At 61.2% G+C, this 54,385-nt stretch carries 63 protein-coding genes (2 of these 63 only partly in view); 33 read left to right on the top strand and 30 right to left on the bottom strand.

Annotation, left to right across the window (positions count from 1 at the left end; translation table 11 throughout):
• Together GOX63_RS12985 and GOX63_RS12980 are read left to right on the top strand one after the other, a co-directional pair.
• Positions 1-1,027 carry the 3' portion of an aldehyde dehydrogenase family protein gene (locus tag GOX63_RS12985; RefSeq protein WP_170326402.1) on the top strand. The gene continues 1,307 nt to the left of window position 1, outside the view, so the window shows 1,027 of its 2,334 coding nt (coding positions 1,308-2,334); the start codon falls outside the window, past its left edge; the stop codon is at positions 1,025-1,027.
• Positions 1,028-1,051: 24 nt separating this feature from the next.
• Positions 1,052-1,867: an SDR family oxidoreductase gene (locus GOX63_RS12980; protein ID WP_170545910.1), complete on the top strand. Its 816-nt coding sequence runs from the start codon at positions 1,052-1,054 to the stop codon at positions 1,865-1,867.
• Between the two features lie 22 nt (positions 1,868-1,889).
• On the opposite strand, the gene GOX63_RS12975 is transcribed toward GOX63_RS12980, so the two are convergent.
• The 7 genes from GOX63_RS12975 to GOX63_RS12945 form a co-directional block, all read right to left on the bottom strand.
• The gene (locus GOX63_RS12975) at positions 1,890-3,200 is read right to left on the bottom strand and encodes a M16 family metallopeptidase (protein ID WP_170545907.1); all 1,311 of its coding nucleotides are present in this window, start codon (positions 3,198-3,200) and stop codon (positions 1,890-1,892) included.
• The gene (locus GOX63_RS12970) at positions 3,197-4,537 is read right to left on the bottom strand and encodes a M16 family metallopeptidase (RefSeq protein ID WP_170545905.1); all 1,341 of its coding nucleotides are present in this window, start codon (positions 4,535-4,537) and stop codon (positions 3,197-3,199) included. The genes GOX63_RS12975 and GOX63_RS12970 overlap by 4 nt, the downstream gene beginning before the upstream one ends.
• A gap of 82 nt (positions 4,538-4,619) precedes the next feature.
• Positions 4,620-5,138: a DUF3035 domain-containing protein gene (locus GOX63_RS12965; protein ID WP_170326398.1), complete on the bottom strand. Its 519-nt coding sequence runs from the start codon at positions 5,136-5,138 to the stop codon at positions 4,620-4,622.
• A gap of 50 nt (positions 5,139-5,188) precedes the next feature.
• The gene (lspA, locus tag GOX63_RS12960; RefSeq protein ID WP_170326397.1) at positions 5,189-5,659 is read right to left on the bottom strand and encodes a signal peptidase II; all 471 of its coding nucleotides are present in this window, start codon (positions 5,657-5,659) and stop codon (positions 5,189-5,191) included.
• Positions 5,659-7,248, bottom strand: coding sequence for a bifunctional phosphoribosylaminoimidazolecarboxamide formyltransferase/IMP cyclohydrolase (gene purH, locus GOX63_RS12955; protein WP_170326396.1), 1,590 nt, complete (start codon positions 7,246-7,248; stop codon positions 5,659-5,661). The genes lspA and purH overlap by 1 nt, the downstream gene beginning before the upstream one ends.
• Before the next feature lie 22 nt (positions 7,249-7,270).
• A complete protein-coding gene (locus GOX63_RS12950; protein ID WP_170326395.1) occupies positions 7,271-9,010 on the bottom strand; it encodes a heparinase II/III family protein in 1,740 nt (579 codons plus the stop codon).
• A 90-nt stretch (positions 9,011-9,100) separates the two neighbouring features.
• On the bottom strand, positions 9,101-10,357 hold the full coding sequence (locus GOX63_RS12945; protein WP_170326394.1) for an RsmB/NOP family class I SAM-dependent RNA methyltransferase: 1,257 nt from the start codon (positions 10,355-10,357) through the stop codon (positions 9,101-9,103).
• An 89-nt stretch (positions 10,358-10,446) separates the two neighbouring features.
• Here GOX63_RS12945 and GOX63_RS12940 point away from each other — a divergent pair, with 89 nt between their 5' ends.
• Positions 10,447-10,629, top strand: coding sequence for a DUF1674 domain-containing protein (locus GOX63_RS12940; protein WP_170326393.1), 183 nt, complete (start codon positions 10,447-10,449; stop codon positions 10,627-10,629).
• Between the two features lie 3 nt (positions 10,630-10,632).
• Here the strand turns inward: GOX63_RS12940 and GOX63_RS12935 are convergent, their stop codons facing one another.
• Entirely contained in the window at positions 10,633-11,487 is an 855-nt protein-coding gene (locus tag GOX63_RS12935) for a LysR family transcriptional regulator (RefSeq protein WP_170545902.1), read from the bottom strand.
• Positions 11,488-11,584: 97 nt separating this feature from the next.
• Between GOX63_RS12935 and tmpA the strand changes: the two genes are divergently transcribed.
• From tmpA to GOX63_RS12915, 4 genes are all read left to right on the top strand, one after another.
• Positions 11,585-12,721 (top strand): 2-trimethylaminoethylphosphonate dioxygenase, encoded by a 1,137-nt coding sequence (gene tmpA, locus GOX63_RS12930; RefSeq protein ID WP_170545900.1) that lies wholly within the window; start codon positions 11,585-11,587, stop codon positions 12,719-12,721.
• Positions 12,718-13,308, top strand: a complete 591-nt coding sequence (gene tmpB, locus GOX63_RS12925) for a (R)-1-hydroxy-2-trimethylaminoethylphosphonate oxygenase (protein WP_170326390.1) — start codon at positions 12,718-12,720, stop codon at positions 13,306-13,308. Before tmpA ends, tmpB begins: the two co-directional genes overlap by 4 nt.
• Positions 13,305-13,973, top strand: coding sequence for an ureidoglycolate lyase (locus GOX63_RS12920; RefSeq protein WP_170326389.1), 669 nt, complete (start codon positions 13,305-13,307; stop codon positions 13,971-13,973). The genes tmpB and GOX63_RS12920 overlap by 4 nt, the downstream gene beginning before the upstream one ends.
• 83 nt (positions 13,974-14,056) lie before the next feature.
• A complete protein-coding gene (locus GOX63_RS12915) occupies positions 14,057-14,914 on the top strand; it encodes a hypothetical protein (RefSeq protein WP_170326388.1) in 858 nt (285 codons plus the stop codon).
• 6 nt (positions 14,915-14,920) lie between these two features.
• On the opposite strand, the gene dapB is transcribed toward GOX63_RS12915, so the two are convergent.
• A complete protein-coding gene (gene dapB, locus GOX63_RS12910) occupies positions 14,921-15,730 on the bottom strand; it encodes a 4-hydroxy-tetrahydrodipicolinate reductase (protein ID WP_170326387.1) in 810 nt (269 codons plus the stop codon).
• A gap of 91 nt (positions 15,731-15,821) precedes the next feature.
• Between dapB and rbfA the strand changes: the two genes are divergently transcribed.
• From rbfA to rpsO, 6 genes are all read left to right on the top strand, one after another.
• Positions 15,822-16,217, top strand: coding sequence for a 30S ribosome-binding factor RbfA (gene rbfA, locus GOX63_RS12905; protein ID WP_170326386.1), 396 nt, complete (start codon positions 15,822-15,824; stop codon positions 16,215-16,217).
• Complete coding sequence (locus tag GOX63_RS12900; protein WP_170326385.1) at positions 16,214-16,957, top strand: phosphodiester glycosidase family protein; 744 nt, start codon at positions 16,214-16,216, stop codon at positions 16,955-16,957. Before rbfA ends, GOX63_RS12900 begins: the two co-directional genes overlap by 4 nt.
• 54 nt (positions 16,958-17,011) lie before the next feature.
• Positions 17,012-17,917, top strand: a complete 906-nt coding sequence (gene truB, locus GOX63_RS12895; RefSeq protein ID WP_170326384.1) for a tRNA pseudouridine(55) synthase TruB — start codon at positions 17,012-17,014, stop codon at positions 17,915-17,917.
• 21 nt (positions 17,918-17,938) lie between these two features.
• Positions 17,939-18,442: a DUF1643 domain-containing protein gene (locus GOX63_RS12890; RefSeq protein ID WP_170326383.1), complete on the top strand. Its 504-nt coding sequence runs from the start codon at positions 17,939-17,941 to the stop codon at positions 18,440-18,442.
• A 94-nt stretch (positions 18,443-18,536) separates the two neighbouring features.
• The gene (locus tag GOX63_RS12885) at positions 18,537-19,595 is read left to right on the top strand and encodes a calcium-binding protein (protein ID WP_170326382.1); all 1,059 of its coding nucleotides are present in this window, start codon (positions 18,537-18,539) and stop codon (positions 19,593-19,595) included.
• Positions 19,596-19,738: 143 nt separating this feature from the next.
• Positions 19,739-20,008 (top strand): 30S ribosomal protein S15, encoded by a 270-nt coding sequence (gene rpsO, locus GOX63_RS12880; protein WP_170326381.1) that lies wholly within the window; start codon positions 19,739-19,741, stop codon positions 20,006-20,008.
• A gap of 123 nt (positions 20,009-20,131) precedes the next feature.
• Here the strand turns inward: rpsO and GOX63_RS12875 are convergent, their stop codons facing one another.
• Entirely contained in the window at positions 20,132-20,509 is a 378-nt protein-coding gene (locus GOX63_RS12875) for a winged helix-turn-helix transcriptional regulator (protein WP_170326380.1), read from the bottom strand.
• Between the two features lie 182 nt (positions 20,510-20,691).
• Here GOX63_RS12875 and GOX63_RS12870 point away from each other — a divergent pair, with 182 nt between their 5' ends.
• On the top strand, positions 20,692-21,462 hold the full coding sequence (locus GOX63_RS12870; RefSeq protein ID WP_170326379.1) for a nuclear transport factor 2 family protein: 771 nt from the start codon (positions 20,692-20,694) through the stop codon (positions 21,460-21,462).
• 76 nt (positions 21,463-21,538) lie between these two features.
• Here GOX63_RS12870 and GOX63_RS12865 read toward each other — a convergent pair whose 3' ends face one another.
• Positions 21,539-23,140 carry a BCCT family transporter gene (locus GOX63_RS12865; protein ID WP_170326378.1) on the bottom strand — a complete coding sequence of 534 codons (1,602 nt, stop codon included), beginning with the start codon at positions 23,138-23,140 and terminating at the stop codon, positions 21,539-21,541.
• 433 nt (positions 23,141-23,573) lie between these two features.
• Here GOX63_RS12865 and pnp point away from each other — a divergent pair, with 433 nt between their 5' ends.
• The 6 genes from pnp (at position 23,574) to GOX63_RS12835 (ending at position 28,781) form a co-directional block, all read left to right on the top strand.
• On the top strand, positions 23,574-25,724 hold the full coding sequence (gene pnp / locus GOX63_RS12860) for a polyribonucleotide nucleotidyltransferase (RefSeq protein ID WP_170401146.1): 2,151 nt from the start codon (positions 23,574-23,576) through the stop codon (positions 25,722-25,724).
• A gap of 91 nt (positions 25,725-25,815) precedes the next feature.
• Entirely contained in the window at positions 25,816-26,205 is a 390-nt protein-coding gene (locus GOX63_RS12855) for a nuclear transport factor 2 family protein (RefSeq protein WP_170545897.1), read from the top strand.
• Between the two features lie 114 nt (positions 26,206-26,319).
• Positions 26,320-26,592 (top strand): PepSY domain-containing protein, encoded by a 273-nt coding sequence (locus tag GOX63_RS12850; RefSeq protein WP_170545894.1) that lies wholly within the window; start codon positions 26,320-26,322, stop codon positions 26,590-26,592.
• 23 nt (positions 26,593-26,615) lie between these two features.
• Positions 26,616-27,137 (top strand): helix-turn-helix transcriptional regulator, encoded by a 522-nt coding sequence (locus GOX63_RS12845; RefSeq protein ID WP_170545893.1) that lies wholly within the window; start codon positions 26,616-26,618, stop codon positions 27,135-27,137.
• A 151-nt stretch (positions 27,138-27,288) separates the two neighbouring features.
• Positions 27,289-27,978: an outer membrane protein gene (locus tag GOX63_RS12840; protein ID WP_170545891.1), complete on the top strand. Its 690-nt coding sequence runs from the start codon at positions 27,289-27,291 to the stop codon at positions 27,976-27,978.
• 71 nt (positions 27,979-28,049) lie between these two features.
• The gene (locus tag GOX63_RS12835) at positions 28,050-28,781 is read left to right on the top strand and encodes a glycosyltransferase family 25 protein (protein WP_170326372.1); all 732 of its coding nucleotides are present in this window, start codon (positions 28,050-28,052) and stop codon (positions 28,779-28,781) included.
• Between the two features lie 71 nt (positions 28,782-28,852).
• On the opposite strand, the gene GOX63_RS12830 is transcribed toward GOX63_RS12835, so the two are convergent.
• The gene (locus tag GOX63_RS12830) at positions 28,853-29,503 is read right to left on the bottom strand and encodes a peroxiredoxin (protein WP_170326371.1); all 651 of its coding nucleotides are present in this window, start codon (positions 29,501-29,503) and stop codon (positions 28,853-28,855) included.
• Positions 29,504-29,686: 183 nt separating this feature from the next.
• Between GOX63_RS12830 and GOX63_RS12825 the strand changes: the two genes are divergently transcribed.
• Complete coding sequence (locus tag GOX63_RS12825; RefSeq protein ID WP_170326370.1) at positions 29,687-31,126, top strand: aldehyde dehydrogenase family protein; 1,440 nt, start codon at positions 29,687-29,689, stop codon at positions 31,124-31,126.
• A 43-nt stretch (positions 31,127-31,169) separates the two neighbouring features.
• Here the strand turns inward: GOX63_RS12825 and GOX63_RS12820 are convergent, their stop codons facing one another.
• The gene (locus GOX63_RS12820; RefSeq protein WP_170326369.1) at positions 31,170-32,021 is read right to left on the bottom strand and encodes a methylated-DNA--[protein]-cysteine S-methyltransferase; all 852 of its coding nucleotides are present in this window, start codon (positions 32,019-32,021) and stop codon (positions 31,170-31,172) included.
• Between the two features lie 118 nt (positions 32,022-32,139).
• Here GOX63_RS12820 and nth point away from each other — a divergent pair, with 118 nt between their 5' ends.
• The gene (gene nth, locus GOX63_RS12815; RefSeq protein WP_170326368.1) at positions 32,140-32,784 is read left to right on the top strand and encodes an endonuclease III; all 645 of its coding nucleotides are present in this window, start codon (positions 32,140-32,142) and stop codon (positions 32,782-32,784) included.
• Positions 32,781-33,770 (top strand): adenosine kinase, encoded by a 990-nt coding sequence (locus GOX63_RS12810; RefSeq protein WP_170326367.1) that lies wholly within the window; start codon positions 32,781-32,783, stop codon positions 33,768-33,770. Before nth ends, GOX63_RS12810 begins: the two co-directional genes overlap by 4 nt.
• Positions 33,771-33,774: 4 nt before the next feature.
• Here the strand turns inward: GOX63_RS12810 and GOX63_RS12805 are convergent, their stop codons facing one another.
• The 3 genes from GOX63_RS12805 to GOX63_RS12795 form a co-directional block, all read right to left on the bottom strand.
• Positions 33,775-34,614 (bottom strand): DUF547 domain-containing protein, encoded by an 840-nt coding sequence (locus tag GOX63_RS12805; RefSeq protein ID WP_170326366.1) that lies wholly within the window; start codon positions 34,612-34,614, stop codon positions 33,775-33,777.
• A complete protein-coding gene (locus GOX63_RS12800; protein WP_170326365.1) occupies positions 34,611-35,984 on the bottom strand; it encodes a radical SAM protein in 1,374 nt (457 codons plus the stop codon). The genes GOX63_RS12805 and GOX63_RS12800 overlap by 4 nt, the downstream gene beginning before the upstream one ends.
• A gap of 89 nt (positions 35,985-36,073) precedes the next feature.
• Positions 36,074-36,559 carry an RNA pyrophosphohydrolase gene (locus tag GOX63_RS12795; RefSeq protein ID WP_170326364.1) on the bottom strand — a complete coding sequence of 162 codons (486 nt, stop codon included), beginning with the start codon at positions 36,557-36,559 and terminating at the stop codon, positions 36,074-36,076.
• Between the two features lie 137 nt (positions 36,560-36,696).
• Here GOX63_RS12795 and GOX63_RS12790 point away from each other — a divergent pair, with 137 nt between their 5' ends.
• Together GOX63_RS12790 and GOX63_RS12785 are read left to right on the top strand one after the other, a co-directional pair.
• A complete protein-coding gene (locus GOX63_RS12790) occupies positions 36,697-38,724 on the top strand; it encodes an NADPH-dependent 2,4-dienoyl-CoA reductase (protein ID WP_170326363.1) in 2,028 nt (675 codons plus the stop codon).
• A gap of 158 nt (positions 38,725-38,882) precedes the next feature.
• Positions 38,883-40,094 (top strand): MFS transporter, encoded by a 1,212-nt coding sequence (locus GOX63_RS12785; protein WP_170545888.1) that lies wholly within the window; start codon positions 38,883-38,885, stop codon positions 40,092-40,094.
• A 7-nt stretch (positions 40,095-40,101) separates the two neighbouring features.
• Here GOX63_RS12785 and GOX63_RS12780 read toward each other — a convergent pair whose 3' ends face one another.
• Entirely contained in the window at positions 40,102-40,542 is a 441-nt protein-coding gene (locus GOX63_RS12780; RefSeq protein ID WP_170326361.1) for a DUF4399 domain-containing protein, read from the bottom strand.
• A 228-nt stretch (positions 40,543-40,770) separates the two neighbouring features.
• Here GOX63_RS12780 and GOX63_RS12775 point away from each other — a divergent pair, with 228 nt between their 5' ends.
• A complete protein-coding gene (locus GOX63_RS12775) occupies positions 40,771-41,676 on the top strand; it encodes a LysR family transcriptional regulator (protein ID WP_170326360.1) in 906 nt (301 codons plus the stop codon).
• Between the two features lie 57 nt (positions 41,677-41,733).
• Here the strand turns inward: GOX63_RS12775 and GOX63_RS12770 are convergent, their stop codons facing one another.
• From GOX63_RS12770 to GOX63_RS12750, 5 genes are read right to left on the bottom strand one after another with little or no spacing between them, the layout of a single operon-like run.
• Positions 41,734-42,444 carry an SDR family NAD(P)-dependent oxidoreductase gene (locus GOX63_RS12770; protein WP_170545885.1) on the bottom strand — a complete coding sequence of 237 codons (711 nt, stop codon included), beginning with the start codon at positions 42,442-42,444 and terminating at the stop codon, positions 41,734-41,736.
• A 53-nt stretch (positions 42,445-42,497) separates the two neighbouring features.
• Positions 42,498-43,400, bottom strand: a complete 903-nt coding sequence (locus GOX63_RS12765; protein WP_170545883.1) for an OmpA family protein — start codon at positions 43,398-43,400, stop codon at positions 42,498-42,500.
• Positions 43,397-43,969, bottom strand: a complete 573-nt coding sequence (locus tag GOX63_RS12760; RefSeq protein WP_170326357.1) for a peroxidase-related enzyme — start codon at positions 43,967-43,969, stop codon at positions 43,397-43,399. The genes GOX63_RS12765 and GOX63_RS12760 overlap by 4 nt, the downstream gene beginning before the upstream one ends.
• Positions 43,970-43,983: 14 nt before the next feature.
• Positions 43,984-44,694, bottom strand: a complete 711-nt coding sequence (locus GOX63_RS12755) for a GNAT family N-acetyltransferase (RefSeq protein WP_170326356.1) — start codon at positions 44,692-44,694, stop codon at positions 43,984-43,986.
• Entirely contained in the window at positions 44,691-45,413 is a 723-nt protein-coding gene (locus GOX63_RS12750; RefSeq protein ID WP_170326355.1) for a competence/damage-inducible protein A, read from the bottom strand. Before GOX63_RS12750 ends, GOX63_RS12755 begins: the two co-directional genes overlap by 4 nt.
• A gap of 49 nt (positions 45,414-45,462) precedes the next feature.
• On the opposite strand from GOX63_RS12750, the gene sfsA reads away from it, so the two are divergent.
• Positions 45,463-46,170 (top strand): DNA/RNA nuclease SfsA, encoded by a 708-nt coding sequence (gene sfsA / locus GOX63_RS12745; RefSeq protein ID WP_170326354.1) that lies wholly within the window; start codon positions 45,463-45,465, stop codon positions 46,168-46,170.
• On the top strand, positions 46,139-46,663 hold the full coding sequence (locus GOX63_RS12740) for a hypothetical protein (RefSeq protein WP_170326353.1): 525 nt from the start codon (positions 46,139-46,141) through the stop codon (positions 46,661-46,663). The genes sfsA and GOX63_RS12740 overlap by 32 nt, the downstream gene beginning before the upstream one ends.
• Here the strand turns inward: GOX63_RS12740 and GOX63_RS12735 are convergent.
• Both GOX63_RS12735 and GOX63_RS12730 read right to left on the bottom strand, forming a co-directional pair.
• Positions 46,660-47,364 carry a sulfotransferase family protein gene (locus GOX63_RS12735; RefSeq protein WP_170326352.1) on the bottom strand — a complete coding sequence of 235 codons (705 nt, stop codon included), beginning with the start codon at positions 47,362-47,364 and terminating at the stop codon, positions 46,660-46,662. The genes GOX63_RS12740 and GOX63_RS12735 overlap by 4 nt on opposite strands.
• Entirely contained in the window at positions 47,327-48,328 is a 1,002-nt protein-coding gene (locus tag GOX63_RS12730; RefSeq protein ID WP_170326351.1) for a tetratricopeptide repeat protein, read from the bottom strand. The genes GOX63_RS12735 and GOX63_RS12730 overlap by 38 nt, the downstream gene beginning before the upstream one ends.
• A 179-nt stretch (positions 48,329-48,507) precedes the next feature.
• On the opposite strand from GOX63_RS12730, the gene map reads away from it, so the two are divergent.
• Positions 48,508-49,320 carry a type I methionyl aminopeptidase gene (gene map / locus GOX63_RS12725; RefSeq protein WP_170326350.1) on the top strand — a complete coding sequence of 271 codons (813 nt, stop codon included), beginning with the start codon at positions 48,508-48,510 and terminating at the stop codon, positions 49,318-49,320.
• Here map and GOX63_RS12720 read toward each other — a convergent pair.
• From GOX63_RS12720 to GOX63_RS12705, 4 genes are read right to left on the bottom strand one after another with little or no spacing between them, the layout of a single operon-like run.
• On the bottom strand, positions 49,308-49,487 hold the full coding sequence (locus GOX63_RS12720; RefSeq protein WP_170326349.1) for a hypothetical protein: 180 nt from the start codon (positions 49,485-49,487) through the stop codon (positions 49,308-49,310). The two genes, map and GOX63_RS12720, sit on opposite strands and share 13 nt — an antisense overlap.
• Positions 49,488-49,510: 23 nt before the next feature.
• Positions 49,511-50,146: an HAD family hydrolase gene (locus GOX63_RS12715; protein WP_170545881.1), complete on the bottom strand. Its 636-nt coding sequence runs from the start codon at positions 50,144-50,146 to the stop codon at positions 49,511-49,513.
• Positions 50,139-50,699, bottom strand: coding sequence for a 16S rRNA (guanine(966)-N(2))-methyltransferase RsmD (rsmD, locus tag GOX63_RS12710; RefSeq protein ID WP_170326347.1), 561 nt, complete (start codon positions 50,697-50,699; stop codon positions 50,139-50,141). Before rsmD ends, GOX63_RS12715 begins: the two co-directional genes overlap by 8 nt.
• Positions 50,696-51,907, bottom strand: coding sequence for an NAD(P)/FAD-dependent oxidoreductase (locus GOX63_RS12705; protein ID WP_170326346.1), 1,212 nt, complete (start codon positions 51,905-51,907; stop codon positions 50,696-50,698). Before GOX63_RS12705 ends, rsmD begins: the two co-directional genes overlap by 4 nt.
• Positions 51,908-52,005: 98 nt before the next feature.
• Here GOX63_RS12705 and GOX63_RS12700 point away from each other — a divergent pair, with 98 nt between their 5' ends.
• From GOX63_RS12700 to GOX63_RS12685, 4 genes are all read left to right on the top strand, one after another.
• Complete coding sequence (locus GOX63_RS12700) at positions 52,006-52,491, top strand: peroxiredoxin (RefSeq protein WP_170326345.1); 486 nt, start codon at positions 52,006-52,008, stop codon at positions 52,489-52,491.
• 102 nt (positions 52,492-52,593) lie between these two features.
• Entirely contained in the window at positions 52,594-52,839 is a 246-nt protein-coding gene (locus tag GOX63_RS12695; RefSeq protein WP_170326344.1) for a glycine zipper 2TM domain-containing protein, read from the top strand.
• A gap of 11 nt (positions 52,840-52,850) precedes the next feature.
• On the top strand, positions 52,851-53,198 hold the full coding sequence (locus GOX63_RS12690) for a hypothetical protein (RefSeq protein ID WP_254435941.1): 348 nt from the start codon (positions 52,851-52,853) through the stop codon (positions 53,196-53,198).
• 48 nt (positions 53,199-53,246) lie between these two features.
• On the top strand, positions 53,247-53,552 hold the full coding sequence (locus tag GOX63_RS12685) for a hypothetical protein (RefSeq protein WP_170326342.1): 306 nt from the start codon (positions 53,247-53,249) through the stop codon (positions 53,550-53,552).
• Here the strand turns inward: GOX63_RS12685 and GOX63_RS12680 are convergent.
• On the bottom strand, positions 53,549-53,842 hold the full coding sequence (locus GOX63_RS12680; protein WP_170326341.1) for a 4a-hydroxytetrahydrobiopterin dehydratase: 294 nt from the start codon (positions 53,840-53,842) through the stop codon (positions 53,549-53,551). The genes GOX63_RS12685 and GOX63_RS12680 overlap by 4 nt on opposite strands.
• Positions 53,839-54,385, bottom strand: partial view of a GNAT family N-acetyltransferase gene (locus GOX63_RS12675; protein WP_170326340.1) — the 3' end only. It continues 641 nt past the right edge of the window; only the last 547 of its 1,188 coding nucleotides appear in the window; its start codon lies off the right edge, out of view; it ends in the stop codon at positions 53,839-53,841. The genes GOX63_RS12680 and GOX63_RS12675 overlap by 4 nt, the downstream gene beginning before the upstream one ends.

Here is a 54,385-nt window from a genome sequence, read left to right as displayed (position 1 = left end):
GCCCAAGCTGGTTGCGGGCGTGGTCTGGGTGAATGCCACCAACCTGTTCGACGCCGCCGCTGGTTTCGGCGGTGTGCGCGAAAGCGGTTTTGGCCGTGAAGGCGGCTGGGAAGGTCTGAGCGCCTACACCAAGCCCAAAGGTAAGGCCAAGCCACTGGCAAAGGTCGAGGCGGCCTTGGGCGAAGGGGCTCCGGTCGATACCATCGACCGCACCGCCAAGATGTATGTGGGCGGCAAACAGGCGCGGCCCGACAGCGGCTATTCCAAGCCTGTCTGGGGCAAATCCGGCCTGCTGGGCCACGTGGGTCTGGCGAACCGCAAGGACGTGCGCAACGCGGTTGAGGCCGCGGCGGGCGCCAAAGGCTGGTCCAAGACCACCGGCCATCTGCGCGCGCAGATCTTGTACTACATCGGTGAAAACCTATCGGCCCGTGCCGAGGAATTCGCCGCACGCATCGACGCCATGACCGGCAAGAAGGACGGTGCGAAAGAGGTCGAGGCCTCGATCCAGCGCCTGTTCACCGCTGCCGCTTGGGCCGACAAATATGACGGTCAGGTACACGGCGTTCCGATCCGGGGCGTTGCCATTGCCATGAAGGAACCGGTTGGCGTGATCGGTGCGCTCTGCGCGGATGAGGCGCCTCTGCTGGGTCTGGTCTCGGCCATGGCTCCGGCGATTGCGATGGGCAACCGGGTGGTGCTGGCAGCAAGCGAGCCCTACCCGCTGGCGGCCACGGATTTCTACCAGATCCTGGAAACGTCGGACGTGCCCGCAGGTGTGGTCAACATCCTGACCGGCAGCCATGCGGAACTGGCGAAACCGCTGGCCTCGCATCTGAACGTGGATGCGGTCTGGTCGTTCTCGTCCACCGATCTGTCGAAAGAGATCGAGGTCGTCTCGGCCGGGAACCTGAAACGGACCTGGGTCAATAACGCGACGGCATTCGATTGGGGCATGGACCATTCCCGCCGCTTCCTTCAGGCTTCGACCGAGATCAAGAACATCTGGGTGCCCTACGGCGAGTAGGGCTCCCCTCGAAGGGAGGCCTACATGGATTTTGCAAACAAAACCGTCATCGTCATTGGCGGCACCAGCGGTATCAACCGGGGCATTGCCGAGGCCTTTGCGGCCTCGGGTGCCAAATTGGCCGTCGCCAGCCGGTCGCAGGAAAAGGTGGATGACACCGTCGCCGCGCTGAAGGCTGCGGGCGCGGCTGACGCCATTGGTGCTGCCTTTGATGTGCGCGACCCCGAGGCAGTGGCAGCGGGCCTGAAACAGTTCCACGACGCGTTCGGCGTTTTTGATGTGTTGGTTTCAGGCGCGGCGGGCAACTTCCCCGCACTTGCGGCCGAGATGTCGGTCAACGCGTTCAAGACCGTGATCGATATCGACCTGATGGGCACGATCCATGTGATGAAAGGGGCCTATCCTTACCTCAAACGCCCCGGTGCCAGCATCATCAATATCTCGGCCCCGCAATCCTATCTGCCCTACGAAGGCCAAGCCCATGTCTGCGCCGCCAAGGCGGGCGTTGACCAGATCACCCGCACCCTGTCGATGGAATGGGGGGTCGAGGGCATCCGCGTGAACTCGGTCGTGCCGGGCTTCATCGAAGGGACCGAAGGCGCGAAACGTCTGGCACCCACCGAAAACGCCCATGAAGAATTGCGTCGCGATGTGCCTCTGGGCCGTTGGGGTCAGCCGCAGGATGTGGCCAATGCCTGCCTGTTCCTCAGTTCCGATCTGGCCAGCTATATCAGCGGCACGGTGATGGCTGTGGATGGCGCGCTGTATCAGCGCGGCTCGGGCAAATTTGGTCAGATGATGGGCCAGATGCTGCGCAGCGCAGCGGGAAAAAAGGGCTGAGGCGCGCTCAGCCCCCTTTTCATCAATTCGTGGTTTCCAGACCTTCGGGTTTACCGACAACGGTGAAATGCAGCCCTTCGGGGTCAAGCAGTTCACTGGCCACGCGATTCACGTCTTCCAGCGTCACCGCGTTCACCTTGTCGTTGCGGGTGGTGATATAGTCGATGGGCAGATCATCCATCTGCATCCCGACCATGATCCCGGCGATCTGCCCGTTGCCATCAAAGCGCAGCGGGTAGGCCCCGGTCAGATAGGTCTTGGCATCATCCAGCTCTTTCTGCGTCACGCCTTCGGACGCGGCACGGGCCCATTCATTGCGGATCACCTCGACCGTTTCGGCAATGCGATCATTCCCCGATGACACCGAACCCAGATAGACCGAAGCCAGATCCTTGGGCACCAGATAGGTCGCCACACCATAGGTCAGCCCGCGCTTTTCGCGCACCTCCTGCATCAGGCGGCTTTCGAACCCGCCACCGCCCAGAATGTGATTCATCACAAAGGCGGCAAAAAAATCGGGATCATGCCGGTCGATGCCCGCGTGGCCGAACAGAGTCACCGATTGGGGCGTGTCGAATTCAACCACGCTGACCCCGCCGGGGATGGTCACGTCGGCGCGGTCCGGAATGGGCTTGCCGGTCTCAGGCAGATCGGCCAGCAACTTGTCCAACAGCGCGCCCAGTTCCTCGGGTGTGATATCGCCCACGGCGCCGACATAGAGCCGATCTTTGGCAAAGACATTGTCATAAGCGGTCACGACATCGTCGCGGGTCAGCGCAGAGACGCTTTCGATCGTGCCCTTGCCCTCGGTGCCATAGGGATGGTCGCCATAGGCCATCTGCGCGAAATTGCGGCTGGCTATGTCGTTGGGATCGGTCTGATCGGACCTCAGCCCGGACAGAATCTGCGCCTTCACCCGTTCCACCGCGTCCTCGTCAAAGCGCGGCTCGTGAATGGTGGTGCGCAGCAGGTCGATCACCTCATCGCGGTTCTCGGTCAGGAACTGGGTCGAAATCGAAACCGAGTCGTCAGACGCGTTGTAGCTGAACGAGGCCGCCAGCGATTCCAGCTCGCGCGCATAGGTGCGGGCATCCATGTCGCCGGCACCTTCCTCGATCAGGCCGCTCATCAGATAGGTGGCCCCACGCTTGCCGGGCTCGTCCAGTGAAGTGCCGCCGCGAAAGCGCAGTTCCAGCGCGGTGAAAGGGATCGAGTGATCCTCGACCAGCCAGGCGGTGATGCCGCCGGGCGAGGTCACCTCTTCGATCTCGATCTCGGCCCATGCGGGCAGCGCGATGACGAAAGCGATCAGAGTTGCGAATATGCGTTTCATTGCGTCACCTCATCGTCGCGCATCAGCCAGCCGGTGACCGACGCCTCGGGTTGCAGCACCTCGCGGGCGGCGGCGATGATCTCATCCCCCGTCACGGCCTGCAGGATATCGGGCCAGGCCTGCACATCCTCGACCGTCAGACCGCTGGTCAGGGCACGGCCATAGCGGTTGCCGATACCGTCCACGTTGTCACGGGCATAGGTCTGGGCCGCGCGCAACTGCATCTTGATCCGGTCAAGGTCTTCTTCGTTCACACCCTCAGTGATGAAATCGGCCACCGCCTGATCCATCGCGTCCTCGGCCTCTTGCAGCGAAACGCCCTGCGCCGGAACAACCAGCAGATCAAAGGTCGTGTCGTCCAGAGAGACACCGCGGTAGAAGGCCCCGGCATAGACGACCATTTGCTGCTCGAACTGCAGCTTTTCGTTCAGATAGGACGTGGTGCTGCCACCCAGCAACTCGGCCAGCAAGAACAGCGCCGCGGCTTTCTCCTGCTCACCCGGATCGCGTTCAGGTGCCAGATAACTGCGCTGCACATAGGGCTGCGACACACGCGCATCCTTGAAGGTCAGGCGGCGTTCGGCGGTTTGCGGCGGCTCTTGCGAGCGCACCCGTTCGGGCAGCTCCGGATTGGCGGGGATGACACCGTAATACTGTTCGGCCAATTCCTTGACCGCATCCGGCTCCACATCGCCGGTTACCACCAGAATGGCATTATTGGGCGCGTAATGGGTCTGGTAGAAGGACAGCGCGTCCTCCATGTCCAGCGTCTCCATCTCGTGCCGCCAGCCGATGATCGGCACGCCATAGCGATGGTTGAGGTATTGCGACGCGCTCATCTGCTCGCCAAACAGGGCGCGGGGGCTATTGTCTGTGCGCTGGTTGCGTTCCTCAAGGATCACGTCGCGTTCGGTGACAATGTCCTCTTCGCTCAGGCGGATGTTGCGCATCCGGTCCGCCTCCATCCGCATCATCAGCTCGAGCCGGTCGGCGGCGACGCGTTGGTAATAGGCGGTGTAGTCATAGGACGTAAACGCATTGTCATTGCCGCCATTGGCCGCAACCGTGGCTGAAAACTCACCCGGAGCCAGCGTATCGGTGCCCTTGAACAGCAAGTGTTCCAGGAAATGCGCCACACCGGACGAGCCGACCGGCTCATCCGCAGACCCGGCCCGATACCAGACCATATGCTGCACGACCGGCGCGCGGTGATCTTCGACCACGACGACATCCATGCCGTTATCCAGCGTGAAGGTTGTGACCGCCTCGTGCCCCTCTTTGGCAATTAAGGGGGTGGCGGCAACAAGGGCGGCAGATAATGCCAGAGCCCGAACCATGGGGCGTCCTCCGTTTCGTTCAATGGTGTTCAAACTACGGTGGTGCAGCGCAGGTTCAAGGCCGATGACGGAAAGTTAAGATTTATTCATCCGCCGGAGGCGCCGATGGCGTCTCGATCCCTGCGCGCCGCGCCGCTTCGTTCTGCGCATCGGCATCAAGCGCCTGACGGTCGTATACCTGCGAATAGCGGTCCACCTTGAACAGGCGCAGACGGGTCAGGCGGCCCTGCTTTCTGCGGAATTCGGCATCCTCGGCGTCAACCACCTGCCGCGTGTTGGACGGCACGCCATAGCGGCTGGAGGCTGTTACCAGCGCCGCATCGGTGGACGGGATGGCAGTATTCGGATTCAACGCCGCCTCACTGCCGCCCAGTGCCACAATTGCATCCGCCTTCGGGTTCGGGTCGGTCAGGTTTGTCCCACCCGGCGTAGGGGCAGGCAGGAATTTGTAATCCTTGGGCTGGGTCAGCGGTTCCACCGGCATGACCGAGAATTCATCCGGCCCCTGACCCGGTGCCTCAAGGTGGCGCAGACCGATATCGGAACATCCCGCAACCGCAAAGGCCAATGTCACAGCAAGTATGGAACGCGGCAACCGCATCAGAGTCTCCAGCCAGTTTCAGGCGCTTGTATCGCATATCGCCCGGCGCGTCACGAGGGCTTTTTGCCCTCGAACAGTACAAGCCCGATGGCGCCTGCAAAAATGAACACGTCGGCCAGATTGAACACAAACGGGTTGTTGATGCCGCAGCAGGACATGTTCAGGAAATCCAGAACATAGCCATAGATCACCCGGTCCAGCACATTTGCCAGCGCCCCGCCGATCAGCAACCCGCCGCAGAACAACATCAGCTTGGACGGGGTAGTGCGCATCAGCCAGATCAGCACGCCGATCGAGATGGCAAGGGAAATACCGATCAGCACCCAGCGGGCAGCGTCGGTATCACCCTGGAACAGACCGAAATTGATGCCCCGATTCTCGCCGTATTTGAACACCAGCAAGGGGGGGAGGATGTCGATATTGCCCTCGGCCACGCGCATCACGTGAACGACCAGATACTTGCTGATCTGGTCGATCGCAAACGCAGCCAGCGCGGCCCAGAGCAAAAGGCGATAGCGCATCAGTGACGGAAATGGCGCATGCCGGTGAAGACCATGGCCAGACCGGCCGCATCCGCTGCCGCGATCACCTCATCATCACGCATCGAGCCACCGGGTTGAATAACGCAGGTGGCACCGGCCTCGGCGGCCTCCATCAGACCGTCGGGGAAGGGGAAGAACGCGTCCGATGCCACGGCCGAACCGATAGTCAGCGGTTGGGCCAAGCCCAGCGTATCAGCCATGCGTTCGGCTTTCTTGGCTGCGATCAGGGCCGAGTCGACGCGGCTCATCTGGCCCGCACCCACGCCCACGGTCGCACCGTCCTTGACGTAGACGATGGCGTTGGACTTGACGTGCTTCGCCACTTTCCACGCAAACAGCAGGTCGAGCATCTGCTCCTCGGTTGGGGCCTTCTTGGTGACCACTTTCAGGTCATCCATGCCGACAAAGCCATTGTCCTTGTCCTGTACCAGCAGGCCACCGGCCACCTGACGCACGGTTTTGCCGCCTGCAGTCACATCCGGCAGACCTTCGGTGGTCAGCAGGCGCAGGTTTTTCTTGGCGGCAAAGATCGCCTTGGCCTCGTCCGATGCGCCGGGGGCGATCACGACCTCGGTGAAGATACCGGTGATTTCCTGCGCGGTTTCAGCGTCCAGCGGCTGGTTCAGCGCCACGATGCCACCAAAGGCCGAGGTACGGTCGCAGTCGAAGGCGGCTTTGTAGGCCTCCAACAGAGTCGCGCCTTTGGCCACACCGCAGGGGTTGGCGTGTTTGATGATGGCACAGGCCGCGCCTTGTGCCGGGTCGAACTCGGCCACCAGCTCAAACGCCGCATCGGTGTCGTTGATGTTGTTGTAGCTCAGCTCCTTGCCCTGATGCTGCACGGCGGTCGCCACGCCGGGGCGGTTGGTGCCATCGGTGTAAAAGGCCGCCGACTGGTGGCTGTTCTCGCCATAGCGCAGGGTCTGCTTCAGCTCGCCGGCAAAGGCGCGGCGTTTCGGGGCCTCAAGCTCCAGCGCGTCGGCCAGCCAGTTGGACACGGCGGTGTCATAGGCGGCGGTGCGGGCATAGGCCTTTTGCGCCAGCTTGCGGCGGAATTTCGGGCAGGTTGCGCCGTTGTGCTGGTCCATGTCGCCCAGCAGTTTTTCATAATCTTCAACGTCCACAACCACGTTGACGAACGCATGGTTCTTGGCCGCTGCACGGATCATCGCCGGACCGCCGATGTCGATATTCTCGACGCATTCATCGTAGTCGGCGCCTTTGGCCACCGTCGCCTCGAACGGGTAGAGGTTCACCACCAGCAGATCGATCGCGCCGATGCCATGCTCGGTCATCGCGGCAACGTGGGTGTCGTTGTCGCGCAGCGCCAGCAGACCGCCATGCACCATCGGATGCAGGGTCTTCACGCGGCCATCCATCATCTCGGGGAAGCCGGTCACTTCGCTGACATCCTTAACCGCAAGCCCGGCATCACGCAGCGCCTTTGCGGTGCCGCCGGTCGACAGCAGCTCGACCCCGCGCTCGGACAGCGCCTGTCCCAGTTCGATCAATCCGGTCTTGTCGGATACGGAAAGCAACGCGCGGCGCACGGGGTGAAGGTCGGTCATGGGTCCAAAGGTCCTTTTGGCGTCAGTCAAACTCGGGCTCGTCCCGGTGCAGGTCGCGCACGGCATAGGCTGTATCCTGTGCCTTGCTCAACGTCCACTGGATGCGGGTCGCATACTCCATTGCGCGCCCGGATAGAACGATCTGTTTTGTCGCGCGGGGCTTTAATCGGCCTTTTTCAAGATAAACGCTTGGTTCGACGGTCAATTTTGCAACGCCGTCGTGACGGAAAACCCAGATCTCACCGCTTTTGAGCGCCATCGACACCGCCGCGCCGCCCAAATCGATAGCCGCATCCACATCCGGATGCAGGTGAAACCGGACGTCATAGCGAATACCCTTGAGGCCCGAGGCGTCCATCGCCTTGTCGAACTGCCGCTTGGCCTTGTCGGTGGCAGTCAGCAGAATATCCTCGCCCGTAAGCTCGCGCCCGTCAAAGCGCAGCTCGAACGTGCGGGCATGGGTCAGGCCGAAGGTCTTGGTGTAACCGTCATGCCCGACCATAAAGCGCAAACCCTCGAACGCGTCTTCGAAGTCGACCGGCACTTCCTGCGGTGCATCGACCAGCGCCTCGTTTTCGCCGCCATTCCCCGCCGGGGCCAACCGGGCGCTGGAATAGCCATCCAGGCACAGGGTTGAATGCGACGGCGTCGCGCGGCCTGCCCGCCGCCATTCCGATCCGAAGCTTTCGCCCGAGCCGCAATTCACGATCAAGGGCCGCCGACCCGAGGTCAGCTCGAACGCGAGGGTCGAGGCATGGGCATTCAGGGACGCGGCCCCTTTGGGTGGCACGCCTGCATCCACGATCACGCTGGTCCGCGCGGCATAGAGCCGGGAAAACCCCATCGCCAGCCCATTCGCGTGCTGCGGTCGAACACCGCTTTGGGCCAGCGCCTGATCCAGCCGCCCTTCGACCCCGCGCCCGCCACCGTGAAACCGGGCCAGCGCACCGTCGGAATGGCGCAGGCTGCGCAGCGTAGGCGCCATCCGCTTGATCGCATCGGCCTGCGCGGCCGGTGTCCCGCGCCCCAGATCGCCCAGCGCGGCCGAGGTCCAGGACAGCAGGGTAAACACGTCCAGCAGCTCTTCGGGGTTGCGGGTGGAAATACCGCCCTGCGCGTCGATCTGTTTTTCACATTCCTTGGCCAGCGCACGCAGCGCCGGATCGGCCATCTGCTCCAACCCTTTCAGGGCAAGCCCCGCCTGTACCAGCCCGGCCAATGCCTCGAACCGGGGAAGCCCCGGTGTGGCAGCGTGCCAGCGCTTGGACAGGAACCATGTCTGCTGCGCCAACGCGTGGAAGAAGGCTTTGGTCTGCGCCTCATCCATCCCGCGCAGCAGAAACGTCGCGTGGTTGATCCAGCGCATCGCCCGCCGGCCGGTCAGATCGGGCGCCCATCCGGGCCCCTGCCCGCGACCGTGCGCCTCAATCCAGCCCCAGACCCAGCGCTGCGCCTTTTCGCGGGCACGCGTGTCGCCGACCGCAGCCAGATCGTCCAGCCAGGCAAACCCGTGTCGTTCATTGTCAAACCCGGTGCTTGGCGCGGTGACATCCCAAAGGTTGGTATCCTGCGCCTCGACCAGATATCCGGCAAACAGCAGATTGCCCGCCACCAGCTGCCGCCCGCGCGCGAAGGACCCTACAGTTCGGGGCTCGGGCTCGGACACAAACCCGCCGACCGCCTTGCGCCGCTGGCTGAGCCGCGCATAGAGACGGTTCTGGAACCGCGCCCATCGGTTGGTCATGGTATCTGAGTTTGACATGACGCTCGTTACTCTGCCTCTTGCGCTCTGCTGGCGCTTGAGACCCAACGATAGACCGCACGGATCGTCAAGTCACCGAAAAGCGTCGTGTCAGGCGGATTTGTTCAGGCAGGCCATGTAGAACCCGTCCATTCCGCCGCGATCCGCCCAATAGTCGGGCCGCAGACGCAGGCCGCCCTCCTCGGTGATCCAGCTCGGGTCGACCCCGGCGATAGTAAGCGCATCGCGATCCACTGCCATGTCGGGATACTGGTCCAACGCCTCTTCGATCTGAACCTCGCCCTCATCGGGCAGCAGGGAACAGGTGCAATAGACCAGCCGCCCGCCGGGTTTCAGCAGCGTCCAGGCATGGGCCAGCATTTGCGCCTGCAGCTCGATCAGCCCGCCGAATTCCGATCCATCTTTGGCAAAGGGCAAGTCCGGGTGGCGGCGGATGGTTCCGGTGGCGGAACAGGGCGCATCCAGCAGGATGGCGTCGTACTGGCCCTGATGCTCCAACGCGTCGCCCGCAATGACGTTGGCTTTCAGACCTGTGCGTTTGAGGTTCTCGCGAACCCGCTCCAGCCGCGTGTCCGAAATATCCAGCGCAGTGACTTTGGCCCCGGCTGCGGCCAGTTGCAGAGTCTTCCCCCCCGGCGCGGCGCAAAGGTCCAGCACGGTTTCCCCCGCCTTCGGCGCCAATACTTGCACCGGCAACGCCGCCGCCGCGTCCTGCACCCACCAATCACCTGCGTTGAACCCCGGCAAGGTCGAGACCTGCCCCGCATCCTGCACCCGCAGCGACCCGGTCGGCAGGGCGTCTCCTGGCCCACTCGCGCCCGGTTTTACGGTAATATCCAGCGGTGCACCGGCGAAATGGGCCTGCTCCATGCCCGCGATGGCCTCAGCACCCCACGCCATGATCAGCGGATCGCGCAGCCATTCCGGCAAACGCGGCACCCGCATCTTGGGCCACGCCTCGGGCCCTTCCGCGGCCACTTTGCGCAGCACCGCGTTCACTAGGCCCTTGAGACGGCCATGCTTACGCGACCGACCGACGATTTCGACCATGGAATTGACCACACCATGCGCAGCCTCTCCGTGGCACAGCTCGACCGCGCCGAGGCGCAGGGCGTTGTGCACGGTCAGCGCGGGCGTCCGGTTCAGGTGGTTGTCCAGCAGACGGTCGGCGCGTTCGAGGCCGCGCAGGGTTTCCAGCGTCAGCCGCTGCGCCCGCGCACGGTCCTCGGGATCCAGCCTATCCAGCGCACCTGCGGCCAGACATTCGGACAGCAACCGGCCTTCCCCCAGAATCTGATCCAGCAGATAGATCGCGCTGCGTCGCGCCGCTGTTGCGTTGTCGGACATGGAACCGCCTTTGATGTGACCCTCGCCCGCATTGCCAACTGCGGACGGGGGCGTATATCAAGACCCTGCACGGAAAGGAACCCGATGTCATGAGCGACGACCGCAAAGACCTGCCCCCTGCCGCCCAACGCGCGCTGGCCGAGGCCGAAGAGCGCCGCAAAAAGGCCGAGGCTGAGGCAAAAGAGATGCCCAAGGAGTTGGGCGGGCGCGATGGTCCCGACCCGGCCCGTTATGGCGATTGGGAGAAGAAGGGCATCGCGATCGACTTCTGATCGTCACCCCCGCAGCGCCTGCAGAAAATCATCAATCAACGCGCGCTGTTTCTTTGACCGCACCCGATCCTCGGGCCAGGTCAGCCAATAGCCTTCGCGCGTTTCCAGCTTCGGCAGGTCCAGCCTGCACAATTGCCCGCAGCGCAATTGCCCTGACGCCAACGGCACCGAGCCCAGAACCACCCCCATCCCCTGCCGGGCCGCCGCAATCGCGTGGCCCATTGAATCAAAGCTGACCCGAGCGGGCGGCAGGTCATCCATCCCCGCAGCCGCAGCCCAGTCGCGCCATCCCGGACGTTCGCCACGCTGATCAACCAGAGGCGCACCCCACCCAACGCCGGGCGCAGCCATCGGCACCAGAACCTCTTGCGCGATCAAGGCGGCCTCTCGCCCCGGCCAGGTGCCACGGCCGTAACGAATTTGCAGCCATGTCTTTTCCTCATCCAGCGAAGACCGGCGTGCCACGGAATCCGTCAGGACCTGCACCTTGGGACGCATCTCAAGAAACACGGGCAGGCAGGGCAGAACCAGCGCATAGATATGGGACGACAGGCCCGCGACACGCAGCTCACGCGGGGATTTGCCGAACAGATCCTCGGTGTTGCGCTCCAACGCCTGCAAACTGTCCTGAACCAGCGGCAGATAGCTTTCGCCCTCGACCGTCAGCGACACGCCCCGCGCCTCGCGCACGAACAGCGTGCGACCCAGCCACGTTTCAAGATTTGCAATTCGCTGGCTGACGGCTGCCTGCGTCAGGCCGAACTCCTTCGCGGCGGCGGAAAATCCACCCAACCGCCCGGCCGCTTCGAACACGCGCAACCAGTCCAGCGGCGGCAATCCGATCTTTTTCTTAGCCATTAGTTTTTCCAAGCCTCAGCAGCAATAAGGATTAATTGTCGTAATGCCACGGGACGCGTATTTCCTCAAGCAAAGCCGCGCTGAACAGGAGACCCCCATGCTGCGCATCGCCACCCATGACGCCTTGGTCGTGACCGTCGAATTTGACACCGGCACCCAGGCCCGTTTTCACGCCATCTGGCTGCGCGACAACGCGCTGGACCCCGAGACCCGCGCGCCGGGCAACGGCCAACGCCTGATCACCATCGGCGACATTCCCGCTGACATTTCTATCAGCGCCGCCGAGGTTCTGAACGGCGATCTGAGCGTCACCTTCCAGCCCGAAGACAAAACCGCAATCTTCCCCGCCGCTTGGCTGGCCGATCACATCTATGACCGTGACGCGGCGCAAGACATCGGTCGCATCGCCCCCGGCATCACCACATGGGAACGTGGCATCGATGCGCCCAGCGCAGATTGGGACGCGGTGCACGCCAACCCCTCCGCCAAGCGCGACTGGCTGGCTGCCGTGGCCGAGTTCGGCTTTGCCAAGCTGACAAACGGCCCGACCGAACCAGAGTCGCTTCTGAAAGTGGCCGATCTGTTCGGCTATGTCCGTCAGACCAATTACGGCCCCTATTTCGAGGTCCGGACCGAGGTGAACCCGACCAATCTCGCCTATACCGGGCTGGGTTTGCAGGCCCACACCGACAACCCCTATCGCGATCCGGTACCGACGCTACAGATCCTCTATTGCTTGGAAAACAGTGCCGAGGGCGGCGACTCGATCGTGGTCGACGGTTTTCGCGCCGCCGAGAAACTTCGCGAACAGAACCCCGAAGGTTTTGCCCTGCTGGCGGGTTACCCGGCGCGGTTCGAATACAAAGGCTCGGACGGGGTTTGCCTGCGGTCCCGTCGTCCGATGATCGAACTGTCTCCGGACGGAGAGCTGGTCGGCATTCGCTTCAACAACCGCTCGACCGCACCGCTGGTCGATATCCCGTTTGACCGGATGGAGGCCTATTACGCCGCCTATCGCCAGTTGGGCGAGATCATCGACGACCCCGCGATGGGCGTATCGTTCAAGCTGGAACCGGGTGAAAGCTTTATCGTCGACAACACTCGTGTTCTGCACGCACGGCTGGGCTATTCCGGTGCGGGCTCGCGCTGGTTGCAGGGCTGTTACGCCGACAAGGACGGGCTGCTGTCGACACTGGCGGCAATGGACATGGCACAACCGGAGGCGGCGGAATGAAACCGGATTTTTCGACCCTGAACCGGGACAATATCGTCGCTTTCATTGGCGACATCTTCACCCGCCGCGGTGGAGAGGAATATCTGGGCGAACCCGTCACCATGGCTGAACACATGCTGCAAGGCGCCACCATCGCCGAACAGAACGGGATGCCCGAGGAAATCATCGTTGGCGCGCTGCTGCACGACATCGGCCATTTCACGTCCGAGTTCGGCACCTATCACCCCGACGACACCGAAGACCGCCATCACGAGGATGCGGGCGCGGCGGTTTTGGAACAGTTCTTCCCCTCGGTCATCACCGATTGCTGCCGTTACCACGTGGCGGCCAAGCGGTATCTCTGCGCCACCAAGCCCGAATACTTCAACCGCCTGTCCGATGCCTCGGTCCACACGCTGGAACTGCAGGGCGGCCCGATGAGCGCTGAGGAAGTGGCTGAATTCGAGGCCAACCCGAACCTGAAAGAGATCATTCAGGTCCGCTATCTGGACGAGGCGGGTAAGCGCGCTGATATGGAAACACCCGACTTTGTCCATTTCGCACCAATGGTGCAGCGCATGGTCGACAAACATTTGGTTACGTCATGAACGCTCCAGAATACATTTTTGAAGCCAGCACCAAACCCTCGCTGCCTTGGCACGAGGTCCCGCTGATCCGCGCCACCGAAGCATCGGTCAAGGGCTATGGCTGTCTGGTCGATGACCCCGAAACCTTCGAGATCGAAATCACCCGCTGGCCGCAGCAAGGCTGGCGGCCCATTGACGAAGGGACTGGCGACGAAGGCGGCTGGGTCGAGGGCACGTTCCACGGCGAGTGGAAGGGCGATGTGCTCTATGGCCGGAACGAAGCGGTGAACGGCCACTATGTCCTGGGCTGGTCCACCGATCCGCAACAGGCACAGGCGGAAAGCCAGACCGCACCCCGCGATCAGGTTTTGCTGTGGCATATGAACTATCACCCCGATGGCGGGCAGATGTTCTGGCCGCTGGACAACAGGCCCTTCATCATCCCCGCTGCCTTGCCTGGGGACAACCTGACCCCCGACAAGGTGGTGGCCTTCTGGTGCGACGGCTCGCGCGGGCTCTATATCCATCCCGGCATCTGGCATGAGGGGATTTTCCCCGTTGAGGACAATCAGCGCTTCCTTGACCGTCAGGGCGCGGTCCATGCGCGGGTCAGCGCGGATATCGGCAAGGAATTCGGTGTCTACCTCGCCTGCCCGTTGCGGGCGGACAAGATCAGGGACCTCTGATACCGCTTTCAGAATCCCTTAACCCTTGCTGCCGACATCTGTGTTACGCTCGACCCACGTCCAAAGGGTACGGGAGCCATCAGATGGGACTGAACAGACGTAAAGTTGTCCAGTTGGGAACCGCGGCAACAGTCGGAACGCTGCTGCCGCGCGTCTCGCTTGCGGCGGCAGACCAGAATGAGGCGTTCGAACAGGGCTTTAGCGAGACGATCACGCGCCTGAAAGCGTTATTCGCGGAGCTTGGGTTCACTGAATCCGAACCGCTGTCGATTGTATCGGGGGACGCAGAGTATAACGGTGGGCTGCGGCACGATTTCGATCAGTCCGCCCTGCCGTCCAATGCCTTTGTCATCCAGCCCTTGGCGCGGGTAGCAGATGTGGACGAGCAACACCGCCCGGACGTGCTGCCCCTGTTCCACGAGGTCGGCTGTCACCCCGCAAATGCCGATGGTCAGGCCACGACCCGTCTGATGATGCGCCTATTGACCGAAGGGTTCGGCCTCGACCCGTCCCGCATCGCCTTTGTCAGCGTGCCGCAATCCGACGACATGCGCCCGGTGTTGGACGAGATGGGCCTGCCTTTTGCGGAAAAAGTCTTGCTGCGAGACGAGGCCGAAGCCTTGGCGGCCCGCGATGCCTCAGGCTTTTTCTTTCCCGATCCGTTTGGCGAAGACTACATCGTGACAATGGGCGTCTATTACCGCCTCGGCGATATGAAAGAATCCGCACCCACGACCTATCCCCCAACGGACAACTGGACCGAAATCGGTGAGATCGTGATTAGTGGTGAAGCAGCCCCGTTAGGAATTTCCATCGGGGCCGAGCGCCTGACCTATGCGGTGACAGCACAGTTCCCTGCATGGGATCAGCGGCTGGGCGCATTGTTCGCACAAGTCGAACAGGACGGCGCAGAACCGCCCGGATTGACTGCGTTCAAGTGACGGGGCTTAAAGCCCCAGCACATCCACCATGTCATACTGACCGGGCGCCTTGCCCTGCCCCCATAGCGCGGCTTTCAGCGCGCCGCGGGCAAAGATGGCGCGGTCGGTGGCCAGATGGCGCAGCACGATGCGTTCTCCGGGGGCCGCAAATAGCACGTCGTGTTCACCCACGATGTCGCCACCGCGAATGGCGTGAAAGCCGATATTGCCGCGTTGACGTGCGCCGGTGATGCCATCGCGGCCGCGGTCGGATACGTCCGCCAGATTGACGCCGCGCCCCTCGGCAGCGGCCTCGCCCAGCATCAGCGCGGTACCCGAGGGCGCATCGACCTTGTGGTGATGGTGGCCTTCGATCACCTCGATATCGAAATCCTCATCCAGCGCAGCGGCGACCTTTTTGGTCAGTTGCACCAGCAGGTTGACACCAAGGCTCATGTTTCCGGCCCGCACGATCACCGCGTGGCGCGAGGCCGGCTCCAGCGCCGCGATCTGCTCATCCGTCATGCCGGTGGTGCCGATTACATGCACGCAACGCGCCTGCGCGGCCAGAGCGGCAAATTCCAGCGTCGCCTCGGGCGCGGTGAAGTCGATCACCGCCTGCGCCTGCGCAAACGCCTCCAGCGGGTCATCGGTGACTTTGACGCCCAGTGCCTGACCACCCATCGCCTCGCCCACGTCCTGACCGATCCAGTCATGGCCTGCACGTTCGACCACACCGACCAGACGCGCCTGATCGCTGTCCGTCACGGTCTTGATCAGCATCTGCCCCATACGGCCCGAAGCCCCTGTGATGACGATCCCCGGAATATGGGTCATTGCGCTGGTCCTTTCGCGTTTGTCGGCTCAAAGCCTCCTAACCCGTTCGCGCCCGCTTGGCAAAGCCCTGCTTTGCGCTTAGATCGGGGGAATGGCAAAGAACAAATTCCACGATGGCCCCGGCCCGTCCCAACGACAGCTGCGCGTCGGCGAACTCATCCGCCGCACCCTGTCTGAGGTTCTGGCGCGCGGAGATGTCCACGACCCTGACCTGAACCGCATGTCGATCACCGTGGGTGAGGTGCGCACCTCGCCCGATCTGAAAATCGCCACCGCCTATGTGCTGCCATTGGGTGGCCAGGGCCAGGAAGACGTGATCGAACTGCTGGCCCGCAACAAGGGTGAGCTGCGGCGCGTGATCGGCAAGAAACTGAACCTGAAATTCTCGCCCGATCTGCGGTTCCGGCTGGATGACACGTTTGACCGTCTGGACGACACCCGCCGCATGTTCGAACAGGACGCGGTGCGCCGCGATCTGGACGAGTGATCCGCGCATTGGCCACTTTGGGCGCGGTCCTTTGGGCGGCGCAAGCCTCTGCGGTCACCTGTGAAAAGCTGACCCATGAGGACAAGCGGTACACCATCTGCGAGGTGGATGCCGCCTCCGAAGACCTGCGCCTGTTCCTGAACGATGAAAACGGCGATCTGCTTGGGCATTTCTCCTCGGTGAACGAGGCGCTGGCCCCCGGCGGCAAACGGCTGGCCTTTGCAATGAACGCTGGCATGTATCACGACGACCGTTCTCCGGTGGGCCACTATGTCGAAGAGGGTCAGGAGCAGATGCGGGTGATCCCGAATGCGGGCCCTGGCAATTTCGGTCTGCTGCCCAACGGCGTGTTCTGCATCCGGGAAGGTCGCGCCGATGTGTTTGAGACGCTGGACTATCTCGACCAGACGCCCGGCTGCCGCTTTGCCACCCAATCCGGCCCGATGCTGGTGATCGACGGAGAATTGCACCCGCGCTTCCTGCCCGATTCGACCTCGCTCTATGTGCGCAACGGGGTGGGAACCAGCGCGGATGGCACGCGCACGGTTTTTGCGATCTCGGACGACTATGTCACCTTTCACGAATTCGGCAGCCTGTTCCGGGATGTTCTGAAAACTCCGAACGCGCTGTTTCTCGACGGCAATATTTCCCGGATGTACGAACGGGCGAGCAACCGTTCCGATATTGGGTTCTCGCTGGGGCCGATCGTGGGTGTAGTCGAAGACGTGCCCACAAATTGACAGCGGCAGGGTGATCCGCTAACTCGCGCGCCTCGGCAAGAATCTAGGTGAAGCATGGGACGCAAACGCAAGGGCCGCGACATTTCCGGCTGGCTGGTAGTGGACAAGCCTGCGGGCATGACCTCGACCGCCGTGGTCAACAAGGTGCGTTGGGCGATGGACGCCAAGAAAGCGGGCCACGCAGGCACGCTGGACCCCGAAGCAACCGGCGTTCTGGCCGTGGCTTTGGGTGAGGCGACCAAGACCGTTCCCTACATCACCGATGCGTTGAAAGCTTACACCTTCACTGTTCGTCTGGGGCAGGCCACCAACACGGACGATGCCGAGGGCGAGGTGATTGCGGAAAGCGATGCGCGCCCCTCGGACGACGATATCAAGCAGGCTTTGGCCCCGTTTCTGGGTGACATTATGCAGGTGCCGCCCAAGTTTTCGGCCGTGAAGATCGATGGGCAGCGCGCGTATAAACTGGCCCGCGATGGCGAGGACGTAGAACTGTCCGCCCGGCCTCTCTGGGTCGAGGAGCTGATTCTGGTCGACCGCCCCGACGAGGACCACGTCGTGCTGGAGATGACCTGCGGCAAAGGCGGCTATGTCCGCTCGATCGCACGCGACCTGGGCGCGGCACTGGGATGCCACGGCCACGTGCGGGAACTGCGCCGCATCTGGTCCGGCCCGTTCGAGGTAGAAGATGGTCTGTCTATCGAACAGATCGACGAGATGGCCAAGACCACTGCGCTGGACGAGTATCTGCATCCGCTGGAAACCGGCCTCGCCGACCTGCCCGAGCTGAAATGCACTCCCGAAGGCGCCACCCGCCTGCGCAATGGCAACCCGGGCATGGTGCTGGCCTCGGACGTGGAATACGGTGACGAAGCCTGGGCCTCGCTGGATGGCAAGGCGGTCGCCGTAGGCATCTATAAATCCGGTGAATTGCATCCCAGCCGGGTGTTCGTCGCCTGAACGGCGTGTTAGGCGGGTGGCATGATCACCCGTTCCCACACAAAGGGCGATGCGCCCTCGACCGCCATCTATTCCGACTGCGAAAAGTACCGCTATAGCCTGACCCGCGTCTGGGACCCTGAAGGGAGCAAGGCGCTGTTCGTGATGCTGAACCCCTCGACCGCAACCGAGGTGCAGAATGACCCCACGGTGGAACGCTGCGAACGACGCGCACGGGCGCTGGGATTTGGGGCATTTCAGGTGACCAACATCTTTGCCTGGCGCGACACCGACCCGCGCAAGATGCGCGCCGCGACTGATCCGGTGGGGCCCGCAAATGACGCGGCGATTCTGGGTGGTGTTGAATGGGCCGATCAGGTCATCGCTGCCTGGGGCACCCACGGCGCGCATCTCAACCGCGGCCCGGCGGTCGAAACCCTGCTGCGTGGCACCGGCCAGCCGCTGTTTCATCTGGGGCTGACCAAGGACGGGCACCCGAAACATCCGCTCTATATCGCCTACACCCAGCAGCCCGAAGCGTGGTGACAAAAGGTTAACCACAAGATCAGTCCGGCTTTGACCAAGTAACTGATCGCATGAGACATTTACCCTCGGACCAGTGCGTTCACGGAGGGTTCCCATGTTTCTGATCGGTTTGCTTGGACTGGCCGCAGTCGGTGGCGCCGCCTATGCCATGAGCGACGTTTTCGAACCCGAGGACGAGCCTGAAGAGGACGAAATCTCCGAAGACCAGATCGACGAGGTGACCGAGGGCAATTTCCTCGAGATTGATGACAACGTCGAAGGCCCCTCGACCCCAGACGAAATCGGTGAAGTGGACGAAACCGCCAAGCCCGAAGACCCCGACCCGTCGACCGGGACCATCATATCGGAATTCCAGGGCGATCTGATCATTGCCGGGACCGAGGATGCAGATGTCCTGACCGGGCAGGACGGCGTCGACCAAATCAACGGTTTCGGCGCAGATGACGCGATCTTTGGCGGCGCGGGCAGTGACGTGCTGCACGGGGGCGAAGGTGCGGATACCGTCTCAGGCGGGGACGACGACGACACTCTCCACGGTGAGGGCGGCGATGACCTGCTGAAAGGGGATGACGGCGACGATGAGCTCTATGGTCATTTCGGCGCGGATCAGCTGGACGGCGGTAAGGGCGACGATACGCTGCATGGCGGTCAAGACGATGACACGCTGGACGGCGGCGAAGGCGATGACGCGCTGCATGGCGGCTATGGCGACGACACTCTGCGCGGCGGCGCGGGTGAGGATGTTCTGTTCGGCGGGGACGGCGATGACATCCTGAACGGCGACGATGGTGAGGGCGAACAGGTCACTGACTTTCTGAATGGCGGTGCCGGTGAGGACATGATCCTGGCCGACAGCGGGGATATCGTCACTGGCGGCGATGGCGCCGATGACATCATCCTTGGCTCCGAGACCGAGGATGAGACCGTGACAGTGATGGATTTCCAACCCGGTCAGGACAAGCTGTTCGTGTCCTGGGATGGTGCCGAAGACCCCGATATCCGAATCGAGACCGATGCCCAGAACGAAAATCTTTCCCATGTGCTGGTCGACGGGCAGGACGTGGCGCAGCTGCTGGGGGCCGAGGGCTTGACCGCCGACGACATTCAGTTGATCACCGAGGCCGAGCTGGCGCAGCTGACCGCGCTGGGCTGATCCGACAGAATCCCTTTGCCATTTGCCCAAAATGCGCATATACGCGCGCATCCGCATCGGAATCGGTGCGGTTCTCTCCATGGGCCTGCGCTGGACGACATCCCGGCCTGCGCCATCAACTCTAACCTTTAAAGGAGACCCCGATGTCGATCACTGCCGTTGAAAAAGCACGCGTAATGAAAGAATTCGGCACCAAAGAGGGCGACACCGGTTCGCCTGAAGTACAGGTTGCCATCCTGACCTCGCGCATCAACACCCTGACCGAGCACTTCAAGACCCACAAGAAAGACAACCACGGTCGTCGCGGTCTGCTGAAAATGGTCGCCCAGCGCCGTAAACTGCTGGACTACCTGAAGGGCAAGGAAGAAGCACGCTATCAGGACCTGATCAAAAAGCTGGGCATCCGCCGCTAAGCACTTTTTGCACTAGATTGAAACCGGTTTTCGGTTTGACGCCCGCCAATTTGGCGGGCGTTTTTTATGCCCGGATGACAGAACGGACCCATTTCACAAGCCTGTAAATGGTGTCATGAGGCCTCAGTCTGTCTGAGCGCGTTCATACTCCATGCGCGCGGTCTTAACCTCATCCATTTGCTCATGGGACCAGTAGACAAGCGGCTTGAGCAGAGCCAGCAAACCACGGCCCAAAGGTGTCAGCGCGTAGGATACCGCAACGGGCGGGCCGGGGTCGACCGTCCGCGTCAGGTAGCCATCGCGTTGCAGCCCGCGCAGGTTTTCCGTCAGCACCCGTTGCGTCACGTCACCGATACAGCGTTTCAGCTCTCCAAATCGCTTCGGTTCGTCTTCCAGCGCGAGAATAATGATCATGCGCCACTTGCCGGTCACGTTGGACAGAACCGAACGGATCGAACAGTTTGACGCTTCGGCTTTGCTGTTGACGCCGATAGGGAGCATGTCAGCCTCTGGTGCAGTTTAGATACTTGAAACGATCATAATACTTTTGGAACGCAATTCAACCACCTGTTTTTCAACAAAGTATCCTTGAAGTAACCATGTGATCTCAAAGTGCGTAATTGATATGTGGTGCGTTTTTAATACTTACTATTGCCACAACTCGAATCATCAGGAACTGACCCATGACCCCGAAAGAGCTTGTCCTCGCCCTATTCTCGGCCGCCTTCATCGAACATGATCCCGACGCCGCACGCCAGCTGGTGACGGCCGACTATGTTCAGCACAACCCTCAGGTTCCGACCGGGGCCGACGGGCTGATGGGGCTGATCCCGCTGGTCGCACAGTCCGGCATGACCGCCACAACCCATCGCGTGATTGTCGAGGGCGACATGGTCGTGTTGCACAACACCTATGACAATGCCGATGCGTTTGGCGCGTCCTCGCTGGCGGCTTTTGACATTTTCCGCGTGCAAGACGGAAAGGTTGTTGAACACTGGGATAATCTGCAGCCCATCCCCGAAACCACAGCATCCGGGCGCGGCATGACGGATGGGCCGACCGAGATCAACGACCGCGACAAGACGCAGGAAAACAAGGAGTTGGTCCTGGGTTTCGTACGCGACGTTTTGGGGGGTGCTGCACCCGAGAACGTCACAAATTACATGGACCCCGAAGTTTACATGCAGCACAACCCCTCGATCGACGACGGATTGTCGGGGCTGATGGCCGCGATCGAGGCCTTTGCCGCGCAGGGTATGGTAATCACCAAGTTCGAACCGCAATTCGCCGTTGCCGAGGGCAATTTCGTGTTTGTGGCAACCGATGCCACCATGGGCGGTGAGCCCTGGGCGTTCTTCGATCTGTGGCGGGTTGAAGACGGGAAAATCGTTGAACATTGGGATGTCGTTTCGCCCATTCCTGCTGATGTGGCGCATGACAACGGCAAATTCTAAAGCCTGCGGACCAACCTGATGGTCAGACAAAAAAACGCCCGCCAAATGGCGGGCGTTTGCTTTCCCTAAGGATGAATTACATCTTCGACTTTTCCGATTTCAGCGCCAGCCACAGGCAGTAGCACATCATCAGAACCACCAGCGTAAATGGAATGCCGGTCGATACCGCCGCACCTTGCAGGGCTGACAGGCCACCTCCCAACAGCAAGGCGATAGCGACGAGGCCCTCGAGCGTGCACCAGAACACGCGCTGGATCACCGGGGCGTCCATCTTGCCGCCTGCGGTGATGGTGTCGATCACCAGCGAGCCTGAATCCGACGAGGTGACAAAGAACACCACGATCAGGATCAGCGCGATGGGGGCGATGATGCCGTAAAGCGGAAGCTCTTTCAGGAACCCGAACAGCGCGCCCTCGGGGGCATAGCTGTCGATCACCGTGGCCCGGACACCTTCGGCTCCGCCCGCGTTAAGCATATCGATGGCTGCACCGCCAAAGGTCGACATCCAAAGGGCGCAGACCGCCGTCGGGGCCAGCAAGGCGCAGATCACGAACTCACGCACTGTGCGGCCCTTTGAGATACGGGCGATAAACATGCCCACAAAGGGCGACCATGCGATCCACCACGCCCAATAGAAGGTTGTCCAACCGTGGAAATAGCTGCTGTCTTCTCGTCCGAATGGGTTCGACAACGAGGGGAGGTGGAACACGTAATCCACCATCACGTTGAAATACCGCGCAATGGCGGTGCCGACACCCGTCACCACGATCACAAAGATAAACAGGCCCACGGCCATGATCATGTTGATCTCACTCAGCCGTTTCACACCTGCGTCCATACCCATAAGGACCGAGCCCAACGCGATCATGGTGATGCCGATGATCAGCAGAACGACGACGGTCGGACTGGGTTCGATGCCAAACACTTCGTTCAAACCGGCAGCAACCTGTTGTGCGCCAAGACCAAGGGACGTGGTTAGACCAAACAGCGTGGCGAACACCGCCAGCGTATCAATGATATGGCCCCACCAACCCCAGACACGCTCGCCCAAAATCGGGTAAAAGGCCGACCGCAAGGTCAATGGCAAACCAAGGTTATAGCTGAAGATTGCGAGGCTCAGGCCAACGGCGGCATACACCGCCCAGCCTTCAAGGCCCCAATGGTGGATGGTACCGACGATGCCGATATACTCATTGCCGGGAACCGCGATATCGATGCCCAAGGGGCGCGCGTTCCCGTCTTCGGCAAAGTTGTAGTAAACCGGCTCCATCACGCCAAAGAACAGCAGACCGATGCCGATACCGGCCGCGAACATCATCGCGATCCAACCGGCATAGGAATAGTCGGGCTTGGCATCCTTGCCACCAATCCGGACCTTGCCAACCGGCAGGATGATCAACACCAGACAGAACAGGGTGATTGCGTCAACGGACAAGACCAGGAACCAGTCAAACGTGCTGGTCAGCCAAGGCCGGAGCCAGCCAAAAAACGACGCCGCAGCTTCCTGATTGGCCAATGCGATCAGAACGAAGGCAAAGATCAGGATACTGGATATCAGGAAGACCGGATTGTGGATGTCCAGACCGAACGGGCGGACATTGTCCTGCCCCAGTTCGTATTCTGTTTCGAAATCATAGATCCGTGGATCCGGATCCAGCATTTTCTTGCCTTGAGCCATTCGAAGCCCCTCCGTTCGCCAATTGCAAACGCCAAGGTATTCGGGCGGCCGACGGATATGAGTGTTCTACTCCCTGGCGCGTTTCCGTCCTTTCGACCGCGGGTTCAATGGTAACAGCCTACACTGCAACCACTTTTTTACAAAACGCATTCAATTTACACAATACGTATGCAGAACTCGGACCCAGTTCGACCAGACGCAGGCTGGATTGCGGCTTGGCGCGGCCTGCAGCGGCAAATATCCGTCGAGTACCGTCGCTTCGTCCGGTTTCGCTTTCCTTCCAACCCATTCTAATGTATGCGCGCGGGTATCTGAGACGTTGTGCCCTGACCCCGGCACTCAGACGAAAGCTAAAATGGGGTCGGCGGCAATGGGGCCGCCATGCAAACGGGAGACCCGCAGGGGCGGGAGTGCTCCCATCTAGGATACGCATATGTTTGATGTAACGAAGAAATCTATGCAGTGGGGCGAAGAGACGCTCACACTGGAAACCGGCAAGGTTGCCCGTCAGGCCGACGGCAGCGTGATCGCCACACTGGGTGAGACCAGCGTCATGGCGAACGTGACCTTTGCACGGGCTCAAAAGCCGGGTCAGGACTTTTTCCCGCTGACCGTCCACTATCAGGAAAAATACTATGCCGCCGGTAAGGTTCCGGGTGGCTTCTTCAAGCGCGAGGCGCGCCCGACCGAGAAAGAGACGCTGACCGCGCGTCTGATCGACCGTCCGATCCGCCCGCTGTTCGTTGATGGCTTCAAGAACGAAGTTCTGGTGATGTGCACCGTGCTGAGCCACGATCTGGTCAACGACCCCGACATCGTCGCGATGATTGCTGCCTCGGCTGCACTGACCATCTCGGGCGCGCCGTTCCGCGGCCCGATCGCCGGTGCCCGCGTCGGTTTCGAGGACGGTGAATACGTTCTGAACCCGACCGTCGACGACATGCAGGACCTGCGCCTGAACCCTGAACAGCGTCTGGATCTGGTTGTTGCCGGTACCAAAGACGCCGTGATGATGGTTGAATCGGAAGCCTACGAGCTGTCCGAAGCGGAAATGCTGGGCGCGGTGAACTTCGCACATGAGCAGATCCAGCCGGTTATCGACCTGATCATCTCGCTGGCCGAAGAAGCCGCGAAAGAGCCGTTCGACTTCCAGGCACCGGATTACTCCGAGCTGTCCGCTGCCGTTAAGGCCGCCGGTGAAGAGCAGATGCGCGCCGCGTTCGCAATCACCGACAAGCAAGAGCGCACCGCCGCTGTTGCCGCTGCCCGTGAAGCGATCAAAGAAGCGCTGACCGAAGAGCAGCTGGAAGACGGCAACCTCGGTTCCGCAATGAAAAAGCTGGAAGCTGGCATTCTGCGCGGCGACGTCGTCAAGGGCGGCAAGCGGATCGACGGTCGTTCGACCACCGATATCCGTTCGATCGTTGCAGAAACCTCGATGCTGCCCCGTACGCACGGTTCCGCCCTGTTCACCCGTGGTGAAACGCAGGCTCTGGCCGTAACCACGCTGGGCACCGGTGACGACGAACAGTTCATCGACGCGCTGCATGGCAACTTCAAATCGAACTTCCTGCTGCACTACAACTTCCCTCCGTATTCGGTGGGTGAAGTTGGCCGCGTAGGTGGCCCCGGCCGTCGTGAGATCGGCCACGGCAAGCTGGCATGGCGCGCCCTGCAGGCGGTTCTGCCTGCGGCAACCGACTTCCCCTATACGATCCGCATCGTGTCGGAGATCACTGAATCCAACGGCTCGTCCTCGATGGCATCTGTCTGCGGCGGCTCTCTGTCAATGATGGATGCAGGCGTTCCGCTGAAGGCGCCGGTTGCCGGTGTGGCCATGGGCCTGATCCTGGAAGATGACGGCGAATACGCCATCCTGTCGGACATTCTGGGTGACGAAGACCACCTGGGCGACATGGACTTCAAGGTTGCGGGTACCGAAAACGGCATCACCTCGCTGCAGATGGACATCAAGGTCGCGGGCATCACGCCCGAGATCATGGAGAAAGCCCTGGCGCAAGCTAAGGACGGCCGGATGCACATCCTGGGTGAGATGGGCAAAGCCCTGTCCGAGACCAACGAATTCTCGGTCCACGCCCCGCGCATCGAGACCATGAACATCCCGACCGACAAGATCCGCGAAGTGATCGGCTCGGGCGGTAAGGTCATCCGCGAGATCGTCGAGGTTTCGGGTGCCAAGGTCGACATCAACGACGACGGCGTCATCAAGATCGCCTCGCCGGATGGTGAATCGATCCAGAAGGCCTATGACATGATCTATTCAATCGTGGCCGAGCCGGAAGAAGGTCAGATCTACACCGGTAAAGTGGTCAAGATCGTCGACTTCGGTGCCTTCGTGAACTTCTTTGGCAAGCGCGACGGCCTGGTCCACGTGTCCCAGATCGAAAACCGCCGCCTGAACCATCCGTCGGATGTTCTGAAAGAAGGTCAGGAAGTTAAGGTCAAGTTGCTGGGCTTTGACGATCGCGGCAAGGTCCGCCTGTCGATGAAAGTGGTCGATCAGGAAACCGGCGAAGAGATCGTTCCTGAGAAGAAAGAAAAGAAAGAGGAAAGCGCGGAGTAATCTGCCCTCTTTTCAACTAACGAAGGCCCCGGTGGAAACGCCGGGGCCTTTTTTGTGCTAGAATGTCTTTGAATGGACTGAAAGGACGACGATGACCGGCAAAGACCGAATTGATGATCTGGCACGGCAATACCTGCAGGCCATCGAAAGCGGCGATTTGTCCGCGATGCTGGGCCTGTTTGCCGAGGATGCGACGGCAACCTCGCCGATTTCAGGAAAGCAACCGGCCAGGGATTTTTACACCAACGTGATGCAAATCACGCGCGACCGCTCGATCGTGCACAAGAACACCTTTACCGACACGTCCGGCGCGCCGCAGATGGCCGTGCATTTCGACTACACCCGCACCATAAGGGATGGGCACCCCGAAACAATCGAATGCGTGGACCTGTTTGAACTGACCGAAGATCAGAGCCAGTTCAAGTCTGTTCGGATAATCTATGATACTGCGCCGGTTCTGGTGGATTTCGGCGAGGCCTGATCTGCCGCATAAACTTTGGTTCAATCCCCGCCAATTCAACCAAAAGCCAATCGCAACACCCTCGCCCCGCCCCCAGCTCAATCGCATCGCCACAACGCAAAAAGGAGATGCGATATGGAAACCTTGAAACTGCTGACCCTGACCGGGTTGATCGCAACTGCGCCCGTTCTTGCCCTGGCCAATGTCGGGCTGGGTGACAAACTGGGCACCACAGAGGCCGACATCCGCACGGCGCTGGAAGGGCAAGGCTACCAGATCGAAGAAATCGAGTTCGAAGACGGCGAAATCGAGGTTGAACTCATCAAGGATGGCGTGGAGACTGAACTGGTCCTGTCCGAGAGCGACGGCGTGATCACCGCCATAGAACTTGAAAAGGACGACGACTGATCGAATGATTTCACAGGGGCCGTATGAAGCTTTCTCAAACGTCGCTGCTTTGGCTCCTTTTGGTGGTGCAGGCCGTCTGCGCCGCCTTTTTCATGACCGACGCAGTGCTGGACTGGACCGGCGGGGAAAGCGCAGGCTTTCGCCACCTGCACAGTTTTGAACTGGCTCTGGCACTGGCCCTGATCGCTGGCCTTGCTGCGACCGTCGCACTGATCCGGTCGCAGAACAGGCGCGTAAGTCAGATGCAGCGGCAGCTGAGCGTGGCGCAGGGCGCGTTTGCGCAGCTCATTGATGCCCAATTCAGCGACTGGAACCTCAGCGAAGCCGAACGCGACGTTGCCCTGTTATCGATCAAAGGGCTGTCGATCGCGGAAATCGCCCAATTGCGGCAGACCAAAGAGGGCACGATCAAAGCCCAAAGCGCCGCAGTCTATCGCAAGGCGGGCGTCGCGGGACGGCTACAGTTGCTCAGCTTTTTCATAGACGAGCTGCTGTCCGAACCGTTGGTCAAACACAGGGCCGACGGGTCCAATTCAGCACCCTGACCCAACTGGCTGCAACTCCGTACCAGTAGCGAATTTATTCACTCACACAGCCCCAAAAACCTGTGAAACGAAGTGATGGCCCCGCGCCTTTCCTTCCTGCCTGGCTCGCCCACATTTGCGCCATACCAACTACGGAACAAAGGACATGGATATGGTTACGCGTCTCATTTTGGCCTCGGCGGCCCTGACGGTCAGCGCATCGGCACTGGCCGCGCAAAGTCTGTCGGACGGCCTGTATATTCAGGGCTTCGCCGGGTACAGCCAGCTGCAGGACAGCGACTTCAGCGGCACGGTTAACGGGTCGCCGCAGTCGGTGGATACGGAATTCGACGCAGGATACGGGCTGGGGATCGCGGTCGGGACCGAAATTCCGCGATGGTCCAACGACCGGATCGGCACACGGGTCGAACTGGAACTGTCTTACCGCGACAGTGACGTGGACGGCGTGAACTTCTCGGGCAATGGCCCGGGCGCCGAAGGCAACATCTCGGGCGACGTCACGCAGACCTCGCTGTTTGCCAATGTGCTGGTCGATTTCAAACAGGCCGGAGCCTTCACCCCCTATGTCGGGTTGGGTCTGGGTGCCACCTATTCCGATTTGGATTTCGCTTATGGTCCGGGCGTGGCACTGGATGACAGCGACACAAACTTCGCCGCACAGGTCATCGCCGGTGTCGCCTACGAGATCAACGCGAACGTCGCACTGACTCTGGACACCCGCTATTCCCGCGCCTTCGACGTCTCGTCCGAGCGGCTGGCCCCCAACGGAGCCCTGACTGGCACGGTCGAAGACGACATCGACGCGTTCAGTGTCAATGTCGGCCTGCGCTACGGCTTCTAAGTGCAAAAGGGCGAGGAGTTTCTCTCCGGTTTCTCTTCCCCCCCATGGTCCCGTGTTCTATGCACGGGATCATGCGTTCCTTCGTTATCCATATGTCAACCAGCACGGCCCGGCGGCCCAATGCTGACCAGCTATGCGCCGACCTGCCCAATGCCGAACTGTTCGAGGCCGTGAACGGCCGTGATCCCGACCAGATCGCAGGCGTAGAATTGCATCCCGGCAATCTGCACCGCCCACATTATCCCTTTGCCCTGCGCCCGGCCGAGATTGGTGTTTTCGAAAGCCACCGCCGCATCTGGCGCAAGCTGGTCGAGGAAAAGATCGATCTGGCCATCATTACCGAGGATGACCTGCGTATCGACCCCGCCCGCATGGCCGAGGTGCTGGAGATGCTGGCCCCGATCGCCACCCCCGATCACTATATCCGCATTCCGGTGAAGCAACGCGAAGTGCCCGTCCAAACCCTGGTCGAGCAGAACGAGCTGCGCCTGATCCTGCCCAAGGTGATCGGCCTGCAATGCGTGTGTCAGGTGGTGGGTCGTCGCGCCGCCGAACGCCTGCTGGCTGCGACCAATCAGATCGACCGCCCTGTGGACACGTTCCTGCAAATGCACTGGCTGACCGGTCAGCCCATCCATGCCCTGCAAGGCAGCGGCAACCAAGAGGTTGCGGGCGAAATCGGCGGCTCGACCATCCAGACCAAACCGCCACTGTCAGAGAAGCTGACCCGCGAATTCAAACGCGCAACCTACCGGGCGCAGCTCCACCTGCACCCACAACGCCCGCCTGCTTCATCTGGCTGAAAATACTCTCGGGGGGGGAATCGCGCCCGGTCGCGATGGGGGGCAGACAGCCCCCCTGCCCCGGTCCCGTCTTACGACGGCGCCTTGGTCTTGCGCAGATAGGGGAAGATCGTCTCAAACTCGCCGAACTTCTCTTTTGCTTCGTCATTCGACACCGCAGGCGGAATGATCACATCCTCACCCGGCACCCAGTTGGCAGGCGTTGCCACACCCTTGGCCGACATCTGCAACCCGTCCAGCGCTCGCAGGATCTCGGCAAAGTTCCGGCCCACGGTCATCGGGTAGGTCATCGACAGTTTCAGCTGCTTGTCCGGCCCAATGATAAAGACCGACCGCACCGTGGCACTGTCAGCAGGCGTACGGCCATCGGGCAGATAAGCCTCGGCGGGCAGCATATCGAAGGCCTTGGACACTGCCAGCCCGTCATCAGCGATGATCGGGAAGCCGGGATTGGCGTTGCCGTATTCTTCGATGTCCTTTTTCCACTTCTTGTGGTCCTCGACATTGTCCACGGACACACCGATCACCTTGGTGCCACGGGCCGCCCATTCGTCATTCAGCTGCGCCACGGCCGAAAACTCGGTGGTGCAGACAGGGGTGAAATCCTTGGGGTGCGAGAACAGGATGGCCCAGCTGTCGCCGATCCAGTCGTGGAACTGAATGGTGCCCTGATCTGTTTCTGCGGTGAAATTCGGAACCGTATCGTTGATGCGCAAACCCATGGTGAATCTCCTCTCTTGTGAAAAACCCGAGTCGGTTGCCGTCAACCTAAACACTTTGCGCAATTGTTAAACCATTTTGGGCCGTTAAATAATTTGATCAAATTATTACTTGCCGCGCCCCCGCACTGGTGCCAGAGTGCCCCAACACTTCGGTTTCAGCCTGCGGGCACAGGAGGATGCACCATGATCGAAAAACGCGATTTCTACATCAACGGCCAGTGGGTCGCCCCGTCGACGGCCAATGACTTTCACGTGATCAACCCCTCGACCGAGGAACCCTGCGCGGTGATCTCATTGGGCGCGCAGGCGGACACCGACGCTGCCGTCGCTGCCGCCAAGGCCGCCTTACCTGGCTGGATGGCCACACCGGTCGCGGACCGCATCGCATTGGTCGAGAAACTGGTCGAAATCTACCAGACCCGTTCCGAGGATCTGGCGCAAGCCATGTCGCTGGAAATGGGCGCGCCGCTGGACTTGTCGCGCAGCGCGCAGTCGGGTGCCGGGATGTATCACCTGACCAATTTCATCCGTGCGGCCAAAGCGTTTCAGTTCGAACGCCCGCTGGGTGATCACGCCCCAAATGACCGGATCATCTTTGAGGCGGTTGGCGTCGCGGCCCTGATCACGCCCTGGAACTGGCCGATGAACCAGATCACGCTCAAGGTCGGCGCGGCGGCGATTGCGGGTTGCACGATGGTGCTGAAACCCTCGGAACAAAGCCCGCTGAACGCGATGATCTTTGCCGAAATGATGGATGAGGCCGGCTTTCCACCCGGTGTCTTCAATCTTGTAAACGGCGACGGTATCGGCGTGGGCTCGCGCCTGTCGGCGCATCCGGATGTGGACATGGTCAGCTTTACCGGCTCAACCCGCGCAGGTACGGCGATTTCCAAAGCGGCTGCGGATACGCTCAAGAAGGTACATCTGGAACTGGGCGGCAAGGGCGCGAACGTGATCTTCGCCGATGCGGATGAAAAGGCGGTCAAACGCGGCGTACTGCACATGATGCAGAACAGCGGCCAAAGCTGTAATGCCCCCAGCCGTATGCTGGTGCAGCGCCCGATCTACGATCAGGCGGTCGAAACAGCCGCCGAGGTGGCGAACATGGTCAAAGTCGGACCCGCGCTTGAGGAAGGCCGACATATCGGCCCGGTGGTGAATGAGGTCCAGTGGACCAAGATCCAAGACCTGATTCAGAAAGGTATCGACGAAGGCGCCCGTCTGGTCGCGGGCGGTACCGGTCGGCCCGAGGGTCTGAACAAAGGCTATTTCGTCCGCCCCACAGTCTTTGCCGATGCCAATAACCAGATGACCATCGCGCGTGAGGAAATCTTTGGTCCGGTCCTGACCATGATCCCCTTCGACACCGAAGAAGAGGCGGTCGAGATCGCCAATGACACGCCCTATGGCCTGACCAACTATGTCCAGACGCAGGATGGCGCGCGGGCCAACCGCATGGCCCGCGTGCTGCGCTCGGGCATGGTCGAGATGAACGGCCAATCGCGCAGTGCGGGCTCCCCTTTCGGGGGGATGAAACAGTCCGGAAATGGGCGTGAAGGTGGCGTCTTCGGTCTGGAGGACTTCCTTGAGGTCAAAGCCGTCGGCGGATGGGCCGCAGAATAACTGATCCAGTTGTGAGGCACCTGACGGTGCCTCGCTCTATTCCTCAGGCATCCGCCTGAGCAGCTTCAAAGGCCAGCATGGCGCGTTTGACCGGCAGGCCCCAGTGATAACCGCCCAAACCGCCGGATTTGCGCAGCGCCCGGTGACAGGGGATCAGCCAGCTGACTGGGTTGCGCCCGACCGCTGTGCCCACGGCCCGCACCGCCTGAGGCGAACCCACCCGTTCCGCGATCTCGGAATAGGTCGTGACCTGACCGGAGGGGATATGCATCAGCGCCTCCCACACTTTGATCTGCAGGGGTGAGCCGATCAGGTACAGCGGTGTTGGTTCCAGCCGGTCGCTGACCGAACCAAAGGCGCTGAGAACCCAGGGACGCAGGCGCATCGAGTCCTCGACGAACTCTGCCTGCGGCCAGCGCGAGAGCATGTCCTCCATCGCCTCTTCCTCACCGGTCTCGGCGCCGAAAGCCATGCCGCAGATGCCTTTGTCGGTGCCCATGACCAGTGCCGGGCCAAACGGGCTTTCGAACCAGCCCCAAAAGATCGTCAGGCCAGCGCCTTTGCGGGCGTATTCGCCGGGGCTCATGGATTCCCATTTCAGGAACAGATCATGCAGGCGGCCGCTGCCGGAAAGACCGACGTTATGCGCTGTTTCCAGCGTCGTGAAGCGTTCACGCAGCAGCGCCTTGGCATGGCCCAATGTCAGGTATTGCTGATACCGTTTCGGCGACACGCCAGTCCAGCGTGAGAACAGGCGCTGGAAATGGGCCGGGCTCATGTCCATCTGGCGGGCCAGTTCCTCAAGGCTGAGGCTTTCGCCGCCCTGATCAATCAGTTCGATCGCGCGCCGCATGACGTTGTAGTGATAACCGCTTTCGGGGGTCTGGACGTTCATGTCTCTCACCTCTTTGTCTGGGATTAACCATAGCGCGCCGGTCACGCCTCCGCGACCCGGAACATGCGCATTGGCTTTGGGCTTGTGTCACACGTCCCCGGGCGGCATTAAGGCCCGGATGGCAAAACAACTCGGATATCACAAGATCCGCGAGATCTTTACCCGCTTTCACGAGGCCGACCCCGAACCCAAGGGCGAGCTGGACCATGTGAACGTCTATACTCTGGTCGTGGCGGTGGCCCTGTCGGCGCAAGCCACGGATGCGGGCGTGAACAAGGCCACCAAAGAGCTGTTCAAAATCGCCGACACGCCGCAAAAAATGCTGGATCTGGGTGAAGAAGGCCTGATCGAACATATCAAGACTATTGGTCTGTTCCGGCAAAAGGCCAAGAATGTCATCAAGCTCAGCCGTATCCTGGTCGACGAGTATGAAGGCGAGGTCCCCAATTCGCGCGCTGCACTACAATCGCTGCCGGGGGTCGGGCGCAAGACGGCCAATGTGGTTCTGAACATGTGGTGGCGCTATCCGGCGCAGGCCGTGGACACCCATATCTTTCGCGTCGGCAACCGCTCTGGCATTTGCCCCGGTAAGAATGTGGATGCGGTCGAACGCGCCATCGAGGACAATATCCCAACCGATTTCCAGCTCCATGCGCATCACTGGCTGATCTTGCATGGCCGCTATCACTGTAAAGCCCGCAAACCCATGTGCGGTACCTGTATCATCCGCGATCTCTGCGAATTTGAGGACAAGAATCTATGAAAACCTACCAGCTTGTTGGCATCGGCAATGCCGTTGTGGACGTGATTTCCCAGGCCGATGACAGTTTCCTGGAACTAATGGGCATCGAAAAAGGCATTATGCAACTGATTGAGCAAGAGCGCGGCGAAGTTCTGTATGCCTCGATGGAAGGCCGGGTGCAGACGCCGGGCGGGTCCGTGGCCAACACCATCGCCGGGGCTGGTGCACTGGGTCTGGACGCGGCGTTTATCGGCCGGGTGCATGACGACGCTCTGGGCCGGTTCTACGCGGACGCGATGAACGAGGATGGCGTCGATTTCGTGAACCCTCCGGTTCCGGGCGGAGAGCTGCCGACCTCGCGGTCGATGATCTTTGTTTCGCCCGATGGTGAGCGGTCGATGAACACCTATCTGGGCATTTCGTCCGAGCTGTCCTCGGCCGACGTGTCCTCGGACGTTGCGGGTAAAAGCCAGATCATGTTCCTTGAGGGCTATCTGTTCGACAAGGAAAAGGGCAAGGCGGCGTTTCTTGAGGCCGCGCGCGACTGCCACAAGGGCGGCGGCAAGACCGGCATCGCCATTTCCGACCCGTTCTGTGTGGAACGCCACCGGGTCGATTTCCTGCTGCTGATCGAGAACGAGCTGGATTTCGTAATCGGCAACGAGGCCGAGATCAAATCGCTGTTCGAAACCGACGATCTGGAAGAGGCGCTGGCGAAAACCGCCGAAATTTGCCCGCTGGTCGTGTGCACCCGCTCGGGCGACGGCGTGACCGTCCTGCATGACGGTCAGCGCATAGACGTGCCGGTGGAAAAAGTGGTTCCGGTGGACGCGACCGGCGCGGGCGATCAATTCGCCGCCGGCTTCCTGTACGGCATGGCCACGGGCCGCGATTATGAGACCTGCGCCAAGATCGGCAATGTCTGCGCCCGCGAGGTCATCAGCCATATCGGCCCGCGCCCCGAGGCAAACATGCAGGAGTTGCTGCGCGCTGAAGGGTTCCTCTGACCCCTCAGAACGCCGCAGCTGCGTCGTTTAAGACCCAGCTGTATTTATACGCTTTGACGCGCGCGGTGCTTTGCAGCCGCGCGCGCAATTCGGGATCGGCTGCCGTCTGGAGATAGTCCAGAACCGCCTGCTCGTTCGGTCCGAAATCCTCTTGGAACCAGATGTAGATTTTCGACAAGATCAGCCCGCCGCGGTCGTCGAACCGAACCCCGCGCGGGTCGTTGACATAGGCGCGTTCGGCGGCGGCAAAGTCCCGCTCCAGCGTCCCGGCTTGCCAGGCGCGGTCCATCAGGTTGGGGCAGCCTACAGCGGCGCAGTTCAATGCGTAGTGGATGCGCGGCTCGTCGAACGTGGGCCGGATGATGCGGTGTTCGATATCGTTCAAGGTCAGCGTTTCTCCTGCAACCTGCACCAGCTGGCGGTTCCAGGGGCCGATGGAGAGGGGGCCATCCTTGATGGCGCGGATTGAGGTGACCGGGTAGTTCTCAAGGATCACATCCACCGTCACCGCGTTATACAGGTTGATCCAATAGGCCAGTTGCTGATCACGGGTCAGCCGTGTCGGGTCAACGGTTTGCAGATCGGCCAGATACCCGTCCAGCCGCGCCTGATCCGCCGGGGTCACCTGCCCGTAAGCCACTCGGTTCACGCCTTGGGCATCGGGCGCGACATAGCGGGACAGGAATGCCGTCCAGTCCCGGTGATCGACTTGCTGGCCCGGCGCAGAGGCAAACCGGGTCAGGGATTGCCCCGGCAACACCTCGGGTGCAGGCAAGGCCAGACGTTCGACGCTGGCGCAGGCGGCCAACAGGGGCAGCAGCATCAGGAACAGCAGCTTTTTCATGAGGCGTCCTTCCGGGTCAGGCGCGCGGCCCGCATCTGCCCCTTCAACCGTTTGAGCGGTGCCAGTGTGGGGTCGTTCAAGTCAGGCAAGTCCGAGCACGCAGACAAACGGGGCACCGCCGCATTCCACCATCTTGGGCCGGTGGGCCCGTCGATCCGATCCGGACTGGCCAGATGCTGATCGCGCTGCGCGTTGTGCACGCACATCGACAGGGGACCGTTCGCCGTCACCACCATGAACACGCACGAGGCGCAGCGGTCGTCCTCCAACGCGTCGGCGGCCATGAAGTTGTGGATGAACACCACCTGCCGTCGCACCGGCCCGCGCAGCAAGCCCGTCCCCAGACGCGCCACGCGAACGGCCAGATGCCCAAAAACGCGCAGTGTCAACAACGGATGACGTCGGATCGCACGCCAAAGGTTGGGGCGAATACGGATATGGGCATCCTGTCTGTCATCCGCGCCCTCAAGTGCCGCAATTACCCGATGCACCAGACGCCGGTTCGACAGCAGCGACACCGAACGTCCTCCGGCGTTGACGACACTGGCATAGCGGTTGCATTTGGAATGCCCCACCACCGCCGTGTCGAAATGCAGCGGCGTCTCATACCCCGCCTCGATCGCGCGCGCGACGCTGTCCTGCGCGATCGCATCGGGCCGCGCGCGCAGGACGCCGCGCCCAGTATCAGCCTGCATCTGGAACGAGACAAAGGCGACCTCGGGGCAATCCCGCAGGAACCGTGCCAGCGCCGGGAGGTCCTCGAAGTTGCCGCCAAAAACGGTGGTGTTAAACAGAATGCGCAGCCCCAACCCCCGCGCCCTGCGGATATAGGCGCGGCGCACGGTGTTCAGTTCAACCTCGCTGCGGAAGCCTTTGCGCTCCTGCGTCATGTCCACGTGAAAGGCCACATCGTCCAGCCCCGCCGCTGCCAGCCGTGTCAGCATCGCCCGGCTGGCGCGGATACCGTTTGTCATCAGGCAGGATCGCATCCCCAAACGACGGATTTCGCGGCACAGCGCCTCAAGATCCGCAACCTTGCGCAGGGTCGGGTCACCTCCGGTCAGTTGTACCGAGACCCCGGTGCCGTAATGGCTGCGGATCGTTGCCAACCGTGCGAACAGCACAGAGAGCGGCGGATCATAAGTCATCTCGGCTCGGTCCGAGAGATAGCACAGCGTACAGTCCAGATTGCAGCGCTGCGTGACCTCAAGCGCGACGCAAGCGATGGGATAAAACCGTCCCGCTGTCTGGCCCGCACCGTATTCACCGCAGCTTTGCAGCCCGCCACGCAACGGCGCACGTTGGTCTTTGCCTTGGAATGTGCGACCGGCAGGAACGATGGCGGAGTGGATGTGGGCGCTGTCCTTCATGCCCACCAAGCTAGAGGGGTGCCAGAACCGGAACCACGCCCCCTCACAGCAAGTTGTCGCGGGGTGAACAGCGGGGTGTGGTGGTGCCCTTAACTCAGATAGCTGTCAAACGCCGCAACCACCTGCGCGTACACTTCGCGTTTGAAGGGCACGATCTCATCGATCAATTTGCCGGGGTCCTGCCATTTCCAGCGGGTGAATTCCGGATGGTCGGTTTCGATATTGATCTGATCGTCGCGGCCGGTGAAGCGCAGCAGGAACCATTTCTGCTCCTGCCCGCGATAGCGGCCTTTCCAGATGTTTGGCACGATGTCATGCGGCAGATCATAGGGCAGCCACCCTTCGGTCTCGGCTACGACCTCAACCAGATCGGCGGTTACGCCGGTTTCTTCCCACAGCTCGCGCAGCGCCGCATCGCGGGGGTCTTCGCCCTTGTCCACGCCGCCTTGGGGCATCTGCCAGGCATCCTTGTGGCGGTCATTGCGCTGGCCGACGAAAATCTTGCCGTCGGCGTTCATCAGCATCAGACCGACGCAGGGGCGATAGGGCAGTTTGGCGATTTCTTCGGGGGTCATGCGCGGCCTCGTACATTGCTCTGGCAACTCTGTATCAAGCGGTTCAGGAACAGCAAAGGGTGTGACGTTAGGTTCTGCGTGACAAAGGTGACGTGAACGTCAATCTAACACCGAAGAATCGGGAGGGAGAGTTCGCCATGACTGCGTACCCAAACATGCTGGCCCCGCTGGATCTGGGCTTTACCACGTTGAAGAACCGCGTCCTGATGGGCTCGATGCACACGGGGCTGGAAGAGACCGGCGACTGGAACCGCGTGGCCGAGTTTTATGCCGACCGTGCCCGTGGCGGTGTGGGGCTGATGGTGACGGGTGGGATTGGTCCCAACCTCGAAGGCTCGGTTCTGCCCGGCGCGTCGATGATGACCAACGATAAAGAGGTGGCGAACCACTCCATTATCACCCAGCGGGTGCATGAAGCGGGTGGCAAGATCGCCATGCAGATCCTGCACGCGGGGCGCTATGCCTATGGTCCCAAATGCGTGGCCCCCAGCCCGGTAAAATCCCCGATCTCGCCCTTCCCACCCAATGAGCTGGATGAAGAAGGCATCGAGAAACAGATCAGCGATATCGTAAACGCCGCCGTTCTGGCCCAGAAGGCGGGCTATGACGGGGTCGAGATCATGGGTTCCGAGGGGTATTTCCTGAACCAATTCCTCGTCACCCATACCAACAAGCGCGAAGATCGCTGGGGTGGCTCCTATGAAAACCGGATGCGTCTGCCCATCGAAGTGGTTCGCCGCACGCGCGAGGCCGTGGGCACCGATTTCATCATCATCTACCGGCTGTCGATGATCGACCTGATCCCCAACGGTTCGACCCATGAAGAGGTTGTGGAACTGGCCCAGCAGATCGAACAGGCCGGGGCCACGATTATCAACACCGGCATTGGTTGGCACGAGGCGAGGATTCCGACAATTGCCACCAGTGTTCCCCGTGCAGCCTTTGCCTGGGTGACGAAAAAGCTGATGGGCAAGGTCGGCATCCCGGTGATCACCTCGAACCGGATCAACACGCCCGAGGTCGCCGAAGAGGTTCTGTCCACCGGCTGCGCCGACATGGTCTCGCTGGCGCGTCCGATGCTGGCGGATGCGGATTTCGTGAACAAGGCGATGGCCGGTCAGTCGGCGCAGATCGCGCCCTGTATCGCCTGCAACCAGGCCTGTCTGGATCACACCTTCAGCGGCAAGCTGACCTCGTGCCTTGTAAACCCACGCGCCTGCCATGAGACCGAGTTGGAAATCGGCAAAGCCGAAACGCCAAAAAACGTCGCCATCGTTGGTGCCGGTCCGGCGGGCCTGTCCACCGCGATGACTGCCGCCCAGCGCGGCCATGACGTGACCCTGTTCGACCGCGCCGCCGAGATCGGTGGTCAGCTGAACATGGCCAAACAGGTGCCGGGCAAGGAAGAATTCTGGGGTCTGGTCGATTGGTATCGCAACATGATGGCCGACTTGGGCGTGAAGGTGGAACTGAACCGCGAGGTCAGCGCCGACGACCTGACCGGCTTTGACGAGGTGGTCATCGCCACCGGGGTTACGCCGCGCGACCCGCAGATACCGGGGCAGGATCGTGACAACGTCGTCAACTATATCGACGTGCTGCGCGACAAGGCCGAGGTTGGCAAATCCGTCGCCGTCATCGGCGCAGGCGGTATCGGTTTCGACGTGTCCGAGTTCCTGCTGGAGAACGGCCATAGCATCACCACCGACCTGCCCGCCTGGATGAAGGAATGGGGCGTGACCGACCCGGAGCAGCACCGCTCGGGTCTGGCGCCCGAGGGCCCGCAACCCGAAGCGCCCGCGCGCGACGTCACGCTGCTACAGCGCAAGAAACAGGCACACGGCAAAGGCTTGGGCAAGACGACCGGCTGGATTCACCGTGCAACGCTGAAGATGAAGGACGTCAACTTCGTGGGCGGCGTGAATTACGAGCGCATCGACGACGACGGCCTTCATATCAGCTTTGGCGAAGAACGCGCCGACCCCACGGTGATCGCGGCGGATACAATCGTTCTGTGCTCGGGCCAGGTGTCCGAGCGCAGCCTTGCGGATGCGCTAATCGACCGCGGCATCACCCCACATGTGATTGGTGGCGCGGATGTGGCCGCCGAGTTGGACGCCAAACGCGCGATCAATCAGGGCACGCGGCTGGCCGCAACATTCTAGTCACACCGCCCTGCGCCTTGCGTTGCGCGCCGACATATCGTGAACTCGCGCGGTAGTCTTCCGTTCCGGAGAAACCGCGCGAGAGAATGACCCACAAGACGCTCCAGCCCCCATCCCGAAATGTTCCGCTTTTGGCGGGACAGGGGGCTTTTTCTGTCATGGCGTGGTCCATGGCCAGCCCCTCGGTCGTGCTGACGTTTCTGGCAGTGTCGATGGATTTACCAATCTTTTTGGCCGCTGCGCTGGTGGCGATCCGCCATACAGCCGGAACCTTGGCCGATATCTGCGCTGCGGGACCAATCGGGCGGTTGGCGCAGAAGAAAGCCGCCATTGCCCGGATCGATATCGTGGTCGGGCTGTGTTTCGCGGCCGTTGTACTGGCCGTGACCCATAGCGACCGGACCGTCGTGATCGGGGCGTTCGTCGTTGGGATTTTCCTGATCGGGTTTCTGGAAGAGGTCAAAAGCCTGCTGATCATCGAGTTTGTGGGTGACAATCTTCCGTCCCGCGACCGGATGCGTGTGAGCTATTCGCAAAAGGCCATCGGCGGTGCGGCTACGATAGCGGCTGTTCTGGTGCTGCATCAGATCTTTCAGGAAGCTCCGGCCCTGACGCGCCACAGTATGGTGGTCGGGTTCGGTGCGCTGTGCTTTGCCGTGTCGGCGGCACTGGTGATGGCGTTGCAAGAGCACCCGGGTAAAGCGCAGCAGGCAACCAAAGAGACGCGCATTGAGTCGATGCGCGCCTTCTGGCGAGGTGCGGCGCGTTTATTGGTCGAGCCATGGTTTCGAAAGTATATGTTTGTCCGGCTTTCCTTTGTCTTGGCAGGATTGTCGGTGCCGTTCTTCGCCCTGATCGCGGCTGAGGCGCATCACAGTTCCGAGCAGGGGCTGACGGCGCTGGTCGTGTCATCAGCGGCCGCCCTGATGGTGGCTGCGCCGCTTTGGCGTGCTCTGTCAGGCTATTCCAACCGTTCGGTCATGATCGCCGGAGCGGCGATGATCGCCGTTTCCGGCATTTGCCTGATCGCACTGCACAGTCAGGGGCTGGATCATACGGTGCACCTGCACGCGGTATCCCTGTTCGTGGCGACCGTCGCGGTCACGGGGCTGGGCAGCGCACGGACGCTGTACTTCATGGACATCGCCCCGAAAGAGCAAAGGATTGCCGCGCAAGCGGTTTCAAAAACACTCGGACGGCTGGCGATTATCGCGGTATCGATGCTGTTGGCCGCCATTGCACATCATGGTGCGGTCTTGTGGGCGATTGTAGCGATCTCAATCGGCAGTCTGCTGGCAATCGTTGCGATTCTGTCCTTCGTGGGTGCGCCGCCTAAAGGTGACGCGGCGCAGAACACAACATCAGCCTAAAGGCACCTTATTCCACCGTAACCGTGATCACCTCGGACACAATCGGAGTGGAATGCGGCACATGGCCTGCGTCGCCCAGCACCAGTTGCAGCGTGTGCTCGCCGGGGGCCAGGTCCAGCGTCACTTCGGTCTGGCCGCCGCCGAAATGCAGGTGGTTGTCGTCTGCGGGCAGGCCATAGGCCAGCTCATCCGCACCGTCCTCGCCCTCACCCAGCGGTGGGCGGTCGATTAACAGGTGATGATGGCCAGTGTTTTCCTTTTCAGTCCCGGCAGGGGCCACCCCCATGCCGCTGAGGCCAAAGACCACGGTAACCGGGGATTGCACGGTGTCCCCATCGGCCAGGTTCACGAAATAAACTTTCGCGTCAGGATTGGATGCGGTTTCCCCTCCGGCCAGCGCAAGGGTTGCGGACAGGCACAGGGCAGCTAGGGCAAGCAAGGCTTTCATGATCTCCTCCGTGGTCACAAATTTGCCATGCTCACCTTAACACAGTCGGGCACAAACGCCGAAATCCCCTGCCTTTCAAGCTCTGTGGTGACTCCGGAAACCATTGTTTCCGCGTTTCCCATCTGCAAACGATCTGATTTAAATCCCTGATATTATCCCATGTCTGCCCTGTTTCCGCCCAGATTGAAGGCGAATGTCAGGCAAAGACTATGCACCCGGGGAACGAGAATGGATCGACTTACCGAAATGGAAGCCTTTGCCAATGTGGTGGACCAGGGTGGATTCACCGATGCGGCCAAGAAGATGGGCATCTCCAAATCGGCCGTGTCAAAGCACGTATCCAGCCTAGAGGCCCGCTTGGGCGCACGGCTGCTGAACCGCACGACACGCCGCGTTTCCCCTACCGAGATCGGGCTGGCCTATTACGACCGCGCCCGCCGCGTTCTGAATGACGCGGGCGAGGCGGATGCGCTGGTTACATCAATGCAGTCCGCCCCTTCGGGTCTGCTGCGGATAAGCGTGGCAACGGATTTCGGCGTGAATCACTTGTCGCCGGTTCTGTCCGAGTTTCTGGCCGCCTATCCCGACATCACCGTCAACATGGTGCTGAACAACCGCTATGTTGAGCTGATCTCGGAAGGCTTCGACGTCGCCGTGCGCATTGGTGAGCTGGAAGACAGCACCCTGCGCGCCCGCAAGCTGACCGAAACCGTGAAACGCATGGTCGCTGCGCCCAGCTATATCGAGAAATTCGGGCGGCCGCAGAAGATCGACGACCTGAACGAACACAAGCTGCTGCACTACTCCAGCCAATCCTCGGGCAACGTCTGGAAGCTGACCGCCCCTTCGGGCGAAAAGCGGCAGGTCCGCACCGCTGGCTGGCTGAGCGTGAATGACGGCCAGTCGTTGTTGAATGCGGCCATCTCGGGGTTGGGGATCGCGTATCTTCCCAGCTACTTGTACGCGGACGCGCTGAAATCCGGTGCAGTTCTGGATGCGATGCCGTCGCTGCCCGATGAGGTGCAGGGTATCTACGCCGTCTACCCGCCCGGCCGCTTTACCCAGCCCAAGGTGCGGGCATTCATTGATTTTCTTGTCGAGTCCTTCAACGAAAAGGGCCCGATGGACTGGTAATATCTCCCCGGTGAACCTCGATGGCCCGCGCATCTGTGCGGGTCTTTTTTTGTCCGCTCAGAACCGTTCGACCCAGGGGCGCAGGGTCAGTTCGTTACTCCAGGCGGACCGGTCCTGATGGATCAGATGCATATATTCCCGCGCGATGGCATCCGGGTCCAGCATCGAATCGGGCGTGTCGTTTGTCGCAACCCGGTCAGGATTGCGGATACCGCCATCGATATTGATCCAGGCCACATGGATGCCCCGAGGGTGCAATTCACGAGCCATGGATTGCGCCAGCCCCCGTTGCGCGAACTTGCCCATGGCAAAAGGCGCCGACAGTGGAAACCCTTTGACCCCGGCCGAGGCACCGGTGAACAGGATCGTGCCACGCCGGTTGTCACGCATCGGCTGATCCAACATGCGCCGGGCGGCGGCCTGGCCCAGCAGGAACGCCCCGTGCGCGGTCACCTCAACCGCCTTGCGGACGGTTTCCGGATCAAGATCGGTGATCGGGCCGCGTTGCCGGGCAGAGGGGTTATAGCACGCAACCCGCAGCTCACCCGGCAGGCCCTCAACCAGCGCTGCCACGCCCTGAGCATCCGTGCCATCCAGCTGATGCAGCGTCGCTCCTGTCTCGGCGGCCAAGAACCCCAAATCCGACACGTCGCGGGCGGCCAGATGCACGGCGTAGCCGCCCTGCGATAGTGCCCGCGCGAAAGATGCCGAAAGACCGGCCCCCGCGCCAATGATCAATGCCTGCGGCGTTGGTGTCTGGTCGGGCATGTGGGCTCCTTTCGGTTTTGGTTGGCTTGCCTGTCAGACCTATGTCAGCGGGGTTAATTGACTAGCAGAACTGCTTCGACCCGGCGGTTCAGATCGCGGCCTTCGGGCGTGGCGTTCGAGGTCAGCGGCGCCAGATACCCAATACCGCGCGCCTCGATCCGGTCGGCGGCAACGCCATGCGCTTCGATCAGGCGGGCGCGGACCGCCTGCGCCCGACCGGTGCTGACCGAAATATTGGCATCCAGCGCGCCGGTGTCGTCCGTGTGACCCACCAGTGCAAGCCGCGTATCGGGATTGTCTGTCAAAAAGGTCGCGATCAGGCCCAACGAGGCAAAAGGACCATCGCCCAGCGTAATTTCTCCGGTGCGGAAATGCAGGTCGTCCAGAATCACATGCCCGTTCTGCTTCAACGCGGCCAACAGCCCCCCGGACGGGCCGACCGTTTCCTCGACCACTAAGGGCGGTGGGACTTCTGCGTCAGTCGGAGTGACACGGATCAGCTGAATGTAACCGCTGGGCGGGTTGCGGCTGACCAGCAGGCTCAGCACATCGTCGCCGCGGGTGGCGGACAGAAAACGGTAATCCTGAATCGCCACATACATGTCAGGGGTCGGAACAACCTCGGTTCCGAACCGGAAATCGAACCCGCCACATGCGCGGGCCTCACATTCGAACAGTACGTCATAGCCTTGCGCGACAATCTGATCGCGCAGCGGCGCCAGCAGTTGCAGCGTTGTGCTGGCGCCCGATTGCAGGCGCCAGGTGATCCGCTCAACCCGCCCCTCGACCTGCCGCGTGGGCAGGGTTCCGTCGGCAAACGGGCCGGTGGGCAAGTCATAGCTGTCCAGCGGGCTGATCCGGTCGCTGATCTGGCGCGCGCCCGAGGGCAGCGTCAGGTCTTGCGCAACACCCGACCCGGCCAGCAGCAACAGGATCAGTGAGGCAAAGCGGATCATCGGGCCTGCGCGTGGTATTGGTCGTTCGGAACCATCGCCGTAGCACTGGCAACGCGGTTCGACATGTTGAAAAAGCCGGCCACGTTAGCGATGTCCCAGATATCGCGATCCGTGAACCCTGCATCCCGCAAGCGCTGACGGTCGGGCTCCTCGATCTCTGTGCTTGCGGTGGTCATCTTGGCAGCAAAGTCCAGCATCGCCCGCTGACGTTTGTCCAAAGGCGCGACGCGGTAGTTCATCACCAGCATCTCGCCCAGCTGCGGGTCACCTGACAACTGCCGCACCGCTGCGCCATGAGCCACGAGGCAGTAGAAGCATTTGTTGATCGCCGATACGACCACCGCGATCATCTCACGCTCCAGCTTGCTGAGGGCGCTGTCGCCCAGCATTAGGTCATTATACATCGCAGTGAAGGCGTTCAGCTTGTCGATGTCAAAGGCATAGGCCCGCAGCACATTCGGCACAAAGCCCAGTTTCTCCACGCAGATATCGAAGTATTTCTGCGTCTCGGGCGGCAGCGGGTTCACCATCGGCAGGTCCAGCGCGGTGGGGGCGGTTTGGTCGGTCACGTCGGGCTTTCTCCTTAAACAAGCTGACGGTAGTGGTATTCGCCGACAATCTCCATCCCGAGCGCGCGATAAAGCCCGTTGGCCCCCGCGTTTGCCTTGGTGCAGATCACGCTGAGCGTTTCTGCCCCGTTGTCCCGCGCCCAGAAGGCGGCGGCGCGCATGGCCCAACCACCCAGCCCCTGACGGCGATGATCGGGCAGGATTTCCAGCGCGTGCACCATCGCGACCCCATCGTGAATCGCAACAAATCCGGTCCCGGCGGGCTGATCGTTGTGGCGCAGCAACAGGCCGGTTTTTAGGCCTTTCGCGCGCTCCATCACCGCCACCCGCGCAGGACCGATGCCGCCTTTCGCCCAGATCTCACGCATGATCGCCAGCGGCTCGGGCGTGAGGAACACCGTGACACGGGGGATCGGCATATCCGTCAGGTGACCGACAGGGCACGCATAGGTGTTGACCGGGTCCAGAACCTGATACCCACGCGCGGCCAGTTGCGCATCCAGCGCCTCATCCCCCGGGCGCAGGCAGAAGATACGCTTTTGCCCCATCGCCTGCATCGCGGCTTCAGCGGCGTCGATATCAGCCTCGCTTGCCGACCCCAGCGCATTGGCCGCGGATACACGAGATCCACCACCCTGCCCTTGCCGCAGTTGAAACGGCCCCAGCCGCTCGTACCCGGCAGCAGGCCATGTGCCATCGACGATGTCGGCCCAGTTGACGCTCACAGATCAAGCTCTTTCGCAAGCCGGGTGGTAGCGGCATCGATACGCGCACCATCGGTGCCGCGCACCACGACATTGGCGCCAAAGACACCGTTGATCTGGAACGGATAGCACCCGATCGACAGGTCCGTGAAATCATCGGCCAGTGCCGAAAGCGTGGCGGCGATATCGCCTTCGCCCCGATCCACCCGCAGGGTTTGCGACAATAGCGGGCTGCCCCCGGTCAGGCCGGGCAGGACACTGGCAACCATGGCCTGAAACACCGATGGCACCCCGGCCATCACATGCACGTTTTCAATGGTGAACCCCGGTGCGGCCGAGACCGGGTTGTCGATCAGCACCGCCCCGTCGGGAATGCGCGCCATGCGCAGGCGGGCCTTGTTCAACTCCAGCCCCGACTTGTCGTAATGCGCCTGCAGCAACGCCCGGGCATCATCGCGAGTGTCGATCTGCGCTCCGAAGGCGCGCGCAATGCAATCGGCGGTGATGTCGTCATGGGTGGGGCCGATCCCGCCGCTGGTAAACACATGGTCGTGGCCGTCGGACAGCGCCTTGACCGCCGCCTCGATCGCCGGGGCATCGTCGCTAACGATCCGCACCTCTTTCAGATCGATGCCATGTTTGGCCAGTTCCCCGGCGAGATAGTGCATATTCGAATCGCGGGTCCGGCCCGAAAGGATCTCATCCCCGATCACCAGCATTGCTGCAGTTGGATTTGCCATGGTGCGCCCCCTCTTGATCGACCGTTAGGGCAGGTATAGGCCCTGAGACATGCGATTTGAAACCCCCCTTGTCCCCGCCCGCCTTATCCGCCGCTACAAACGCTTTCTGGCGGATTGCACGCTGGAGGACGGGCGCGAGGTCACCGCCCACTGCGCCAATCCGGGTTCAATGATGGGGCTGGCCGAGCCGGGTGAGAAAATCTGGCTAGAGCCCAATGACGACCCGAAGAAAAAGCTGAAATACGGCTGGCGGCTGGTCGATCATGAAAACGGTCATTTCACCGGGGTCGATACCTCGGTTCCGAACAAAGCCCTGCGCGCGGCGCTGGAGGCGCGCGAAATCCCCGAACTGGCCGCCTATGAAACCGTCCGCCCCGAGGTGAAATACGGCGAAAACAGCCGGATCGACTTCTTGCTGACCCAACCCGGCCTGCCCGATGCTTATGTCGAGGTCAAAAGCGTCACCCTATCCCGCCAGCCCGGTCTGGCCGAGTTCCCCGACAGTGTAACCGCCCGCGGCACCAAACATCTGGGAGAGCTGGCGGCGATGGTCGCACAGGGGCACCGGGCGATCATGCTGTATCTGGTGCAGCGCACCGATTGCGATCGTCTGGCGCTGGCCGCTGATATCGACCCGGCCTATGCGGCGGCGTTTCAGGCCGCACAGACGCAAGGGGTGGAGCGGTTGGTGTATGGGACGCGGATATCGCCTGACGGGGTAGGGGTTGAAGCAGGTCGCAGTTTTAAAACACCATAAGGGGTTTTTCACACAGCACGTGATTGCTTCATTCTGGAACGATCAGATTGCAAAAATTAATATCCTACAGATGTTTATTCGATTTTTGGCCAACACAGACCATCCAAGCCTAAATGCAGAACTGGGCATGTTTGCAGCGCGGGACACAATCGACTTTTCACGTCTGAAAGGCAGTGTTCAACGCGCCCACGAGGAAGCTTTTTACTGGTTCAGCCCTGAAGGCGGCGGGGGGCTGACATACCCTCGGCTACGGGGAAAGGTTCGTACACCCGATATCAGAAAATCACTGTTCTGGTTTCGTGAAGACGCAAAATTCTACAACCGCGCGGCAGGGAACGTCATAACGCGGGCGCGTGAATTGGCCTCGGCGTTGACTTTGGCAGGATGTGAAATTCGCGAGATCCGGACACGTGATCCAGGCAAGATTATTTGGCAGGACCACCTGCAAGTGCTTGCAAGACCCAAGTCTGATGACATCCCCAGAGCGTTTTAAAGCGCCTCCGCCACCTCAGGCCACAATTCGGCATCCAACCTCTTCACAAACGGCTCAAAGTGATCAGCCACCGCCTGCCAACCGCCAACCGAGGCCGTATTCACCGGCTGTCGGGCCTGCAGGTTACTGGCCGTTTTGATCGCATTCGCGGATTGGTCCGGCGTCAGCATGGCGTCCTCAAAGGGCAAGTCACAAATCCGCGCCAGATCTTGCGCAGTGTTCTGCAGATCGCCCACCAAGGTCTCATACCGAATATCGTAGATACGCCCCGGAAGAACCTCGTGCCAGTCACGCATATAGCGCTGATACCGGTTGGCCTCAGCCGCCATCCAGTTCAGGTCATGAGTGTAATAGAGCCCACCCGCCCCGAAATTCGCACGCCACATGGACAAAGCGATATCCTGCGGGTCGCGCAGCACGTTGAGGATCACGGCATTGGGAAAGGCCTGCGCGATCTCACCCAAAAAGGCATAGTTGCCGGGGGCCTTATCAACAAATGCCTCAGCATCATCCGGCAGTGCAGGCAGCTTGTCAAAATAGAAACCGGCCAGTTTATGGGTCTCGCGCCATTCCGGCGGTTGCGCTTCGGCCTGACGCGCCCATTGATGAACCGAGGCCAGCTCACCCAGCCCCTGAACCGCGGAATGGCGGGCCAGAATACGTTCAACCAGCGTCGTGCCGGACCGGGGCAGGCCGACCACGAAAATCGGCCGGGCACTGATAGCAGACGGCTCTGTGTTCGTGGCGGGCAAAGGGGCGGCCAGTCGTTTGACGCAGTCTTTCGCGCTGCGCTCTTCCCAGGATTCGAACCCGTTGCGCTGCAGCTTGTGAGCCTCGGCCAGATGCTGCATTTCCTGAGCCGTGTTTTTTTTGCCGGCGCGCCAGATTGGCCGCAGCAAACCGGAGTTTCACCTCATCCTCCGGATTGGCCGCGGTGCCGCGTTCCAGCGATTTGGAGATCCCGGTCTGCAACATGGCGATGTCGTCAAAGGACAGGTTCGGCATACCAGCCATTAATTCCAGCGCTTCCGGATGTTCCGGCGCTTGCGCAAGGACCACGCGGACGTTTTTCAGAACCTCATCCAATTGCCCCAAACCCAGTTGCGACTTCGCCAGCCGCAACAGGCCCGGAAGGTATTTCGGTTGATTCTCGACCAGCGCCATCAACACATCAACGGCATCCTGCCATTGGTGCATCGAATCCAGAATGTCCGCCTTTAGAATCTGTGCATTCAGATTGGCCGGTTCGCGACTCAATACCTGCTCGACATCGGCCAACGCCTGTTCCGGTTCCTGCTCTTGCAACAAAGCCAGTGCGCGAATGAACTGTTGGGCGGGGCTCAATGGGCCGCGCGCGGCGATCTTTTTCAGAAATGTCAGCGCATTTGCGGGATCTCCCCCCTGAACCAGACTGAGCGCAAAGTTCTGGATCAACTCGGCGTTTCCGGGGTCCAGCTGCCAGGCCTGATGGAAATGGGTTTGGGCCAGTTTGGGTTTTTGCTGCTGCACCGCGCTGATGCCCGCAAGTCTTGGCAGGGCCGCGACTTTTGGCCATTTCTTGGCGGCTTTGGTGGCTCGTTTGAAGGCACGATCCGGTCGCCCGGTCTGGAGAAGTTCGCTGATGCTGGCAATCTCGGCTCTCAACTGGTCAGCTTTTCTTTGCATCTGCCTGCCCTTCTCTGTTTCGTGAGCCCGCCTGGACTTGCCTTGCGCTAGTTCATTATTACCTGTGGGTCTGCACGCGATCCGGCGCGGTTCTGCCATTGCGACCTGACGCCCTCTGGTACTTTCTGCACAAGCAGCGTAAAAGGAATGCTGCGCGAAACATTTGGAGCCTCGCATCCATGAAAGAACATCGTGGCCGTCTGACCAAGGACGGTATCCGCATCTATGAGCAGAATGACTTTGCCGGCATGCATGCGGCAGGGGCATTGGCTGCGCGGATTCTGGATGACATTGCAAGCCACGTCTTTCCCGGTCAGACCACCGGCGCGATTGACGGGCTGATCACCCAGATGGTCGAAGACGCGGGCGCAACCTCGGCCACCATCGGCTACAAGGGCTATCAGCACGCCAGCTGTATCAGTGTGAATCACGTGGTCTGCCACGGCATTCCCGGCGACAAGCGGCTGAAGGATGGCGATATCCTGAATATCGACGTCACGGTCATCGTTGACGGCTGGTTTGGCGATACGTCGCGCATGTATGTGGCGGGCAAACTGCCCCGCAAGGCCGAGCGTCTGATCCAGGTGACCCATGATGCCCTCTTCAAGGGGATCGAGATGGTCAAACCGGGCAACACGTTCGGGGATATCGGCCACGCCATTCAGGCCTATGTCGAGGCGCATCGGATGAGTGTTGTCCGCGATTTCTGCGGTCACGGTTTGGGTCGCGTGTTCCACGCACCGCCGAATGTGCTGCATTATGGCCGCCCCGGTACTGGTGCGGTTCTGGAAGAAGGCATGTTCTTCACCATCGAACCGATGGTCAATCTGGGCCGCCCCGAGACCAAGACGCTGGCCGATGACTGGACCGCCGTGACCCGCGACAAGTCGCTGTCGGCGCAGTTCGAACATTCGGTGGGTGTGACGGGGGATGGGGTCGAGATCTTTACCCTGTCACCGGGTGACAAGTTTCACCCGACCTATTCCTCCTGATCGGCGGCCTGATCGCGTAACAGTTTCAGCAATAGGGTTTCCTGACCCCATGGCGTGACCGCGTCGTTGATGAACACCGGCGCGCGCGTGGGTTTCCGCTCGGGCCCGGTGGTTGCGTCGGTTTCCTGCGGAACAGTCCAGATCGGATGTGTCAGGGCACGGTCCATGCCATGATACTAACACGTCCTGGTCAAATCCCCAAAAGCACCGGAACCTCGGCCATATCGGTGATGACTTCTGCGCCGAGCTTGGCCAGATCATCCCCACCCCCATGCGGCGCATAGGCCAGACAGCGCATATTGGCGCGGATTGCGGCGGTAACACCGCTGGCGCTGTCTTCGATGACCACGGGCCGCGAGGCGCCGAACTGTTTCGCAGCCGTCAGGAACATGGTCGGATCGGGTTTGCCGACACCCAGTGTGTAGGCCGTGAACATTACGTCCTTGAACCGATCCCATAGGCCGTTCTGCCCCAAAGTGACCCGCATTTTGTCCGGACCGCCATTGGAGGCAACGCAGAACGGCACGCCGCGTTCATCCAGAAGCGTCAACAGTTCCGGAATGCCCGGAACCAGAGGCACGCCCTTTCGAAGATGGGCATCGGTTTCGGCATCGAATTCCGCAATCCAGCCCTCGGGCAGATCAGCCCCCAGACCGCGGGCGATATCCTGAACTTCGGGCATGGTCTTGCCGGTAAAAATCCGGTGGCACTCATCCGCCGTCAATGACAGCCCGTGCCGGGCCAGGTTTGCGACCAGCACCTGATTGGACAGGGGCTCACTGTCGACCAGAACGCCATCGCAATCGAAAATGACCAGATCATGCATTCGGGGCATCGCTCCACATCAGGGTAATATGCGTGTCGCCGTATTTTCGACTGTCCTGCAGGGTGAACCCCGCGGGCGGTTGCATCGGGGCGTTTTCTTCCCACACGATCAAGGCTTCGTCGGCGATCCAGCCTTGCGACAAGGCGGCGATGGCCTTCTGTCCCATAGACTTGCCATAAGGCGGGTCCAGAAAGATCAGATCATAGGGCGCGCCAGAGTTTTCTCCCAACCGCGTGGCATCCCGGCGGATCAGGTCAGTGCGGTCGGCGCTGCGGGTCAGGTCGATATTCTTGCGGATCAGACCCTGCGCCACGCGCCCGTCATCGACAAAGGTCACATGCGCCGCGCCGCGCGACAGCGCCTCAAGCCCCAGCGCGCCGGTGCCCGCAAACAGGTCCAGCACACGCAGCCCGTCAAAGTCGATCTGATGGCCAAGCACATTGAACAGGCTTTCCCGGACGCGGTCGGTGGTGGGGCGCAGATGGGCACCCGTATCCCCCTTACCGACCGAGGCCAAGGCGCGGCCCCGGAACTCTCCGGCGATGATCCTCACGCCTTGAGCAGCGGTTTCAGATCCGCGCTTGCATCGGCCACGATGGCAGGATCGGCGGTCTTGCCCGATTCAATCAGGCGTTTGCCAACCATGTAGGCGCGCGGATCGTTCATCGCGTCCACCGCAATCAGCTGATCGCCCTTGTAGTACCAGAACGACACAGTCTGCCCGTCGCCCTTGCGGGTCACAACGCGGTCATAGCCGGTGTTCAGGCCCGCGATCTGCAGTTTGACGTCATACTGATCCGACCAGAACCACGGCGTTGCCACGTAATCCTTGGCCGCGCCCAGCATGTTTTGGGCCACAACCTCGGCCTGATCGATTGCGTTGGGAACGCTTTCCAGGCGGATGCGGGTGCCGCCATGCGGGAACGAGGCGCAATCGCCCGCCGCCCAGATTGATGGGTCGGAAGTGCGGCCATGAGCGTCGGTCTTGATGCCATTGTCCAGTTCCAACCCGGCCATCTCGGCCAGCTGAGTCGAGGGGGAAATGCCCACGCCGACGACGACGAAATCGACCTGCAACTCAGTGCCGTCGGTCAGAACCGCGCCAACTACCTTGCCGTTTTCACCGACCAGGCGCTCCAATCCAACGCCTTCGCGGATATCGGCGCCATACTCAGTATGCAGCGCTCGGAAATAGTCGCTGGTTTCAGGCGCGGCCACCCGTTGCAGAATGCGATCAGCCATCTCGACCAGTGTCACCTTGACCCCGCGCTTGGCGCAGACCGCCGCGGCCTCGAGCCCGATATAGCCGCCGCCCACGATCAGCGCGCGTGCGCCGTCTGTCACGCGGGGCTCCATCTCGTCGATATGGGCCAGATCGCGCACCACATGCACACCCTCCAGATCACCGCCAATCGCAGTAGGCAGATAGCGTGGGTCCGACCCAGTGGTCAGTGCCAATTCGTCATACGAGATCACCTCATCACCGACCGTCACGGTCTTGGCCTGCGGGTCAATCGCCGTCACGCGTTGGCCCAGACGCATGGTGATGTTGTTCTCGGCATAGAAACTCTCGGGCCGCAGGAACAGGCGTTCCAGCTCCATCTCGCCCAGCAGATAGGCCTTGGACAGCGGCGGGCGCTGGTAAGGCAGATGCGGCTCGGCCCCGATCAGGGTGATGTCCCCGTCAAACCCGTCCTTGCGCAGTCTGGCGACAAGCGATGACCCCGCCTGCCCCGCGCCGATCACGACAATATGGCTCATGTTCCTCCCGCCCTGTCGAATTCACGTGGTCTCGTCCACCCGACCACCTATATTGCGGCTAAGCCCGACTCTGCAAATCCAAATGACAGGAGCTTAAAATGATTTCGACAGGTGATATGCTGCCCGACGCCACGCTGACCCAACTGGGCGCAGACGGCCCCGAAGAGGTACGGGTTTCAGACAAGACCAAGGGACGCAAAGTGGTGATCTTTGCGGTGCCCGGCGCCTTTACGCCGACCTGCCATTCGGCCCATGTACCCAGCTTCATGCGCACCAAGGACCAGTTCGACGCTAAGGGCGTGGACGAGATCATCTGTGTCTCGGTCAACGACCCCTTCGTGATGAAAGCCTGGGGTGAGGCCACCGGCGCGACCGAGGCCGGCCTGACCATGCTGGGCGACGCCGCTTCCGAGTTCACCAAGGCCATCGGCATGGATTTCGACGCGCCGCCAGCCGGTCTGATCGCGCGGTCCAAACGCTATGCGATGCTGGTCGAAGACGGCAAGGTTACCGCCCTGAATCTGGAAGAAAACCCCGGCGCTTGCGAGATTTCGGCTGGTGAAGGCCTGCTGGACGTAATCTGATGCGACTTGGCCCCGGGTGACCTCGGGGCCTTGTTGACCATTTAACTTGATGCGACGCCCTGATCTGCCAATATTCAGATAAGACAATCAGGAGTTTGTTTGATGAAGCTTAAAATCATTACCTTATTGCTAGGCACTGCGGGGGCGTTGGCCGCCTGCGGCCCAGCCCCGACCCCGCAACAACAGGCGGCGCGCCAGCACGAAATTGCGTGCCTCAGCGGAACGCTGGGCGGTGCGCTGATCGGCGGTGCCATTGGCAACCAGTTCGGGGGCGGATCAGGCAAGTCCATCCTGACAGGCGCAGGCGCTGCCGCCGGCGCTGTCGAAGGCAACAGATTCGCATGCTGAGGAGAGCCGGAATGACACGTGGACTTATTATCGCTGCGGCCGTTTTGCTGGCCGGTGCCGCCTCGGCCGAAAACGTTGCCGAGTTGCACGAAAACGAGCTGAGAGCCATCGACAAAAACAATGACGGGTTCCTGTCCCGTGAAGAGTTCGACGCCTTTTCCGACTATGCGTTTCAGGCGATGGATGTGAACAAGGACAGTTCGGTGGGACTGCAGGAGGCCAAGCCGCATCTGGACGAAGACCAGTTTCGGGACGTTGACCGCGATAACGATGGCTTCATCTCAAGGTCGGAATTCGACGCGCAGATGAACGACGATTTCCTGTCGGCCGACAAGGACCAGGACGGTCAGTTGGATTAAACCGGACGGCCTCGCACTTGGCGGGGCCATCCACACGGGGGGCGTGCCATGCAAAAATGGGGACTTGTCGGCATTCTGAGCCTGCTGGCGGCCTGCGACGTGGCGCAGGCGCCGGTGGTGACTGGGTCGGACGGGCAGGCGCGTATTCAGATCAATACGTCCGGGCTGACCTGTTACAACAACCGCTGTCTGGACATTAACCCAGCCGCGCGCAGCGTGCGTCAGATCGGCAATCGGACGACACGAATTCCTGCGGGCATAGATGTCAGCAATGGCACCGTAACTCCCGCAGAGTTTGCGCAGATGGGCACCGCCGCATCGCTGGCGGGCGGTGTCGGTTCAGGCAATCGTTAACAGAGGCTGTCCATTTTGCGGGCCAGCTTGGCGTCCAGCGCCGACAGTCCGCCTACGTCATGGGTGGCCAGCGTCACCTCAACCGTGCGATAGACGTTGATCCACTCGGGGTGGTGGTTCCATTTCTCGGCAAAAATCGCCACCTGTGTCATCCAGCCGAAGGCGTGTACGAAATCCTCAAAGATGAACGTCTTGGTCATCGCATCCCGGCCTTCGACCATGGTCCAGCCATTCTTGAACAGCGGGTCCAGCAGCGGCCCGCGGGTCTCGGTCGACAATAGTTCGGTCATTGCTGTTCCTCCGGGTTCAATTTCCTGAACGGGCCGTATTCCGTCAGGATCTCGATCTCTTCTCCCACTGCGGCGGCCTCGGCGTCCAGATATTTCCGGATCGCATCGGCAAAACCGGGGTCACCGACCCAATGCAAGCTATGCGTGCGCGTAGGTAAATAGCCTCGCGCCAGCTTGTGTTCGCCCTGCGCCCCGGCCTCAACCCGGGCCAGACCATGGGCAATGGCAAAATCAATCGCCCTATAGTAGCACAATTCGAAATGCAGGCAGGGGTGATGTTCGACGCAGCCCCAATAGCGGCCAAAAAGGGTTTCGCGCCCGATGAAATTCAGCGCCCCGGCAATCGGGTAACCGTCGCGTTCTGCCAGCACCAAGGCCATGTCATCCGCCATGGTTTCCTGAGCGATATCAAAGAATTGACGCGTCAGATACGGCATACCCCACTTGCGCGACCCGGTGTCCTGATAGAACCGCCAAAAGGCATCCCAATGCTCCGGACGCAGCTCGTCGCCGGTCAGTGTGCGAATCTCACCGCCGAACGCG

Source organism: Ruegeria arenilitoris, assembly GCF_013031355.1.
GTDB lineage: Bacteria > Pseudomonadota > Alphaproteobacteria > Rhodobacterales > Rhodobacteraceae > Ruegeria > Ruegeria arenilitoris_C.
Note: the sequence above shows the minus strand (reverse complement) of the source record. Positions and strands in the feature narration are given on the sequence as shown.

Bases quoted from the DNA above. Each gene is read 5' to 3' on its own strand.
- GOX63_RS12915 (WP_170326388.1), top strand. From the start codon at position 14,057: ATGGGACTGAACAGACGTAAAGTTGTCCAGTTGGGAACCGCGGCAACA.
- rbfA (WP_170326386.1), top strand. From the start codon at position 15,822: ATGGCAAAGAACAAATTCCACGATGGCCCCGGCCCGTCCCAACGACAG.
- GOX63_RS12720 (WP_170326349.1), bottom strand. From the start codon at position 49,487: ATGGACCGTGCCCTGACACATCCGATCTGGACTGTTCCGCAGGAAACC.
- GOX63_RS12795 (WP_170326364.1), bottom strand. From the start codon at position 36,559: ATGACCCCCGAAGAAATCGCCAAACTGCCCTATCGCCCCTGCGTCGGT.
- purH (WP_170326396.1), bottom strand. From the start codon at position 7,248: ATGACCGACCTTCACCCCGTGCGCCGCGCGTTGCTTTCCGTATCCGAC.
- rpsO (WP_170326381.1), top strand. From the start codon at position 19,739: ATGTCGATCACTGCCGTTGAAAAAGCACGCGTAATGAAAGAATTCGGC.
- GOX63_RS12965 (WP_170326398.1), bottom strand. From the start codon at position 5,138: ATGCGGTTGCCGCGTTCCATACTTGCTGTGACATTGGCCTTTGCGGTT.
- GOX63_RS12975 (WP_170545907.1), bottom strand. From the start codon at position 3,200: ATGAAACGCATATTCGCAACTCTGATCGCTTTCGTCATCGCGCTGCCC.
- GOX63_RS12970 (WP_170545905.1), bottom strand. From the start codon at position 4,537: ATGGTTCGGGCTCTGGCATTATCTGCCGCCCTTGTTGCCGCCACCCCC.
- GOX63_RS12785 (WP_170545888.1), top strand. From the start codon at position 38,883: ATGGCGTGGTCCATGGCCAGCCCCTCGGTCGTGCTGACGTTTCTGGCA.
- dapB (WP_170326387.1), bottom strand. From the start codon at position 15,730: ATGACCCATATTCCGGGGATCGTCATCACAGGGGCTTCGGGCCGTATG.
- GOX63_RS12820 (WP_170326369.1), bottom strand. From the start codon at position 32,021: ATGAACGTCCAGACCCCCGAAAGCGGTTATCACTACAACGTCATGCGG.
- tmpB (WP_170326390.1), top strand. From the start codon at position 12,718: ATGAAACCGGATTTTTCGACCCTGAACCGGGACAATATCGTCGCTTTC.
- GOX63_RS12835 (WP_170326372.1), top strand. From the start codon at position 28,050: ATGCGTTCCTTCGTTATCCATATGTCAACCAGCACGGCCCGGCGGCCC.
- GOX63_RS12945 (WP_170326394.1), bottom strand. From the start codon at position 10,357: ATGTCCGACAACGCAACAGCGGCGCGACGCAGCGCGATCTATCTGCTG.
- GOX63_RS12810 (WP_170326367.1), top strand. From the start codon at position 32,781: ATGAAAACCTACCAGCTTGTTGGCATCGGCAATGCCGTTGTGGACGTG.
- GOX63_RS12885 (WP_170326382.1), top strand. From the start codon at position 18,537: ATGTTTCTGATCGGTTTGCTTGGACTGGCCGCAGTCGGTGGCGCCGCC.
- GOX63_RS12825 (WP_170326370.1), top strand. From the start codon at position 29,687: ATGATCGAAAAACGCGATTTCTACATCAACGGCCAGTGGGTCGCCCCG.
- GOX63_RS12890 (WP_170326383.1), top strand. From the start codon at position 17,939: ATGATCACCCGTTCCCACACAAAGGGCGATGCGCCCTCGACCGCCATC.
- GOX63_RS12940 (WP_170326393.1), top strand. From the start codon at position 10,447: ATGAGCGACGACCGCAAAGACCTGCCCCCTGCCGCCCAACGCGCGCTG.
- sfsA (WP_170326354.1), top strand. From the start codon at position 45,463: ATGCGATTTGAAACCCCCCTTGTCCCCGCCCGCCTTATCCGCCGCTAC.
- GOX63_RS12750 (WP_170326355.1), bottom strand. From the start codon at position 45,413: ATGGCAAATCCAACTGCAGCAATGCTGGTGATCGGGGATGAGATCCTT.
- GOX63_RS12780 (WP_170326361.1), bottom strand. From the start codon at position 40,542: ATGAAAGCCTTGCTTGCCCTAGCTGCCCTGTGCCTGTCCGCAACCCTT.
- nth (WP_170326368.1), top strand. From the start codon at position 32,140: ATGGCAAAACAACTCGGATATCACAAGATCCGCGAGATCTTTACCCGC.
- GOX63_RS12920 (WP_170326389.1), top strand. From the start codon at position 13,305: ATGAACGCTCCAGAATACATTTTTGAAGCCAGCACCAAACCCTCGCTG.
- GOX63_RS12865 (WP_170326378.1), bottom strand. From the start codon at position 23,140: ATGGCTCAAGGCAAGAAAATGCTGGATCCGGATCCACGGATCTATGAT.
- GOX63_RS12935 (WP_170545902.1), bottom strand. From the start codon at position 11,487: ATGGCTAAGAAAAAGATCGGATTGCCGCCGCTGGACTGGTTGCGCGTG.
- GOX63_RS12875 (WP_170326380.1), bottom strand. From the start codon at position 20,509: ATGCTCCCTATCGGCGTCAACAGCAAAGCCGAAGCGTCAAACTGTTCG.
- tmpA (WP_170545900.1), top strand. From the start codon at position 11,585: ATGCTGCGCATCGCCACCCATGACGCCTTGGTCGTGACCGTCGAATTT.
- GOX63_RS12705 (WP_170326346.1), bottom strand. From the start codon at position 51,907: ATGAGCCATATTGTCGTGATCGGCGCGGGGCAGGCGGGGTCATCGCTT.
- GOX63_RS12765 (WP_170545883.1), bottom strand. From the start codon at position 43,400: ATGATCCGCTTTGCCTCACTGATCCTGTTGCTGCTGGCCGGGTCGGGT.
- GOX63_RS12980 (WP_170545910.1), top strand. From the start codon at position 1,052: ATGGATTTTGCAAACAAAACCGTCATCGTCATTGGCGGCACCAGCGGT.
- GOX63_RS12850 (WP_170545894.1), top strand. From the start codon at position 26,320: ATGGAAACCTTGAAACTGCTGACCCTGACCGGGTTGATCGCAACTGCG.
- GOX63_RS12695 (WP_170326344.1), top strand. From the start codon at position 52,594: ATGAAGCTTAAAATCATTACCTTATTGCTAGGCACTGCGGGGGCGTTG.
- map (WP_170326350.1), top strand. From the start codon at position 48,508: ATGAAAGAACATCGTGGCCGTCTGACCAAGGACGGTATCCGCATCTAT.
- GOX63_RS12770 (WP_170545885.1), bottom strand. From the start codon at position 42,444: ATGCCCGACCAGACACCAACGCCGCAGGCATTGATCATTGGCGCGGGG.
- GOX63_RS12730 (WP_170326351.1), bottom strand. From the start codon at position 48,328: ATGCAAAGAAAAGCTGACCAGTTGAGAGCCGAGATTGCCAGCATCAGC.
- GOX63_RS12790 (WP_170326363.1), top strand. From the start codon at position 36,697: ATGACTGCGTACCCAAACATGCTGGCCCCGCTGGATCTGGGCTTTACC.
- GOX63_RS12855 (WP_170545897.1), top strand. From the start codon at position 25,816: ATGACCGGCAAAGACCGAATTGATGATCTGGCACGGCAATACCTGCAG.
- pnp (WP_170401146.1), top strand. From the start codon at position 23,574: ATGTTTGATGTAACGAAGAAATCTATGCAGTGGGGCGAAGAGACGCTC.
- GOX63_RS12680 (WP_170326341.1), bottom strand. From the start codon at position 53,842: ATGACCGAACTATTGTCGACCGAGACCCGCGGGCCGCTGCTGGACCCG.
- truB (WP_170326384.1), top strand. From the start codon at position 17,012: ATGGGACGCAAACGCAAGGGCCGCGACATTTCCGGCTGGCTGGTAGTG.
- GOX63_RS12700 (WP_170326345.1), top strand. From the start codon at position 52,006: ATGATTTCGACAGGTGATATGCTGCCCGACGCCACGCTGACCCAACTG.
- GOX63_RS12830 (WP_170326371.1), bottom strand. From the start codon at position 29,503: ATGGGTTTGCGCATCAACGATACGGTTCCGAATTTCACCGCAGAAACA.
- GOX63_RS12845 (WP_170545893.1), top strand. From the start codon at position 26,616: ATGAAGCTTTCTCAAACGTCGCTGCTTTGGCTCCTTTTGGTGGTGCAG.
- GOX63_RS12840 (WP_170545891.1), top strand. From the start codon at position 27,289: ATGGTTACGCGTCTCATTTTGGCCTCGGCGGCCCTGACGGTCAGCGCA.
- GOX63_RS12775 (WP_170326360.1), top strand. From the start codon at position 40,771: ATGGATCGACTTACCGAAATGGAAGCCTTTGCCAATGTGGTGGACCAG.
- lspA (WP_170326397.1), bottom strand. From the start codon at position 5,659: ATGCGCTATCGCCTTTTGCTCTGGGCCGCGCTGGCTGCGTTTGCGATC.
- GOX63_RS12690 (WP_254435941.1), top strand. From the start codon at position 52,851: ATGACACGTGGACTTATTATCGCTGCGGCCGTTTTGCTGGCCGGTGCC.
- GOX63_RS12805 (WP_170326366.1), bottom strand. From the start codon at position 34,614: ATGAAAAAGCTGCTGTTCCTGATGCTGCTGCCCCTGTTGGCCGCCTGC.
- GOX63_RS12800 (WP_170326365.1), bottom strand. From the start codon at position 35,984: ATGAAGGACAGCGCCCACATCCACTCCGCCATCGTTCCTGCCGGTCGC.
- GOX63_RS12685 (WP_170326342.1), top strand. From the start codon at position 53,247: ATGCAAAAATGGGGACTTGTCGGCATTCTGAGCCTGCTGGCGGCCTGC.
- GOX63_RS12870 (WP_170326379.1), top strand. From the start codon at position 20,692: ATGACCCCGAAAGAGCTTGTCCTCGCCCTATTCTCGGCCGCCTTCATC.
- GOX63_RS12715 (WP_170545881.1), bottom strand. From the start codon at position 50,146: ATGCATGATCTGGTCATTTTCGATTGCGATGGCGTTCTGGTCGACAGT.
- GOX63_RS12950 (WP_170326395.1), bottom strand. From the start codon at position 9,010: ATGTCAAACTCAGATACCATGACCAACCGATGGGCGCGGTTCCAGAAC.